The sequence below is a fragment of the Pseudomonas gingeri genome, from assembly GCF_013385635.1.
GTDB lineage: Bacteria > Pseudomonadota > Gammaproteobacteria > Pseudomonadales > Pseudomonadaceae > Aquipseudomonas > Aquipseudomonas gingeri_A.
This window is the reverse complement of record NZ_JACAPR010000013.1, coordinates 464224-520454: the sequence shown is the minus strand read 5'-3', so window position 1 is coordinate 520454 and position 56231 is coordinate 464224. Positions and strand designations below refer to the sequence as shown.

55 protein-coding genes (2 of these 55 only partly in view) are annotated in these 56231 nt (G+C 62.8%); 23 read left to right on the top strand and 32 right to left on the bottom strand.

Annotation, left to right across the window (positions count from 1 at the left end; translation table 11 throughout):
- A protein-coding gene (locus HX851_RS43350; protein WP_177061499.1) for an outer membrane protein crosses the window boundary here: on the top strand, positions 1 to 673 show its 3' portion. 116 nt of this gene lie to the left of the window's left edge; 673 of the gene's 789 nt are visible here — the last part of the coding sequence; its start codon lies off the left edge, out of view; it ends in the stop codon at positions 671 to 673.
- A 129-nt stretch (positions 674 to 802) separates the two neighbouring features.
- Positions 803 to 1438: a DNA-3-methyladenine glycosylase I gene (locus HX851_RS43345; RefSeq protein ID WP_177064085.1), complete on the top strand. Its 636-nt coding sequence runs from the start codon at positions 803 to 805 to the stop codon at positions 1436 to 1438.
- Between the two features lies 1 nt (position 1439).
- On the opposite strand, the gene HX851_RS43340 is transcribed toward HX851_RS43345, so the two are convergent.
- The 7 genes from HX851_RS43340 to HX851_RS43310 form a co-directional block, all read right to left on the bottom strand.
- On the bottom strand, positions 1440 to 1769 hold the full coding sequence (locus HX851_RS43340) for a type II toxin-antitoxin system HicB family antitoxin (protein ID WP_218169225.1): 330 nt from the start codon (positions 1767 to 1769) through the stop codon (positions 1440 to 1442).
- An 8-nt stretch (positions 1770 to 1777) separates the two neighbouring features.
- Positions 1778 to 2029, bottom strand: coding sequence for a type II toxin-antitoxin system HicA family toxin (locus HX851_RS43335; protein ID WP_177061503.1), 252 nt, complete (start codon positions 2027 to 2029; stop codon positions 1778 to 1780).
- 202 nt (positions 2030 to 2231) lie between these two features.
- On the bottom strand, positions 2232 to 3605 hold the full coding sequence (gene ppnN / locus HX851_RS43330) for a nucleotide 5'-monophosphate nucleosidase PpnN (RefSeq protein ID WP_017126105.1): 1374 nt from the start codon (positions 3603 to 3605) through the stop codon (positions 2232 to 2234).
- A gap of 103 nt (positions 3606 to 3708) precedes the next feature.
- A complete protein-coding gene (locus tag HX851_RS43325) occupies positions 3709 to 4107 on the bottom strand; it encodes a RidA family protein (protein WP_177061505.1) in 399 nt (132 codons plus the stop codon).
- A 112-nt stretch (positions 4108 to 4219) separates the two neighbouring features.
- Positions 4220 to 5533, bottom strand: coding sequence for a sensor histidine kinase (locus HX851_RS43320; protein ID WP_177061507.1), 1314 nt, complete (start codon positions 5531 to 5533; stop codon positions 4220 to 4222).
- Positions 5530 to 6270, bottom strand: coding sequence for a response regulator (locus HX851_RS43315; protein WP_177061509.1), 741 nt, complete (start codon positions 6268 to 6270; stop codon positions 5530 to 5532). The genes HX851_RS43320 and HX851_RS43315 overlap by 4 nt, the downstream gene beginning before the upstream one ends.
- 127 nt (positions 6271 to 6397) lie before the next feature.
- Positions 6398 to 6625, bottom strand: coding sequence for a hypothetical protein (locus tag HX851_RS43310; RefSeq protein ID WP_177064084.1), 228 nt, complete (start codon positions 6623 to 6625; stop codon positions 6398 to 6400).
- A gap of 259 nt (positions 6626 to 6884) precedes the next feature.
- Between HX851_RS43310 and HX851_RS43305 the strand changes: the two genes are divergently transcribed.
- From HX851_RS43305 to HX851_RS43285, 5 genes are all read left to right on the top strand, one after another.
- Complete coding sequence (locus tag HX851_RS43305) at positions 6885 to 7154, top strand: DUF2790 domain-containing protein (RefSeq protein WP_177061513.1); 270 nt, start codon at positions 6885 to 6887, stop codon at positions 7152 to 7154.
- Between the two features lie 62 nt (positions 7155 to 7216).
- Positions 7217 to 7441, top strand: a complete 225-nt coding sequence (locus tag HX851_RS43300; RefSeq protein ID WP_177064083.1) for a hypothetical protein — start codon at positions 7217 to 7219, stop codon at positions 7439 to 7441.
- Between the two features lie 208 nt (positions 7442 to 7649).
- Positions 7650 to 8576, top strand: a complete 927-nt coding sequence (locus HX851_RS43295; RefSeq protein WP_177061524.1) for an extracellular solute-binding protein — start codon at positions 7650 to 7652, stop codon at positions 8574 to 8576.
- A 2-nt stretch (positions 8577 to 8578) separates the two neighbouring features.
- The gene (locus HX851_RS43290; protein ID WP_369680895.1) at positions 8579 to 9346 is read left to right on the top strand and encodes a molybdate ABC transporter permease subunit; all 768 of its coding nucleotides are present in this window, start codon (positions 8579 to 8581) and stop codon (positions 9344 to 9346) included.
- A 529-nt stretch (positions 9347 to 9875) separates the two neighbouring features.
- A complete protein-coding gene (locus HX851_RS43285) occupies positions 9876 to 11204 on the top strand; it encodes an OprD family porin (protein WP_177061706.1) in 1329 nt (442 codons plus the stop codon).
- Positions 11205 to 11354: 150 nt separating this feature from the next.
- Here the strand turns inward: HX851_RS43285 and HX851_RS43280 are convergent, their stop codons facing one another.
- Positions 11355 to 12299, bottom strand: a complete 945-nt coding sequence (locus tag HX851_RS43280) for a sensor domain-containing diguanylate cyclase (RefSeq protein ID WP_177061526.1) — start codon at positions 12297 to 12299, stop codon at positions 11355 to 11357.
- A 217-nt stretch (positions 12300 to 12516) separates the two neighbouring features.
- Between HX851_RS43280 and fabV the strand changes: the two genes are divergently transcribed.
- Positions 12517 to 13713: an enoyl-ACP reductase FabV gene (fabV, locus tag HX851_RS43275; RefSeq protein WP_177064082.1), complete on the top strand. Its 1197-nt coding sequence runs from the start codon at positions 12517 to 12519 to the stop codon at positions 13711 to 13713.
- Between the two features lie 90 nt (positions 13714 to 13803).
- On the opposite strand, the gene HX851_RS43270 is transcribed toward fabV, so the two are convergent.
- The 6 genes from HX851_RS43270 to gltP all read right to left on the bottom strand — a co-directional run bounded on the left by HX851_RS43270 (position 13804) and on the right by gltP (position 19043).
- Complete coding sequence (locus HX851_RS43270; protein WP_177064081.1) at positions 13804 to 14181, bottom strand: cupin domain-containing protein; 378 nt, start codon at positions 14179 to 14181, stop codon at positions 13804 to 13806.
- 79 nt (positions 14182 to 14260) lie between these two features.
- Positions 14261 to 15088, bottom strand: a complete 828-nt coding sequence (locus tag HX851_RS43265; RefSeq protein WP_177064080.1) for an AraC family transcriptional regulator — start codon at positions 15086 to 15088, stop codon at positions 14261 to 14263.
- 97 nt (positions 15089 to 15185) lie between these two features.
- Positions 15186 to 15698 carry a RidA family protein gene (locus tag HX851_RS43260; RefSeq protein WP_177061534.1) on the bottom strand — a complete coding sequence of 171 codons (513 nt, stop codon included), beginning with the start codon at positions 15696 to 15698 and terminating at the stop codon, positions 15186 to 15188.
- On the bottom strand, positions 15688 to 16596 hold the full coding sequence (locus HX851_RS43255; protein ID WP_177061536.1) for a PhzF family phenazine biosynthesis protein: 909 nt from the start codon (positions 16594 to 16596) through the stop codon (positions 15688 to 15690). Before HX851_RS43255 ends, HX851_RS43260 begins: the two co-directional genes overlap by 11 nt.
- Positions 16597 to 16695: 99 nt before the next feature.
- Positions 16696 to 17535, bottom strand: a complete 840-nt coding sequence (locus tag HX851_RS43250) for a helix-turn-helix domain-containing protein (RefSeq protein WP_177064079.1) — start codon at positions 17533 to 17535, stop codon at positions 16696 to 16698.
- A gap of 182 nt (positions 17536 to 17717) precedes the next feature.
- Positions 17718 to 19043, bottom strand: coding sequence for a glutamate/aspartate:proton symporter GltP (gene gltP / locus HX851_RS43245; protein ID WP_177061540.1), 1326 nt, complete (start codon positions 19041 to 19043; stop codon positions 17718 to 17720).
- Positions 19044 to 19268: 225 nt separating this feature from the next.
- On the opposite strand from gltP, the gene selD reads away from it, so the two are divergent.
- Complete coding sequence (gene selD / locus HX851_RS43240) at positions 19269 to 20303, top strand: selenide, water dikinase SelD (protein WP_177061542.1); 1035 nt, start codon at positions 19269 to 19271, stop codon at positions 20301 to 20303.
- A complete protein-coding gene (gene mnmH, locus HX851_RS43235; RefSeq protein ID WP_177064078.1) occupies positions 20303 to 21397 on the top strand; it encodes a tRNA 2-selenouridine(34) synthase MnmH in 1095 nt (364 codons plus the stop codon). Before selD ends, mnmH begins: the two co-directional genes overlap by 1 nt.
- 110 nt (positions 21398 to 21507) lie before the next feature.
- Here mnmH and HX851_RS43230 read toward each other — a convergent pair whose 3' ends face one another.
- Both HX851_RS43230 and HX851_RS43225 read right to left on the bottom strand, forming a co-directional pair.
- Positions 21508 to 22563: a permease gene (locus HX851_RS43230; RefSeq protein WP_177061547.1), complete on the bottom strand. Its 1056-nt coding sequence runs from the start codon at positions 22561 to 22563 to the stop codon at positions 21508 to 21510.
- A 280-nt stretch (positions 22564 to 22843) separates the two neighbouring features.
- Entirely contained in the window at positions 22844 to 23281 is a 438-nt protein-coding gene (locus tag HX851_RS43225; RefSeq protein WP_177061549.1) for an Lrp/AsnC family transcriptional regulator, read from the bottom strand.
- A gap of 132 nt (positions 23282 to 23413) precedes the next feature.
- Between HX851_RS43225 and HX851_RS43220 the strand changes: the two genes are divergently transcribed.
- Positions 23414 to 24307, top strand: coding sequence for a DMT family transporter (locus HX851_RS43220; protein WP_177064077.1), 894 nt, complete (start codon positions 23414 to 23416; stop codon positions 24305 to 24307).
- A 122-nt stretch (positions 24308 to 24429) separates the two neighbouring features.
- On the opposite strand, the gene HX851_RS43215 is transcribed toward HX851_RS43220, so the two are convergent.
- Positions 24430 to 25212 carry an SDR family NAD(P)-dependent oxidoreductase gene (locus tag HX851_RS43215; RefSeq protein WP_177061553.1) on the bottom strand — a complete coding sequence of 261 codons (783 nt, stop codon included), beginning with the start codon at positions 25210 to 25212 and terminating at the stop codon, positions 24430 to 24432.
- A 102-nt stretch (positions 25213 to 25314) separates the two neighbouring features.
- On the opposite strand from HX851_RS43215, the gene HX851_RS43210 reads away from it, so the two are divergent.
- Positions 25315 to 25869, top strand: coding sequence for a TetR/AcrR family transcriptional regulator (locus tag HX851_RS43210; RefSeq protein ID WP_177061555.1), 555 nt, complete (start codon positions 25315 to 25317; stop codon positions 25867 to 25869).
- 4 nt (positions 25870 to 25873) lie between these two features.
- Here HX851_RS43210 and cuyB read toward each other — a convergent pair whose 3' ends face one another.
- Entirely contained in the window at positions 25874 to 27361 is a 1488-nt protein-coding gene (cuyB, locus tag HX851_RS43205) for a cysteate racemase (protein WP_177064076.1), read from the bottom strand.
- A gap of 8 nt (positions 27362 to 27369) precedes the next feature.
- Positions 27370 to 28665, bottom strand: coding sequence for a dicarboxylate/amino acid:cation symporter (locus HX851_RS43200; protein WP_177064075.1), 1296 nt, complete (start codon positions 28663 to 28665; stop codon positions 27370 to 27372).
- Positions 28666 to 28944: 279 nt separating this feature from the next.
- Between HX851_RS43200 and HX851_RS43195 the strand changes: the two genes are divergently transcribed.
- Complete coding sequence (locus HX851_RS43195; protein WP_177061561.1) at positions 28945 to 29856, top strand: LysR substrate-binding domain-containing protein; 912 nt, start codon at positions 28945 to 28947, stop codon at positions 29854 to 29856.
- Positions 29857 to 29865: 9 nt separating this feature from the next.
- Here HX851_RS43195 and HX851_RS43190 read toward each other — a convergent pair whose 3' ends face one another.
- Both HX851_RS43190 and HX851_RS43185 read right to left on the bottom strand, forming a co-directional pair.
- A complete protein-coding gene (locus HX851_RS43190) occupies positions 29866 to 31254 on the bottom strand; it encodes an MFS transporter (RefSeq protein ID WP_218173485.1) in 1389 nt (462 codons plus the stop codon).
- Positions 31255 to 31285: 31 nt separating this feature from the next.
- Complete coding sequence (locus HX851_RS43185) at positions 31286 to 31687, bottom strand: 5-carboxymethyl-2-hydroxymuconate Delta-isomerase (RefSeq protein WP_177061563.1); 402 nt, start codon at positions 31685 to 31687, stop codon at positions 31286 to 31288.
- Positions 31688 to 31784: 97 nt separating this feature from the next.
- On the opposite strand from HX851_RS43185, the gene HX851_RS43180 reads away from it, so the two are divergent.
- Complete coding sequence (locus HX851_RS43180) at positions 31785 to 32729, top strand: LysR substrate-binding domain-containing protein (RefSeq protein ID WP_177064074.1); 945 nt, start codon at positions 31785 to 31787, stop codon at positions 32727 to 32729.
- Between the two features lie 30 nt (positions 32730 to 32759).
- Here HX851_RS43180 and HX851_RS43175 read toward each other — a convergent pair whose 3' ends face one another.
- From HX851_RS43175 to HX851_RS43165, 3 genes are all read right to left on the bottom strand, one after another.
- Positions 32760 to 33689 (bottom strand): AEC family transporter, encoded by a 930-nt coding sequence (locus tag HX851_RS43175; RefSeq protein WP_177064073.1) that lies wholly within the window; start codon positions 33687 to 33689, stop codon positions 32760 to 32762.
- Positions 33690 to 33835: 146 nt separating this feature from the next.
- Positions 33836 to 34900 carry a bifunctional DNA-binding transcriptional regulator/O6-methylguanine-DNA methyltransferase Ada gene (ada, locus tag HX851_RS43170; RefSeq protein ID WP_177064072.1) on the bottom strand — a complete coding sequence of 355 codons (1065 nt, stop codon included), beginning with the start codon at positions 34898 to 34900 and terminating at the stop codon, positions 33836 to 33838.
- A 105-nt stretch (positions 34901 to 35005) separates the two neighbouring features.
- Positions 35006 to 35707 carry a 2OG-Fe(II) oxygenase gene (locus HX851_RS43165; protein WP_177064071.1) on the bottom strand — a complete coding sequence of 234 codons (702 nt, stop codon included), beginning with the start codon at positions 35705 to 35707 and terminating at the stop codon, positions 35006 to 35008.
- A gap of 192 nt (positions 35708 to 35899) precedes the next feature.
- Here HX851_RS43165 and HX851_RS43160 point away from each other — a divergent pair, with 192 nt between their 5' ends.
- Positions 35900 to 36502, top strand: a complete 603-nt coding sequence (locus tag HX851_RS43160; protein ID WP_177061573.1) for a flavin reductase family protein — start codon at positions 35900 to 35902, stop codon at positions 36500 to 36502.
- Between the two features lies 1 nt (position 36503).
- Here the strand turns inward: HX851_RS43160 and HX851_RS43155 are convergent, their stop codons facing one another.
- Both HX851_RS43155 and ftrA read right to left on the bottom strand, forming a co-directional pair.
- On the bottom strand, positions 36504 to 37145 hold the full coding sequence (locus HX851_RS43155) for a LysE family transporter (protein ID WP_177064070.1): 642 nt from the start codon (positions 37143 to 37145) through the stop codon (positions 36504 to 36506).
- Positions 37146 to 37167: 22 nt separating this feature from the next.
- Positions 37168 to 38136 (bottom strand): transcriptional regulator FtrA, encoded by a 969-nt coding sequence (gene ftrA, locus HX851_RS43150; RefSeq protein ID WP_177064069.1) that lies wholly within the window; start codon positions 38134 to 38136, stop codon positions 37168 to 37170.
- A gap of 100 nt (positions 38137 to 38236) precedes the next feature.
- Here ftrA and HX851_RS43145 point away from each other — a divergent pair, with 100 nt between their 5' ends.
- Both HX851_RS43145 and HX851_RS43140 read left to right on the top strand, forming a co-directional pair.
- The gene (locus HX851_RS43145; protein ID WP_177064068.1) at positions 38237 to 38671 is read left to right on the top strand and encodes a rhodanese-like domain-containing protein; all 435 of its coding nucleotides are present in this window, start codon (positions 38237 to 38239) and stop codon (positions 38669 to 38671) included.
- 89 nt (positions 38672 to 38760) lie between these two features.
- Positions 38761 to 39381, top strand: a complete 621-nt coding sequence (locus tag HX851_RS43140) for a TetR/AcrR family transcriptional regulator (protein ID WP_177064067.1) — start codon at positions 38761 to 38763, stop codon at positions 39379 to 39381.
- 18 nt (positions 39382 to 39399) lie between these two features.
- Here HX851_RS43140 and preA read toward each other — a convergent pair whose 3' ends face one another.
- The 3 genes from preA to hydA all read right to left on the bottom strand — a co-directional run bounded on the left by preA (position 39400) and on the right by hydA (position 43561).
- Entirely contained in the window at positions 39400 to 40680 is a 1281-nt protein-coding gene (preA, locus tag HX851_RS43135) for an NAD-dependent dihydropyrimidine dehydrogenase subunit PreA (protein WP_177061583.1), read from the bottom strand.
- Positions 40681 to 42048, bottom strand: coding sequence for an NAD(P)-dependent oxidoreductase (locus HX851_RS43130; protein ID WP_177064102.1), 1368 nt, complete (start codon positions 42046 to 42048; stop codon positions 40681 to 40683).
- A gap of 73 nt (positions 42049 to 42121) precedes the next feature.
- Positions 42122 to 43561, bottom strand: a complete 1440-nt coding sequence (gene hydA / locus HX851_RS43125) for a dihydropyrimidinase (protein WP_177061585.1) — start codon at positions 43559 to 43561, stop codon at positions 42122 to 42124.
- A gap of 550 nt (positions 43562 to 44111) precedes the next feature.
- Here hydA and HX851_RS43120 point away from each other — a divergent pair.
- Together HX851_RS43120 and HX851_RS43115 are read left to right on the top strand one after the other, a co-directional pair.
- Positions 44112 to 45602, top strand: a complete 1491-nt coding sequence (locus tag HX851_RS43120; protein ID WP_177064066.1) for an NCS1 family nucleobase:cation symporter-1 — start codon at positions 44112 to 44114, stop codon at positions 45600 to 45602.
- 99 nt (positions 45603 to 45701) lie between these two features.
- On the top strand, positions 45702 to 46985 hold the full coding sequence (locus HX851_RS43115; RefSeq protein ID WP_177061588.1) for a Zn-dependent hydrolase: 1284 nt from the start codon (positions 45702 to 45704) through the stop codon (positions 46983 to 46985).
- Between the two features lie 150 nt (positions 46986 to 47135).
- On the opposite strand, the gene HX851_RS43110 is transcribed toward HX851_RS43115, so the two are convergent.
- The 3 genes from HX851_RS43110 to HX851_RS43100 are packed head-to-tail and all read right to left on the bottom strand — an operon-like array spanning position 47136 to position 52915.
- On the bottom strand, positions 47136 to 48557 hold the full coding sequence (locus HX851_RS43110) for an efflux transporter outer membrane subunit (RefSeq protein WP_177064065.1): 1422 nt from the start codon (positions 48555 to 48557) through the stop codon (positions 47136 to 47138).
- Positions 48541 to 49704, bottom strand: a complete 1164-nt coding sequence (locus HX851_RS43105; RefSeq protein WP_177061592.1) for an efflux RND transporter periplasmic adaptor subunit — start codon at positions 49702 to 49704, stop codon at positions 48541 to 48543. The genes HX851_RS43110 and HX851_RS43105 overlap by 17 nt, the downstream gene beginning before the upstream one ends.
- Positions 49697 to 52915 (bottom strand): efflux RND transporter permease subunit, encoded by a 3219-nt coding sequence (locus tag HX851_RS43100; protein ID WP_177064064.1) that lies wholly within the window; start codon positions 52913 to 52915, stop codon positions 49697 to 49699. Before HX851_RS43100 ends, HX851_RS43105 begins: the two co-directional genes overlap by 8 nt.
- Positions 52916 to 53135: 220 nt before the next feature.
- On the opposite strand from HX851_RS43100, the gene HX851_RS43095 reads away from it, so the two are divergent.
- From HX851_RS43095 to HX851_RS43080, 4 genes are all read left to right on the top strand, one after another.
- Complete coding sequence (locus HX851_RS43095; RefSeq protein ID WP_177061597.1) at positions 53136 to 53540, top strand: PA0061/PA0062 family lipoprotein; 405 nt, start codon at positions 53136 to 53138, stop codon at positions 53538 to 53540.
- 34 nt (positions 53541 to 53574) lie between these two features.
- A complete protein-coding gene (locus HX851_RS43090; RefSeq protein WP_177061599.1) occupies positions 53575 to 53985 on the top strand; it encodes a PA0061/PA0062 family lipoprotein in 411 nt (136 codons plus the stop codon).
- 193 nt (positions 53986 to 54178) lie between these two features.
- On the top strand, positions 54179 to 55663 hold the full coding sequence (locus HX851_RS43085) for a tyrosinase family protein (protein WP_177064063.1): 1485 nt from the start codon (positions 54179 to 54181) through the stop codon (positions 55661 to 55663).
- Positions 55664 to 55665: 2 nt separating this feature from the next.
- A protein-coding gene (locus HX851_RS43080) for a copper chaperone (protein ID WP_177061603.1) crosses the window boundary here: on the top strand, positions 55666 to 56231 show its 5' portion. The gene runs 190 nt beyond the window's last position; the window shows 566 of its 756 coding nt (coding positions 1–566); its start codon is at positions 55666 to 55668; its stop codon lies off the right edge, out of view.

Genomic DNA, 56231 nt, shown 5'->3' with positions numbered 1-56231 from the left:
GGACTGGACCGGTTTCTACGGCGGCGTCAACGCCGGCGCAGGCTTCGGCGGCGACACTACCGTGCACACCAAGGGCCAGGCCGCACCGAACATCGCCAACATCGCCGGTGGCGCCCGTCCGGGCTCGGTCGACCTGGATCGCAACGGTTTTGTCGGTGGTGTGCAACTGGGCTACAACTACCAGTTCGGTCAGTGGGTAGCGGGTGTCGAGACTGACCTGTCCTACACCGACCTGGACGACAGCCGCAATATCGGCACCCGCCAGTTGAACACCGGCGCGGCGCTGAACAACAAGTTCGAATCGAAGATCAAGTACCTCGGTACCCTGCGCGGGCGTTTCGGCTATGCCTTCGACCGTACCCTGGTCTATGGCACCGCCGGTCTGGCCTATGGCGAAACCAGCCAGAGCGTCGACATGTTCGGCCCGACCGGCAACACCCAGTTCAGCGGCAGCCAGAGCCAGTTCAAGGTCGGTTACACCGTCGGTGCCGGTATCGAGCAGATGCTGACCAGCCAGCTGTCGCTCAAGACCGAATACCTCTACTACGACCTGGGTGAAGACAAACTCAACGTCAAGGTCATCCCTGGCAGCGGCGGCGCCGGCACCGGTTATGACTCCAAGTTCAAGAATGAAGGACAAATGCTGCGGGTGGGCTTGAACTACCGCTTCTGATCCCGGCGAGTGAGTGTGTGCCGCGGCCCGTCTTGGTCACAAGGCGGGCCGTTGTCGTACAAGATCCTCGCAACGACGCTGCCCATCGTGTCAGGATTGAGCACGATCATTGGCAAGCAAAGGCACTGCATGGACACGATTTCCCCGGGCCTGATGGTCGACGAATCAGGCATCACCCGCTGCCTCTGGCGCTCCTCCATGCTGGAGTATGTCCATTACCACGATGCGGAGTGGGGGCGTCCCGTCACCGATGATATTCGCCTGTTCGAGAAAATTTGCCTGGAAGGTTTCCAGGCCGGCATGGCCTGGATCACCATCCTGCGCAAACGCGAGAATTTCCGTGCAGCTTTTGATGGCTTCGATTTCCGGCGTGTGGCCCGCTACACCGACACGGATGTGGCCCGGCTGATGGATAATCCGGGTATCGTGCGTAATCGCAGCAAGATTCTTTCGGTGCTCAACAACGCTCGGCGCGCCTGTGAACTGACAGAGGAGAGCGGATCGCTGGCGGCCTGGATATGGTCGTTCGAGCCCTCGGCGGATGAGCGACCCGCCGTGGTGGACTTCGACTACTGGAAGGCCAACCCGACATCGCCGGCCTCGGTGCGCTTGTCCAAGGCCTTGAAAAAGCGCGGCTGGACCTTCGTCGGGCCCACCACGATCTACGCCCTGATGCAGGCCACGGGCATGGTCAACGACCACTTGGACGGCTGCGCCTGCCGGACCGAAATCGAGCACCTGCGCCAGGGACTGACGCGACCCTGAATCAGGCGTGGCGCAGCAGGTACTCGCTCAGCGCCTGGCGGGTCAGGTCGTTCAATGTCAGTTTCTGGCGCGTGGCGCTGAGGGCGGCGGCCAGGTGCAGGTCATGGCCGACCCGGACGTTGAACGAACCCTTGCACGGTACTTCGGGAGACTGCTTGAGGCGCTGGCAGTTGTCGAGATAGTCCTCCACCGCCTCCTTGAAGGCTGTTTCCAGCTCCGCCACGGTCTGCCCCTCGTAGCTCACCAGCGCCCGGATGAACTGAAGTTTGCCGAACAGGCAGTTGTCCTCGACGCTGGCTTCGATGGAGCCGTAATAGCCTTTGTAGTGCATCTGGTTGGTCACGGAATCAGTCCTCCTGAGCGTAGATGGTCGATCACCTGACGCCTGATATAGGTTCTCAGCTCATTGCCTGGATGAGGTTTATGCAGGCTGATCGCTGCAAGCGGGTCGCCGTTGTCGAACTTGACCCGGCTGCCTGAACCTTCAAGCCGGCGATAGCCGAAATGGCCCAGCAGCGTGACCAGTTCCGGCCATGTGAAGACCATCCATGGGTTGAGCAGTTTTGCGAGCAGCTTTTCATTCCTGGACACCGGGCCTCCTGCCTGCAACTAAATATAGTTGCACTGATGTTGAGGGTCAAGAATGAGTGGATTTGCCCAGGCGATCAAGAGGGGATCAGGCGCTGTTTACGTTTCCTACAGGCCTTGAGGAAAGGGTGCTGCGAGCGTTCGCGGGGATGGGGAACTGGCGGCTGAAGCAGCCGCCAGAACGATCCTGGCGGATCAGCCGATTTCAGGTAACGACTCGATAGCAAGGCTCGTAGGCCGCGCCGCCCGGCAGTTTCATCCGGTGTTGCGCGACGAAGGCCTGGAGCAGTTTGTCCAATGGCCGCATGACCTCGGCATCGCCGTGGATCTCGTAGGGGCCGTGTTCCTCGATCAGGCGAATACCCTTGTCCTTGACGTTGCCGGCGACGATCCCGGAAAACGCCCGGCGCAGGTTGGCCGCCAGTTGGTGGGCCGGCTGGTTGCGGTTCAGTTTCAGGCTGGCCATGTTGGCATGGGTCGGGTCGAACGGGCGCTGGAAACCTTCGTCGATCTTCAGCAGCCAGTTGAAGTGGAAGGCGTCGTTGCGTTCGCGACGGAACTGCTTGACGGCCTTGAGGCCCAGGGCCATCTGCCGGGCAACCTGCGCCGGATCGTCGATGATGATCTGGTAGTGCTGGTGCGCCGCTTCCCCCAGGGTTGCGCCGACAAAGGCATGCAACTGCTGCAGGTAGGCTTCCGCGCTTTTCGGCCCGGTGAGGATCACCGGGAACGGCAGGTCACGGTTGTCCGGGTGCATCAGGATCCCCAGCAGGTAGAGGAACTCCTCGGCCGTGCCGGCACCGCCCGGGAAGATGATGATGCCGTGGCCGACCCGCACGAACGCCTCCAGGCGCTTCTCGATGTCGGGCATGATCACCAGTTCGTTGACGATCGGGTTCGGCGCCTCGGCGGCGATGATGCCCGGTTCGGTCAGGCCCAGGTAGCGGCCGGTGGTGATGCGCTGCTTGGCGTGGGAGATGGTCGCGCCCTTCATCGGTCCCTTCATCACGCCGGGACCGCAGCCGGTGCAGATGTCCAGGCTGCGCAGGCCCAGTTCGTGGCCGACTTTCTTGGTGTACTGGTACTCCTCGCTGCTGATCGAATGACCGCCCCAGCACACCACCATCTTCGGCTCCAGGCCGGGACGCAGGGTGCGGGCATTGCGCAGCAGATGGAAAACGTAGTCGGTGATGCCCTGGGAACTGTCCAGGTCGATGCGCTGGCTTTCCAGTTCGTTCTCGGTGTAGACGATATCGCGCAGGGCGCTGAAGAGCATTTCCCGGGTGCTGGCGATCATCTCGCCGTCGACGAAGGCATCGGCCGGAGCGTTCAGCAGTTCCAGACGTACGCCACGGTCTTGCTGGTGAATGCGGATCTCGAAGTCCTTATAGGCTTCGAGGATGGTCTTGGCGTTGTCGACATGGGCGCCGGTATTGAGGATGGCCAGGGCGCACTGGCGGAACAGGGTATAGATGCTGCCGGAGCCGGCCTCGCTGAGTTGTTGCACTTCACGCTGGGAAAGGGTTTCAAGGCTGCCTTTGGGGCTGACCGAAGCATTGATTACAGATCGTTGGGTCATTCTCTATTCCATGAAAGCGACGCGGCCGGGCGACAGGGTGCAGGCGGCATCAGAAAGGCCGGCGTCGACCGTGGTCGTACGCCAGGGGTGAGGCAAGGCGCGATCATGCGCGGCGTTGTACCGCCACGCATTTGATCTCCGCCAGCAGGCCGGGGTGTGCCAGTTCCGCGACGCCGATCGACGTCCAGGCACAGTGCCCACGTGGAAACACACGATTCTTGACCTCGCGAAAGACTGCCATGTGCTGGCTCATATTGACATGATAGGTGGTCATCTCGACCACGTCGTCAAATGTACACCCGCCGGCGGCCAGGACCAGATGCAGGTTTTCCCAGCAGGCGACGAACTGCGCCTCGGGGTCGGTGATCACTTCCATTTGCGCGGTACGGCCCACCTGGCCGGCACAGTACAGCGTCGCTCCGACCTTGACGGCGGGGGCGTAGCCGGCGCGTTCGACGATCGGACGCATGGATTCTGGAATGATGATCTCGCGGTCTGTCATGGGGCGTTTTCCTGATAATGCGGGAACCGGGCACTCAAAAAGTGCCCTAGCATAGCTAAATCAGACGCCCAGGTGGGCCTCGCTGGTCCGAGGTACACCGTCGCGGGAACACTCAGTGCTGGGTCGTCCCTAGTTGCAGTTCCGCACACAGACCGCCGCCTTCACGGTTGCTCAGGGTCAGCGAGCCACCGAGGGCCACCGCCAGCTGCTGGGCGATCGCCAGCCCCAGGCCGGTGCCACCGGTACTGCGGTTGCGCGAGCTTTCCACGCGATAGAAGGGCTTGAGGACTTCCTGCAGCTCGTCCTCGGCGATCCCCGGGCCACGGTCGAGCACCAGGATCGATAGCCCCTGGTTGTCCTTCGACGTCACCACCAGTTGGGCGGAACCGGCGAACTTCAGGGCATTGTCCACCAGGTTGACCAGCACCCGGCGCAGGGCATGGGGGCGAACCTCGATCAGCGCGCCGTTCTTGCCCATCAACTCCACGGCCTGCCCGGTATCCTGGTAGTCGAACACCAGGCTGTCGAGGAACGAATCCAAGTCGATACGGCAACTGACCTCGGTGGCACCGTGCACGCTGCGGGCATAGGCGACGCCTTCGCGCACCAGGTGTTCGATCTCGCCCAGGTCCTGCCAGAGCTTGTCCTTCTCCGTGGACTCGTCCATGAACTCGGCACGCAGTTTCATGCGGGTGATGGGGGTCTGCAGATCATGGGAAATCGCCGCGAGCAATTGCATGCGTTCCTTGAGATAGTCGGCGATGCGTTTTTGCATGGCGTTGAACGCGGCGGCGGCATGGGCGACTTCGGAGGGGCCGGCTTCGTCCAGGTGCACGCCGTGGGTATTGGGATCGAGGTTTTCCACGGCCTGGGCCAGGCGGGTCAGCGGCCGCACGGCAATCCGCACGGCGAGCCAGGTGCAGGCGAGCATCAGCAGCAACTGCCCGAGCAGGACCACCGGCAGCCAGGGCAGCATGGGCATGATCGCCGGCCGCACGTCGATGGTCACCGGGCTGCCGTCCTTGAGTGTCAGGTGCGCCTGGAAGTGCTTCTGCGGCCCGGGAATATCGCTGAAGGTCACCGGGTAATCCGGGCCCAGGGCGTCCTCGATCGAAGGCACGGCAACTGGCAGGTCGCCCGCGCTCATGGGCACGCCATGGGCACCCTCGTCCAGCAGGTAGCCATAATTGTGCCGCGCCAGGCGTGGCAGCCAACTGTCGCGTTCCACCGCCGGCAGGCGTTCGAGAATGGCGATGGACGTCGACACATCGGTTTCCAGATTGCCGAGCATGGCGTTCTTCGCGCTTTCGTAGCGCTCATAGGCTTGCGCGGCGAAGGACAGCGCCTGGGCCAGGATCAGGCAGATCAGGAAAATCAGCGACAGCCGTGACGCCAGGGTGCGCGGCCAGTGCAAAACGCGTTTCATGACTCGGCACCGAGGATTTCCACCGGCAGGGAAAACACATAACCCTCGCTGCGCACGGTCTTGATATAGGCCGGCTCCCGCGCATCATCCAGCAGGCGTTGGCGCAGACGGCTGACCAGCAGATCGATGGAGCGGTCGAACAGATCGGCGTCGCGGCCCTGGGTCAGGTTGAGCAACTGGTCGCGATTGAGCACCCGCTGCGGGTGATCGAGAAACACCCGCAACAGGCGATACTCGGCGCCGCTGAGGGCCACCAGAGTGCCGTCCTCGTCCAGCAGGTGACGGGCGGTGGTGTCCAGCTTCCAGCGGCCGAAGCCCAGCAGGCGACCACTTTCGGTCACCACCAGGTTGGGCGGCAGCATCCGTGTGCGGCGCAGCACGGCATTGATCCGGGCGAGCAGTTCACGGGCGGCGAACGGCTTGACCAGGTAATCGTCGGCACCCATTTCGAGGCCGATGATCCGGTCGGTCTCATCGTTGCGGGCGGTCAGCATCAAGACCGGGGTGGCCTTGTGCTTGCCGGCGCGCAGTTCGCGACACAGCAACAGGCCATCGTCGCCGGGCATCATGATGTCCAGCACGATCAGGTCCACCGGGGTGGTTTCCAGGAAGGCGCGCATCTGCCGGCCGTCGGCGACGACAGTGGTACGCAGACCGTTTTTCTTCAGGTAGTTGCCCACCAGCTCCCTGATCTCCCGGTCATCGTCCACGATCAGGATGTGATCGACATGTTCCATCGTTTCAACCTCTGGCAAAAATGGGTCATGGTCCAGTCTAACGGGGGGCGCGACGCTTGCCTCCCGTGCTTTGTATTGCAGTGTATCTGGCGCATGGCGGATACATGGATATTCAAAAAAAGCCGGTTCACGGGCGAATCCGCTGCCCATCCTCGGCAAAATCCAGCGGGCCGCGATAGTTCTGGCGAATGGATTGGTGGGCGGCGTCACGGAACTCGGCGGTGGCGTCGAAGTTGATATGCCCGGCAAAATCCGCCAGGTAACTGAAGGTCTCCTGTGCGGCCAAAAGGCTGCCACTGCCCAGCAGCAGGCTGAACAGGGCCGTGCCCAACAGCAGGTTTTTCGGGAAAAGCATCGGGTGACTCCTCGTGTCCATCACTTCGGTGATGCAGTTCACCACAGTCATGTATCCGGGATACTTCCAGCGCGCGTTGTGTTCGTCGCACTTTTTCCCGCCGGAGTGTATCGCTGTGTATCCCGGGACGCTCCAGACACTTGAGGTTTAACAGCCGTCGGTTCACGACACACTCGGGATACCTGCCGGGCATTCAATGGGTCCCATCGAGACAACAGCGCTCGGCCTCACTGAATCCACCTACCGACGGGAACCGCCCATGAACACCAAAGCCATCTACGCCGCCTGCCTGTTTGCCGCCCTGAATATCTGCACCTTGTCGGCCCGGGCCGAAGCCCAAACTCAAGCCCAGCCAGAGACCTACAGCTACGGCACTCACCTGGATGTACGCAAAGTGCTGTCCCTGACCCAGGAAGCGGGTCCGGAGTGCAGTGTGGTCAATGCCCGGATGAGTTACCTCGACTCCCAGGGACAGCAGCACATCCTCGACTACCGCAAGTTTTCCGATATCTGCCATGAAGGGAGCTGAGCCTTGCAGCGTTTTGCCTTTGCCCTGTTTTGCCTTCTATTCCTGATACGAGAGTGCATGCCATGAGCCCCGTTAAAACCTACCTGAGTGCAATTGCTTTCTCCCTGGCCGGTGCGGCGGTGCACGCCGATGCCGCGGCCGAAAAACGCCAATGCCCGGACGGCGTGTGCTTCCAGCTGACGCCCGTGGCCGACCAGTCGCATGCGTCCTTGTTGAGCGAGAACGGTTCCAGCCGCACGCCCCAGGGCCGCTATCTGGAGGAGCAACAGGCCAACGCCCAGGCTTGAGCCGCGCGCCCGCTGACCGATCGTCCCGGCCCCGAGTGCCGGGCGAGCGGGCCGCCGGGCGACCGAGCTGTCGGTCAAGGCTAACGGACAAAAGATAGCGCCCAAGTCTCAATATCATGCTTTCCCGCGCCAACACCGTTCCCTGCCCCTGTGCAGGGCGTTAGGCTGCGTCGCTATATACATGACCCTATAGCGGTGGAGCGGCAGCATGAGCAAGCATCTGTGGAAAATGGCCTTGAGCGGGTTGGTCTTGTCGATGTCCCTGGCGGTCCAGGCGGCCGAGACGTTGCACGTCACCTATGCCGGCTCCATGGGCGTGGTCATGGACAAGGCTCTCGGGCCGGCGTTTGCCCGGCAACACCAACTGACCTACCAGGGGCAGGGCGAGGGTGCCTATGGCCTGGCGCGCATGCTCGCCTCGAAGAAGGTGGTGGCGGATGTGTTCGTTTCGATCACGCCGGGGCCCATCGAAATTCTCCGTCAGGCCGGACTGGTGGATGAGGCAGTACCGGTCGCCAGCACGCGCATGGTGATCGCCTATAACCCCAAGAGTTCGTTCGCCAAGGCGTTCGAGGCCAGCAAGGCGGCGAACACCGATCAACCCTGGTGGCAGGTGCTGCAGCAACCGGGGCTGCGTTTCGGTCGGACCGATGCGGCGACCGATCCCCAGGGTCAGAACATCGTGTTCGCCCTGCAACTGGCCGAAAAATACTACCGCCAGCCCGGCCTCGCGCAACGGGTGCTTGGCGAAGTACAGAATCCGGCCCAGGTGTTTGGCGAAGGCGGGTTGCTGACGCGCCTGGAGGCCGGGCAGGTCGACGCGGCCTCGGGCTACGAGAGTGCGACCTTGTCGGCGGGCTTGCCCTATGTGGCGCTGCCGGACGAGATCAACCTGAGCAACCCACGGTTCGCCAAGGACTGGTACGACACGGTCAGCCTCAGTCTCAAGGACAAGGCCGGCAAGGATCAGGTCCTGCATCCGCAACCGCTGGTGTTTTATGCGGCGGTCCTGAAGAACGCGCCGAATCCCGGGCAGGCCAAGGCCTTTGTTACCTTCATGCAATCGGCCGAAGGCCAGGCGTTGTTTGCCCATGATGGTTATGGCAAGCCCAAGGGCGATGCCCTGGTCAATTGAGGGTGTCAGCCTCGAACCTGCGGTTGTCGACCTGGCTCTGCGTGCCGGCGGGCCTGCTGCTGGGCCTGCCGTTCCTGGCACTGGTCCGGGAAACCGCCTGGAGCCACCTGCAACTCGCCTATGGCGATTGGAGTGCGCTGGGCGTTTCGCTGGGGCTGAGCGGGGTGTCCAGTGCCTTGATCGTGTTGCTGGGACTGCCCCTGGCTCGCTGGTTGGCGCGGACACGTTCGGTCTTCAAGCGCGGCGTGGAATCACTGGTGCTGATGGCTCTGCTGACCCCACCGCTGGCCATGGGCATCCTGCTGGTCTCGGCCTATGGGCCCTACGGCACCCTGGGCGGGCCGCTGGCGCGGCTGGGGGTGTCGCTGACCAACAATGCCCCGGCTTTTGTCCTGGCCCAGTTGTATGGCGGGCTGTCCTATTTTGTCCTGGCGGCCCGTTCGGCCTTCGAAGCGGTGCCGTTGTCCCTGGAGGAAGCCGCCCGTGGCCTGGGCTGCTCCAGCGTCCAGGTGCTGTGGCGCGTCACCTTGCCCCTGGCGGCGCGGGCGCTGGCCGCCGGGCTGGCGATTGTCTGGGTACGGGTCATCGGCGAGTTCGGCATCGTCATGATCTTTGCCTATTTTCCTCAGGGCATTCCGGTGAAGTTGTTCGTCAATCTGCAGAACGAGGGGGTGGATGCGGTCTATGCCTTGCTCTGGTTGCTGCTGCTGGTGACCTTGCCGTTTCCGCTGTGGTGCCTGTCGGCGTTTGGCCGGACGAACAAGTGGTAGCGTGGATAAACGCGGTTGTTTGTACGGCAACTAATAATATCGCCCACGACAAGTTCCTTGAATCGATCAAGTTATGGGCGTCTGTCCTTGTTTAAAAAAAGCTACTGTACTGGGTACAGTAGCTAAAGTCTTAACCAAAGGATGATGAAGAAGAGTATGGCCCAATCACTGTTCCAGCAACGCACCGGAGAATAATTGAGGCATAACTTTGCCATCGCTGAGAACAGTACCACTGTCATTCGATGATCGCTTATCACCCGTATCAATAGTCACTATTGATACAAACCTGCCGGATTGTATCGGCGCTCATGCTAAAAAATCGCCACTCGGGGAGCACCCGATACAACAAGAAGGGCATGAGCCTGTCATTGCGTCGTGACCACCGAGCACGACATCGCTGTATTAGCTCGCCTGCCATTACCCGGTTTCCTTCGACCACCCGCCCGGACACGCAACCTTGTTGCGCTGGCCACGGTTGGCGCTGGATACCTTATTGATAGAACCAAGGGGAAGTGTAATGAGGAGCGCAATCAAGTCGGCAAAATGGAATCTGCTCACGCTGGCGGTTTCACTGGGGCTGAGCCAGATGGCGAGCGCGGCCGCGGTCAGCGATCAGGCCGATAGCAAGGGGTTGGTGGAAGACAGCAGCCTCAATCTGCATCTCAAGAACTACTACTACAACAGCGACCGCAAGAACGGTAACGCCGACCGCAAGGACTGGACCCAGGGTGTGCTCGGCAACTTCAGTTCGGGTTTTACCCAGGGTACCGTCGGCTTCGGCGTGGACGCCTACGGCTTCTGGGGTATCAAGCTCGATGGTGGCGCCGGGACGTCTGGCACGGGCAACCTGCCGGTGCGTCGCGACGGTTCGCCGGAGGATGACTACGGTACCGCGGGCGGGGCGATCAAGGTGCGGATCTCCAAGACCGAGTTGCGTTTCGGTGACCTGCAACCCACCGCGCCGGTGTTCGCCGCCGGCGGCACGCGGCTGATGCCGCAGACCGCCACCGGCTTCAACCTGCTGAGCAGCGAGATCGCCGGGCTGGACCTGGACGCCGGGCACTTCACCGGTGGCAATGGCCCGGTCACCACCAACCACGACCACGACCTGTTTGCCTCTTACGCCAATGTCACCGCCAAGAGCATCGATTATGTCGGCGGCAAGTACACGGTGAATGACAACCTGCTGTTCAGCCTCTACGGCTCCGAGCTGGAAGATATCTGGCGCCAGTACTACGCGAACGCCAACTACACCCTGCCATTCTCCGCAGGCAACTCGCTGAACTTCGACTTCAATATCTATCGTACCAATGACGAAGGTCAGGCCAAGGCCGGCAGTATCAATAACACCACCTGGTCGCTGGCGGCCGCTTATACTTTCCTGACCGCTCACACAGTGACCGTGGCCTATCAGAAAGTGCATGGTAATACACCTTTCGATTATGTGGCTTTTGGCACTAACGGTCCCGGTGATACTGGCGATTCGATATTTCTCGCCAACTCCGTGCAGTACTCGGACTTCAACGGTCCGGGAGAAAAGTCCTGGCAGGGACGTTATGACCTGAACATGGCGAGTTACGGTGTACCGGGCCTGAGCTTCATGGTCCGTTATGTCCACGGCGATGATATCGACGGTACGAAGATGGCTTCCGACAGTCCTTATCGCAACTACAAGTACGGTGAGGATGGCAGCCACCACGAGACCAACCTGGAAGCCAAGTACATCGTCCAGGCCGGGCCACTGAAGGACCTTTCGGTGCGCATGCGCCAGGCCTGGCATACCGCCAACAACGACCAGGCCGAGGGCGACGTGAAGGAGTTCCGCCTGATCCTCGACTACCCGATCTCGATTCTGTAATGGATTGACGGGCGCACACCGCTGGCGCGCCCGACACGTCCCTGTAGGAGCCGGCTTGCCGGCGATGAGGCCCTTGAATTCCGTATCGTTCTTGCGGCCGCCATCGCCGGCAAGCCGGCTCCTACATGTTCTGCATTCCAGGGATGCCCATCAGTCGCTGAAATCGCCGTACTCGGCACCCATCCGACCGTTGCGCTTGACCCGGTACAACAGCTCGTCGACCTTCTCGACAAAGCCCAGTGCCGGTTCATCGAACGCGGGACGGATGGTGCCGACCCCGAGGCTGAGGCTCAACAGCCCGGACACCGCTGACTTCTCATGCTCGATCTGCTGCTGGCGCACCAGTTGCAGGCATTTCTCCGCCACTTGCCGGGCCTTGTCCGCCGGCGTTTCCGGCAGCAACCAGATAAATTCCTCGCCGCCGATCCGGGCAATGAAATCCCGTGGTCGGTTGGTCGCCTGGGACAGCGTCTGGGCCACCTGGCGCAGGGCTTCGTCACCCTTGATATGCCCGTAGTGGTCGTTGTACTGCTTGAAAAAATCGATATCGAGGATGATCAGCGACAGCGGCAGTTGATTGCGCTGGGCGTACTCCCACTCCCGGGCGAGCACGGTGTCGAACATGCGGCGGTTGGCGATGCCGGTCAGGCCGTCCTGGAACGAGTATTCCTCCAACTGCTTCTGCAGACGGATCAGGTGTTCCTCGGTCTTCTTGCGTTCGCTGATGTCGAACATGAAGCCGATCAGGGCCTCGACTTCGTCGTCCTTGCGCACCACATGCACCACGTCCCGGATCCACACGTAGTCGCCGCCGCTGGTCAGTGCGCGGTAATCGGCCTCGTGGTCGACGCCGGCCTTGGATTGCGACACACAGAAGTTCACCACGTATTCGCGATCATCCGGGTGCATGCGCGCCACCCAGTCATCGACCCCGACCCAGCTGTCCGGTGTCCAGCCCAGCAAGGTCTCGATCTGCGGGCCTATATAGCTGAAGGTCATGGTCCGCCAGTCGATTCGCCAGGGAATCGCCTTGGTGGATTCAAGCAGGGTCTTGTACACGTCATTATCGGTTTCGGCGGAAGGCGTGGCGCTCATGGTCGGGTCAGGCTTCGCTGGCGGAGATGGGCGCTAGAATGTTGCGCACACGGCACGGAATCAAGATCCAGGCGATGCAAGGCAAGGGATTTTGCTTTCCCCGCGCGGGCCTGTGTTGTAAAAGCAGTGACGCATCGGCTTTTTGAACGTCTATGACTAGAATCCGCGACGCTGCAATCGTCAGTGTCGATATCGGCCTAAGAGAAAAGGGGACCTTATGATCATCAAACCACGCGTTCGTGGCTTTATCTGTGTGACCACCCATCCGGTGGGCTGTGAAGCCAACGTCAAGCAACAGATTGACTACGTCACCCAGCAAGGCCCGGTCAATGATGGACCGAAGAACGTCCTGGTGCTCGGCGCCTCAACCGGCTATGGCCTGGCCGCACGGATTACCGCCGCATTCGGTTGCGGTGCCAAGACCCTCGGGGTGTTCTTCGAGCGTGAAGGCGACGAAGGCAAGCTCGGCACCGCCGGCTGGTACAACAGCGCGGCATTCCACAAGTTCGCCGACGCCGAAGGCCTGTACGCCAAGAGCATCAACGGCGATGCCTTCTCCGACGAGGTCAAGCGCCTGACCATCGAAACCATCAAGCGCGACCTGGGCAAGATCGACCTGGTGGTCTACAGCCTGGCGGCACCACGCCGTACCGACCCGAAGACCGGCGAAGTCTACAGCTCGACACTCAAGCCGATCGGCAAGTCGATCACCCAGCGTGGCCTGAACACCGACAAGGAAGAGGTCAATGTGACCACCTTGCCGGAAGCGACCCAGGAAGAAATCGACGGCACCGTCAAGGTCATGGGTGGCGAAGACTGGCAGCTGTGGATCGACGCCCTGGATGAAGCCGGCGTGCTGGCTGATGGCGCGAAAACCACCGCTTTCACCTACCTGGGCGAAAAGCTGACCCACGACATCTACTGGAACGGTTCCATTGGCGCGGCCAAGAAGGACCTGGACCAGAAGGTCCTGAAGATTCGTGAGCGTCTGGCGGCCAAGGGCGGCGACGCCCGCGTATCGGTACTCAAGGCCGTGGTGACCCAGGCCAGCTCGGCGATCCCGATCATGCCGCTGTACCTGTCGCTGCTGTTCAAGGTGATGAAGGAGCAGGGTGTCCATGAAGGTTGCATCGAGCAGGTCTACGGCCTGTACAAGGACAGCCTGTACTCGCCGACGCCGATTCTCGACGAAGACGGCCGCCTGCGTGCCGACTATAAGGAACTGGCGCCTGAAGTGCAGGATCTGGTCGGCAAGCTGTGGGACCAGGTGACCACCGAAAACCTCAATGAACTGACCGACTTCGCCGGCTACAAGGCCGAGTTCCTGCGTCTGTTCGGTTTTGGTGTCGAAGGCGTGGACTACGATGCGGATGTCAGCCCGGACGTGGCAATCGCCAACCTGATCCAGGCCTGATTCCGGTCTGATTCCGGTCTGTAGGCCCCGACCTGCGCCTATTGCGCAGGCCAGGGCCTACAGGTGATTCGAGGTGTCAGTCCCGGCGCCTCATATCCACACGTCATTGGCCGCCGTGCGTTCGCCCACCTCGGTGCCGGTGTTCAGCACCCCACGGGGCTCCACCAGCAGCAGTTTCACTTCCTTTTCCGCATAGGGCTTGTGCTCGACCCCCTTGGGCACCACCAGCATTTCTCCCTGCCCGAGCATGACCTGGCGATCACGGAAGTCGATGCGCAACGAGCCTTCGAGGACGATAAAGGTTTCATCGGTGTCGGCATGGATATGCCAGATGAAATCGCCTTCGATCTTTGCCACCTTGAACTGATAGTCGTTCATTTCGGCCACGACCTTGGCCTGCCATTGTTCGTCGAACAGGCTGAACTTCTCGGCGAAGTTGACGGGTAAGAATGTCTGCGGGGTATTCATGGGACCGGCCTCCGGGGAAATCACGAACCGCCAGCCTAGCGCCGTCCACCCGGGGATTCTTGTACGATCGTGCAACGCCTCAGCGGCGTGGGTTGCCGGCCAGTCGCTGCATTTTCTGCCAGTGTCCCGGGGCCAGGCCGAAGGTGGTACGGAACTGGCGGGTCATGTGGCTCTGGTCGGTGAACCCGGCCATCAGCGCGGCCTCGCTCAGCGAGTGGCCCTGCACCAGCAGCGAACGGACCAGGTCCAGCCGGCGCATGCTCAGGTAGCGATAGGGGCTGGTGCCGAACAGCAGGCGGAAGTCGCGGCACAGGTTCCAGCGATCGCGGCCGCTGTGTTCGGCCAGTTCATCGAGGGTCACGGTGCGGTCCAGTGAGCCATGAATGAACTCCCGGGCCCGCTCCGCCGCCAGGTAGTCGAAGCTGCGGCGTTTGCTCGGCGCACCGCAGACCGCATTCAGCGCTTGCGCCAGGTCGAAGATCGCATCCTGTTCTTCCAACGGATCGAGGGCGTTGTCCATGCTCTGCAGCAAGGCTTCGGTGGCGACCCGCAGGCGTGGGTCGGCACTCAGTCCGCCGGGCACGAAGGGCAGGGGCTGGCCGCCGAGGGCCGACTGGATCAACGACGGTTGCAGGTAGATCATGCGATATTTGAAGCCGTCGCGGGTCCCGGCCTCGCCGTCGTGGACCTCGTCCGGATGCAGCACCATGGTGCCGCCGGGCAGGCTGTGACGCTGGCTGCCGCGGTATTTGAAACTCTGTACCCCGCTCAGGGTACGCCCGATGGCGTAGGTGTCGTGACGGTGGAGTGTGAAGCCGTGGCCGGAGAAGAATGCTTCGAAGCGTTCCATCTGGCTGGACTGCGGTGCGCGCTGCACCCAGTCGACAATCGGCGTTTGCTTGCCCATGGCCTTGCCTGCTCTTTTACTGACCGAGATACGCGGCACCGACCTGGCCGAATGTCCGCGTTCTCGGATAGTAAAGGAAAACGCCCGGGACTGCTGGTCAGTCAAGCAGGCGCACCACCCCCTCTATCTCGACTGCCGCGCCACCTGGCAGGGAGTGCACACCGATGGCCGAGCGGGCATGCCGGCCGCGCTCGCCGAACACCTGGGTCAGCACTTCGGAGGCGGCATTGATCACCTCGGACTGGGCACCGAACCCGGGCTGGGCCCGCACGTAACCGGTGATGCGCACCACCTGGGCGACACGTTCGAGATCACCGTCACAGGCCGCCGCGACAATCGACAGGAAGTTCGCCACGCACAGGCGCGCGGCCTCTTGTGCCTGTTCGATCGACAGCTCCTGGCCGACGATCCCGGTATGGCGGATGTCCTCGTTATAGCGCGGCACCTGGCCGGACACCCACAACAGATTACCGTCGCGCAGACCCAACTGGAAATACCGGGGCACCACGAAGCGCTGCGGCGGATCGGGGTAGAGCGTCTCCAGCCGAGCCTTGAACGGCGGCAGGATTTCGCTGAACGGCAGCCACTGGACGTTCGCATCAAGCGCCATGGGCTTCTCCCGCCGGATGCTGCTCGCTGGCAAAGGCGCTATAGCCGCCGACAAAGCAGCCGGCCAGTGCAGTACCACCATGACCCAGGTCGAAACGGACGTGGATATCCGAAGGACGCCCCATGGCGCGGCCCTGATGCACCAGGATCGGCGCTTCGTCGGCCTCGATCATGCCGTACTCCAGCAGGCCGAAAGCCAGGGCCGTCGCGGCGATGCCGGTGGCGGCGTCTTCGGGATAACCCGAGGCCTTGGGAAACTGGCGGCTGTCGAATTGGCGCTCTACGCCGGGGTGTGGGCAGAACAGGTAGAAACCGGTGGAGTCCAGCAGCTCGCACAAGGCTTCGATCCGCGGTGAGTCCGGTCGGGCGGCGTCCAGCCGTTCGGGGCTTTTGACCGGGATCAGGGTCTTGACGCGGCTGGTGGCGGCGTTGAGGAACGGCAGGTCGAGGATATCCTCAGGCTGCAGGCCGATCGCGGCAATGATCTGCTCGCGCAGTTCGGGACGCTTCAGCGGCTCCACGGTGCCCAGTGGCTGGGAAATCTCGATAAACGGATCTTCGAGCCCGTCACCCTGGACATGGGCGGTCACGGTGCCGCTGAGGGTCTCGATGGACAGCCGGTTGCGGTCCAGCTTGCCGAGCTTGTGCAACAGCCAGACCGTGCCGATGGTGGCGTGGCCGCACATGTTCATTTCGTGCAGCGGGACGAAAAAGCGGAAGCGGTAGTCGTTGGCGGCGGGTTGTTCGGGGGGGAATGCAAAACCGCTTTCATGACCGTAGGCGCGGGCGATAGCGGTCATCTGCTCGGCTGCCAGGCCCTCGGCATCGACGACGATGGGCGCCGGGTTGCCGCCGCCGCGCTTGGACTTGAACACTTCTACAACCTGTACATCACTCATACCAGACCTCGAAATACGGGAGACGAGGTCGATTGTGGCGATAGCGCCGGGACGGCTCTAGGTCGATCGGGTCGATGATGCGGACATTTGGGCCATGGGCTAATGAGATTTGCGCAGGTCGCTGGGCACCAATCCCAGATAACGCTTGAACAGCCGGGCCAGGTAGGAGGGCGAATCGATACCCACCGCCAGACTGACTTCCAGGATCGACAGCGAGGTACTGGAAATCAGCCGGGCGGCCGTCTCCACCCGCGTACGGTTGGTGAAGTCCACCAGGGTTTCCTCGGCAAAGGTCTTGAACAGCCGGGTCAGGTGGCGGCGCGACAGGTGGAACTGATAGCCGAGGGTGTCGACGTCGAGATTGTCCTGCAGGTGATCGCGCACGTACATCTGGATATCGCGCACCAGCAGGGCGTTGCGGTGGCCGTCGGCGTTTTGCAGCGTCGGTTGCTGGCGCGCGATCAGCCGCGCGCACTCCTCGAACAGCAGGTGATTGAGGTGCGGCAGTTGGCGGCCGAAGGCTTCGGCGGACGAAGCCTGGGCGAGCTGGTCGTGCAGGAGCAGGATGCTGTCCAGTGCTTCGCTGCCTTGCCAGATCCCGGAGCGAGTGGCCTGGGTGGCGAAGCGGTCGTAGCCGGCGAGTTGCCCATGGTGCGCGATGTAGTTCGAATCGATATACAGCGTGATGTGTTTTTCCCGACCGGGGGCGGCCTGGGTCGAATGGGCGAAGTCCGCCGGCACCAGGGAAAACGCCTGGCGCGAGACGTGCACCGCATTGCTCATGTTTTCGGTCGCCAGGAACAGCCCGCCCTGGCGTGGCAACAGCAGCATATGACAGTCGTGGGCGTGCCAGTCCTGGGCATAACCGGTGCTTTCGCTGATCTCGAAACGGAACACATCGGGCGACATGCCGCTGAGCTTGGGCGATAAATGGGCCATGGGCTGACTCCTGGCGTTCATACAGGGTTACCGCGTTATCGTTCTGCGCGGGCAAGCCCGACTCCTACAGTACTGCGTCGAACACATAAGTTGCGTACGACACAAAAACGGTAGGAGCCGGGCTTGCCCGCGAAGAGGCCATCACGGTTGACAGAAAACCGCAGGCGACCCCAGTCTATCGATTAACGCGCCGGAACAAACGCCCGATCATCGCCCGGTTGCGGCGCCGACAGCGATTTCCAGTAGCGCTCGCCGACGGTATCGTCGTACATCCCTTCCCAGCGGGCCACGACCAGCACCGCCAGGGCATTGCCGACGATGTTCAGGGCGGTGCGGGCCATGTCCATGATCCGGTCGACCCCGGCGATAAAGGCCAGCCCTTCCAGCGGAATCCCGACGCTGCCCAGGGTTGCCAGCAGCACCACGAACGACACCCCCGGGACACCGGCAATCCCCTTGGACGTGACCATCAGCGTCAGCACCAGGGTGACCTGTTGCCCCAGGGACAAGTCGATACCGTACAACTGCGCGATAAAGACCGCCGCGATGCTCTGGTACAGGGTCGAGCCGTCGAGGTTGAACGAGTAGCCGGTCGGCACCACGAAGCGGCTGATGGCCCGCGGCGCGCCATAGGCTTCCATCTTCTCGATGATCCGTGGCAACACGGTTTCCGAACTGGCCGTGGAGTAGCCGAGGATCATCTCTGCCTTGAGAATCCGCATCAGCTTGAACACCGAGAAACCGCAGGCCCGGGCCACCAGCCCGAACACCACCACGCCGAAAAAGGCGATGGCGGCATAGACCAGGCTGACCAGGCGCGCCAGCGGCCACAGCGAGGCGAAGCCGAAGTTGGCGACGGTCACCGAAATCAGCGCGAAGACCCCCAGAGGGGCATAACGCATGATCATGTGCGTGACCTTGAACATACTCTGGGAAACCCCTTCCAGCACATTCACCAGGGGCAGGCGCAACTCGTCCTTGAGACTCGACAGGCCCAGGCCGAACATCACCGAGAAAAAAATGATCGGTAGCATGTCGCCGCGCACGATGGCCGCGAAGACATTGGACGGCACCAGGTTCAACAGGGTGGTGATAAAGGCGTGGTTGGCCTGGACTTCACTGGTGGTTTTCTCGTACTGCGAGATATCGGTGGTGCCCAGCAGGCTCATGTCGATGCCATGACCCGGCTGGAACAGATTGGCCAGGACCAGCCCGACAATGATCGCCAGGGTGGTGATGACCTCGAAATAGACCATGGTCTTGAAACCGATACGCCCGAGCTTCTTGCCGTCGCCGACCCCGGCGATGCCGACGATCAGCGAGGAAATGACGATCGGGATGACGATCATCTTGATCAGGCGGATAAACAGGTCGCCCGCCGGTTGCAGGATCGTGCCGATCCACCAGGCTTTATCCGCGCCGGAGTGATTGAGTAGCGCGCCAACGGCGATGCCCAGGATCAGACCGATGACGATCTGCCAGGCGAGGCTCAGTTTTGCCTTGGTCATAGTAGGTGGGTTCCCATGTTGTTAGAGGTCGATGCGGGGCGCCGGGGTGAGCAGAGGCTCGCCGCTTGTGCCGTTCAGCGGTAGCGCAGCTCGATGTTGAACTTCGGATCGGCGTCCGTGGACGCCGATCGGGCCCGACATGCTCACGATTGGGCCATGGGGGGGACGGGCTGAGCGACGGCGGCTCTGTTAGACTCGGTGAATTTGAGATTGCGAGGTGTACCGATGAGCGAACCGATTCGCCTGACCCAGTACAGCCACGGCGCAGGCTGTGGTTGCAAGATTTCGCCCCAGGTGCTGGAAGTGATCCTCGCCGGCAGTGGCGCGCAGAACCTGGACCCGAAGCTCTGGGTCGGCAACGCTTCGCGCGACGACGCGGCGGTGTATGCCATTGACGAAGAACGCGGCGTCGTCTCGACCACCGATTTTTTCATGCCGATCGTCGACGATCCGTTCGATTTCGGCCGGATTGCCGCGACCAATGCCATCAGCGACATCTACGCCATGGGTGGCGACCCGCTGATGGCCATCGCGATTCTCGGCTGGCCGGTGAACGTCTTGGCGCCGGAAATCGCCCGTGAAGTGATCCGTGGCGGCCGCGCCGTGTGTGATGCCGCCGGTATTCCGTTGGCCGGCGGGCACTCGATCGATGCCCCCGAGCCGATCTTCGGCCTGGCCGTTACCGGATTGGTGGACAAGCGCCACATGAAGCGCAACGACACCGCCACCGCCGGCTGCACCCTGTACCTGACCAAGCCCCTGGGCATCGGCGTGCTGACCACCGCGGAAAAGAAAGGCAAGCTGCGCAACGAAGACGTCGGCGTGGCCCGCGACTGGATGTGCACCCTGAACAAGCCCGGCAGCCGCTTCGGCAAGCTGGCGGGCGTGACCGCGATGACCGATGTCACCGGTTTCGGCCTGTTGGGGCATCTGGTGGAGATGGCCGACGGCAGCGGCCTCACCGCACGCATCGTCTATGAGCAGGTGCCGCGCCTGCCGGCGGTGGAGTACTACCTGGACCAGGGCTGCGTTCCGGGCGGCACGCTGCGCAATTTCGACAGCTATGCGAGCAAGGTCGGCCCCCTGCGCGAGCTGCACAAGCGCGTGCTGTGCGATCCGCAGACCAGCGGCGGCCTGCTGGTGGCGGTCACGGCCGAAGGCCAGGCGGAGTTTCTTGCCGTCGCCGCCGAACTGGGCCTGGCCCTGGAGCCCATCGGCCAGTTGGTGGAGCGACAGAGCCACGCGGTAGAGGTGCTCTGATGCCCGGCGATATCACCGACTACCGCGAACTGTTTCTCAACGATGTACCGATGATGGATACCCGGGCACCGGTCGAGTTCGCCAAGGGTTCTTTTCCCGGCGTGATCAACCTGCCATTGATGACCGACCTGGAGCGCCAGCGGGTCGGCACCTGCTACAAGCAGCACGGGCAGCAGGCGGCCATTGTCCTGGGTCACCAACTGGTGTCCGGCGATGTCAAGGCGGCCCGGCTGCAGGTCTGGGCCGATTTCACCCGGGCCCATCCCGATGGCGTGCTGTATTGCTTCCGTGGCGGCCTGCGTTCGCAGATCGTCCAGCAATGGCTCAAGGATGCCGGGATCGACTACCCACGGGTGACGGGCGGCTACAAGGCCATGCGTACCTTCCTGCTGCAGAGTATCGAGCAGACAGTGGCGCAGGCCGACTTCGTGCTGCTGGGCGGCATGACCGGCACCGGCAAGACCGACGTGATCGTCCAACTGGACAACAGCCTCGACCTGGAAGGGCACGCCAATCATCGCGGCTCCAGTTTCGGCAAGCGTGCCACGGGGCAACCGTCCAATATCGACTTCGAAAATCGCCTGGCCGTGGACCTGCTGAAGAAGCGCGCCCGCGGTATCGAACAGTTCGTGCTGGAAGACGAGAGTCGCATGGTCGGGCGGTGTGCCTTGCCGCTGGCGCTGTACCAGGGCATGCAGCGCTTCTCCATGGTCTGGCTCGAAGATAGCCTGGACAGCCGGGTCGAGCGGATCCTGCGCGACTATGTGGTGCAGCTCTGCGCGGAGTTTGTCGAGGTACATGGGGAGCAGGGTTACAAGCTGTTCGCCGAGCGGTTGCTGGCGAGCCTGGACAATATCCACAAGCGCCTGGGTGGCGAGCGTCATCAGCGCATGCGCGGGTTGATGGCCGATGCCCTGGCGGAGCAGGAACGCAGTGGCAGTGTCGACCTGCACCGCGCCTGGATCCAGGGCCTGCTCAACGAATACTACGATCCGATGTATGCGTTCCAGCGGGAAAGCAAGGGCGCGCGGATCGAGTTTGCCGGCGAGCAGGCGGCGGTGCTGGAGTACCTCAGGGCCCGTCGGCCCACCTGAGAATCCGAAGGTGATGCCCCCTGTGGGAGCGGGCTTGCCCGCGAAGAGGGCCTGGAGGCCGCCAGAAGCTTCGCGGGCAGGCACCGCTCCCACACGGGGCCTCGGTGGGTCTAGAGAATCACCACCGCCACCAGGCCGCTGACGATCCCCACCAGCATGGTCAGCACGGCCACGGTGATCAGCACCCGGGCATCGAAATCCTTGCGCAGCATCAGCAGCGACGGCAGGCTGATGCTCGGCAGGGTCATCAGCAGCGCGACGGCCGGGGCGGTGCCCAGGCCGAGGGTCATCATGGTCTGCACAATGGGGATTTCCGCCGCCGTCGGAATCACGAACAAAGTGCCGATGATCGCCAGCGGCACCAGCCACAGCAAGCTGTTGCCCATCGCACCGTCGACATGGGGAAACAGCCAGACCCGCGCCGCGCCCAGCAGCAGGACCGCGAGGATATAGATCGGAATGGTGCTCCAGAACAGTTGCCAGAGGGTCTTGCCCCAGCGGGCGAAGAAGCCCTGGGTGTCCGCGTTGCTGGCTTCCACTACCGCTTCCACGGCGGGTTCGGGCAGGGTTTCAGGTCGCGAAATGCGCTGGGCGATCAGCGACACCCCGAGCACCAGCACCAGGCCGGCCACCAGGCGGATCGCACTGAAGCCCCAGCCCAGCACAAAACCCATGAACACCAGCGTGGCCGGGTTGAGCACCGGGTTGGCGATCCAGAACGCCAGTGCCGCGCCGACCGAGACATTCTGTCGGCGCATCCCCGCGGCCACCGGAGCCGCACAGCATGAGCACATCATGCCGGGCAGGGCGAACAGCCCGCCGCGCAGGGTCGAGCCGAAGCCGGCGCGCCCGAACAGGCGCAGCAGCCAGTCCCGGGGAATCAGCACTTGCAGCAACGAACCGAGAATCACCGCCAGCACCGCGGCCTTCCAGATCGCCAGGAAATACACCTGGGCATAGGCCAGCGCGGCCGCGACCGGCGAAGCCGGATTGTCGTTGATGATCGAAGCGCCGATGCTGTGGCTGTCGGCGGCGACAAAGGCCTTGGCGTAGTAGGGCGACCACTTGACGTAGTACAGGCCGATGGCGGCAATGGCGAGAAACAGCAGCGGTTTCCACCAGAGCGACCAACCCCGGGCAGGGGCGGTGGAGGAGAGCGAAGTCATGGGGAGCGGTGTCCGGAGGCGAGTGAAGGGGAATGGGTGAATGATAACCCAGCCCCTGGCCTTCGCCACGTCATTCCCCGCCGAAAGCCTTGTAGGAGCCAGCTTGCCGGCGATGGTGGCAGATCGTTCCCACGCTGGAGCGTAGATCATTAGATCGTTCCCACGCTCCGCGTGGGAATGCCTCTCTGGACGCTCTGCGTCCGCTGTTGTGACGCGGAGCGTCACGGGCTGCGTTCCCACGCTGTAGCGTGGGAACGATCAAACAAGGGGCAGTGACGGCTCAGGTCATCGGCGGCAGGCGACGCTTGATCGGGCTTTTCTTGACGATGGCCGTGTTGGTCTCGGCATGGCTGTTGAGACGGTCGAGCAGGGTATCCAGCTGCTCCATGTCGCGCACATGCAGGCGGGCGATAAAGCAGTCGTCGCCGGTGACCTTGTCGCACTCGGTGAACTCCGGGATGGCCTGGATCTGCCGTTCCACCACCTGCAACTGGCCCGGCAGCGGGCGGATACGCACGATGGCCTGCAACAGATAACCGAAGGACCTGGGTTCGACTTCGACGGTGTAGCCCTTGATCACCCCGCGCTCTTCCAGACGGCGCAGGCGTTCGGCCACGCTGGGTGAAGACAGCCCGCTGATCTGCGCCAGGGCCTTGAGGGAACGTCGCGAGTCTTCCATCAGCGCCGCGAGCAAGAGTTGGTCAATCGCGTCAGTCATGACGGCCTCGTAAGGTGATAGGAAGATTTTGCCTTGATAAAAAAGGCAAGGTCGACATTCAGCCTGTCATAGGCGCTGGAGAAGCGCCAGGCCCGCTTGGCATACTTTGCTCATCTGCCAAGGAGTCTGATCATGCATCAATCACTGCATCGCGGGTCGCTGGAAATGGTCGCGGCCATGTTGATCTCGGGGACCATCGGCTGGTTCGTGCTGGTGTCCGGCCAGCCGGTACTGGACGTGGTGTTCTGGCGTTGCCTGCTCGGCGCGCTGACCTTGCTGGTGATCTGCGCGGTCATGGGCTTCCTGCGTCCGGGGATCCTGACCCGTACCACTTTCCTGCTGGCGGTGCTCAGCGGAGTGGCGATCGTCGGTAACTGGGTGCTGTTGTTCGCCTCCTATTCGCGGGCGTCGATTGCCATCGGTACGGCGGTCTACAACGTCCAACCCTTCATGCTGGTGGGCCTGGCCGCCTTGTTTCTCGGCGAGAAGATCACTGCGCAGAAGCTGTTCTGGTTGACCCTGGCCTTTGCCGGGATGCTGGCGATTGTCAGTGCTCATGGGCAACAGGGGGAAAGTGGCGGCGATTACCTGCTGGGGATTGGTCTGGCGCTGGGTGCGGCGCTGCTGTATGCCTTTGCCGCGCTGATCATCAAGCGCCTGGTCGGGACGCCACCGCACCTGATCGCGCTGATCCAGGTTTGCACCGGGGTGCTGTTGCTGGCGCCGTGGGCGAATGTGTCAGGACTGCCGGCGCAGGCCAGTGCCTGGGGCAGCCTGCTGACCCTGGGCATCGTCCACACCGGCGTGATGTATGTGCTGCTGTATGGGGCGATCCAGAAATTGCCGACGGCCCTGACCGGAGCGTTGTCGTTCATCTATCCGATTGCGGCGATCTTTGTCGACTGGTTCGCCTTCGGCCACCGCCTGGAGCTGTTGCAGTGGCTCGGGGTGATCGCGATCCTGCTGGCGGCGGCGGGCATGCAGCAGGGCTGGACGCCCTGGGCACGCCGAGTTGCCGTACATTGATGATCGTTCCCACGCTCCAGCGTGGGAATGCCTCTCTGGACGCTCTGCGTCCGCTGTTGTGACGCAGAGCGTCACGGGCTGCATGCCTTTGCTGCGCGAGGGAACGATCGGCGGGTCTTGAATCAGTTGCGATAACGCGCCGCCGGCAGCACTTGCATGTAGTTCGGCAGCATCGCCAGGCGTGCCGCTTCCAGGGCTTGCCACTGGCCTTCATCCGGCAGTGGTGGAATGGTCACGGTTTCACGGCGATCGAAGCCCACCAGCGCCGCATCCACCAGGTCGTCGACCTCCATCACCGCTGACAGATCCTCGACCCGCTTGCCGGAACGCTCCCAGATTTCGGTACGGGTGGCCGACGGCAGCACCGCCTGCACATACAGGCCCTGGGCGCCCAGTTCGATATTCAGCCCCTGGCTGAGGAACAGTACGAAGGCCTTGGTCGCGCCGTAGACCGTCAACTGGATTTCCGGGGCCAGGCCGACCACCGAGGCCACGTTGATGATCGAGCCGCCACCGGCCTGGACCAGGCGTGGGGTGATGGCGCTGGTCAGGCGGGCGAGAGCGGTGATGTTGAGGTTGATGATCTGGCTCACCACGTCCGGCGTCTGCTCGATAAAGGTGCCGGTGCCATTCATCCCGGCGTTGTTGACCAGGATACCGATGCTGGCATCGTCCTTGACCCGTGCTTCGATCCGGGCCAGGTCGCCGGCATCGGTCAGGTCGGCTTGCAACACGTCCACCGTGACGCCGGTTTCGCCGCGCAGGCGTTCGGCCAGGACATCCATGCGGGCCTTGTCCCGGGCAACCAGGACCAGATTGTGTCCGCGCTTGGCGAAACGGTCGGCATACACGGCGCCGATACCGGTGGAAGCGCCTGTGATCAGAACGGCAGGTTTGACGGTCATGGCAAGTAATCCTCGGTGCGTTGGGTTAATCATGATGTATGTCATGTTTAGTAAATATGATCGCTGTCATGTATACTGTCAAGCCTATCAGCGGAGGTTCGGATGAAAGTCAGTCGCGAGCAGGTTGCGCAAAACCGCGTGAATATCCTCGAGGCCGCCAGCCGGCTGTTTCGGGCCAAGGGTTATGAAGCGGTGACAGTGGCAGAGGTGATGAAAGCCGCGGGGCTGACCCATGGCGGTTTCTACGGGTATTTCGCCTCGAAGGACGATCTGGTGGCCCAGTCCCTGGCCCATGTGTTTTCCACGTCACCGCCGGCGGGTGCCGACGTGGCGGCGTATATCACGCAGTACCTGAGTAGCGCACACCTCGACGACTGCGCCGGCGGTTGCCCGATGGCCGGCCTGGCCTCGGAAACCAGCCGCCAGGCCCCCGAGGCGCGGGCGCAGATGAGTGCCAGCATCCGGCGGCAGATCGACCGCCTGGGCAAAGGCCTGCCGGGTGCCACGGCCGGGGAAAAACGCCGTGCCGCCACCGGCAACTGGGCGACGATGGTCGGTGCGATGGTGCTGGCACGGGTCTGTGACGATCCGCGGATGGCCGATGAAATACTCAAGGACACCCGCGACTGGTTGCTGGAGAAGGACCAGCTCGGCTGACGGCTCAGGCGCCGGGGGGCGGCGGCGATCCCGGCTCGGCGGCCAGTGCCTGTTGCACGCAGCATCGGGCGAGCAGGGTGGTCGGGTCGATCAGGCTGACGACGCCGCTGTCCAGGGCAAACCGCTCGGCATGGGGCAGGATCAGTGGCAGCTCGGTGCAGCCGAGGATCAACACCGAGGCCCCGGCCTGGCACAAATGGTCGGCGGCTTCGAGCAACTGCTCGCGGCAAAGGCCGTCGGTGTACCCGGCCTTGACGCCCCGTTCGCCATAGATGGCCGCCATGACCAGCGCCTGCACCGCCGGTTCGGGCTCGATCAGCCGCAGTCCCAGCTGCTGCGCAACCTCATGGTAGACACGACTCTGCAGGGTGCCTGAAGTGGCGAGCAAGCCGACGATTTTCCCCGCGCCATGCCGATCGGCGATATGGCGGACGGTCTCGCTGAGCATATTGATGATCGGCGTGCGCAGGTAGGGCTGGATGCGCTCGACAAAGGCGTGGGCGGTATTGCAGGGAATGGCGATGGCATGGGCGCCTTCCTGTTCCAGGCGTTTGCAGGTGGCGTACAGCGCCATGCTCGGGTCGGTGGCCTGGTGCAGCAGGTTGGCGGTGCGGTCGGGAATCTGCGGATTCTGTTCGACCACCATCTTGATATGGTCCTGGTCCTTGCCCGCCGGTGTGTGGCGGATCACCTTGGCCATGAAGTCGACCGTCGCCGCCGGACCGACGCCGCCGACGATCCCCAGCTTGAAACGCGGCGGTGGAGCCTGGTCACTGGCCCGGGTCGCGTAGTCGGCGTAGAGCTGGTTGGCATCGAGCAACGGTACGCCACGGCGTTGCAGATCGAGGCTGACCAGCGACAGCTCGGTCATGCCCGGCAGGATCAGCGTCACGTCCTGCTCCAGCAGTCCCTGGCAGGCCTGGTGCAGGTGTTCCAGGGGCGGTCCGTCGAAACAACCGTCCTTGATCCCGTCGAGACCGTACATGGCGTCCATCACCCTGGCCTGGGTCACATCGCTGGGATAGACCAGTTCATGGTCGGCACCGAAGTAGCGTTCGAACAGCCCGCCATGGCGTACATAATCCGAGGTCAGCACCCCCAGCCGGCTGCCCCGGGGCTGCGTCCGCTCGACCTGTTGACGCAAGGCGCCGAGCAGGTCGAATACCGGGATATTCAGCTCGGCCTGGATTTCCTCGCGAAAGGTATGGCTGGCGAAGCACGGCAACAGAATGGCATCGGCACCGCCACTCTCCAGGGACTGGCACATCTGGAACGCATAAAACTTGCGCGAACTCATGCTGGCGTCGCGGTCCAGCGGCAGCAGCACGTCCTTGAACGGATGCTGTTCGAACAGGAAGTGGTAGCGACCCTGGTCGGCGAGTACCGAGCGGCTTCTGATCAGCTTGAAGAACAGGTCGCCGCCGGCCAGCGAGCCCAGGCCCCCGACAATGCCGAAGGTCTTGCCGGGTGGGGTAAGGGTTTTTGCTTTCATGACCAGACTCAAGCCAGGGATGACGCGGTTTGTGCGGCGCCGGCAGGGACGGCTGGCGCTTGCGCGGGTTCGACGGTTTGCGTACCGTCTTCCATTTTCGCCACCACCGCGGTGGCGATGCTGTTGCCGACGATATTGGTTGCGGTACGGCCCATGTCGAGAAACTGATCGATGCCGATGATCAACAGCAGGCCGGCCTCGGGCAGGTTGAACATCGGCAGGGTGGCCGCGACCACCACCACCGAGGCCCGGGCAACGCCGGCCATGCCTTTGCTGGTGACCATCAGGGTCAACAGGATCAGTGCCTGCTGGGTGAAGCTCAGCTCGATGTTGTAGGCCTGGGCGATAAACATGATCGCGAAAGCCTGGTACATCATCGAACCGTCGAGGTTGAACGAGTAACCCAGGGGGAGCACAAAGCTGGAGACGCGCTTGGACGTGCCGAATTTCTCCAGGGCCTCGATGGTCTTGGGATAGGCCGACTCACTGCTGGCGGTGGAGAACGCCAGCAATACCGGCTCGCGGATCAGCTTGCCCAGGCGCCATACCGAACGGCCGAGGAACAGGTAGCCAGCGCCGAACAGCAGCGCCCACAGCAGCAGGATGCCGATATAGAACTCACCGATCAGCTTGCCGTAGTCCAGCAACAGGCCAAGGCCCTCGGTGGTGATCGCGGCGGCGATGGCGCAGAACACGCCGATGGGCGCGAAGCACATCACGTAGTCGGTGATGCGGAACATGATTTTCGCCAGTTCATCCACCAGGTTGCCGATGCCGTTGCAGCCCTGCTTCTTGAGAAAGGACAGGGCAAAGCCGAAGAACAGCGAGAAAATCACGATCTGCAGGATCTCGTTGTTGGCCATGGCTTCGGCGATGCTGCGGGGAAACACGTGGCCGATAAAAGTTTTGAGGCTGAAGTCGCCGACATTCACCGGGACCGCGGCGGCAACGGCCTGTACCTGCAGATTGAGGCCCGCACCCGGCTGGAACAAATTCACCAGCAGCATGCCGATCAGCAGGGACAGCATCGAGGCGCTGACAAACCAGATCATCGCCTTCAGGCCAATCCGGCCCACGGAGCGCGAGCTGCCCATGCTGGCAATGCCGCCCACCAAGGTGGCGAATACCAGTGGGGCGATGATCATCTTGATCATGCGCAGGAAGATGTCGGTCACCAGGCTGAAATACCCGGCCAGTTCCCTGGCGGCCTTGGCGTCGCCGGCGTAGCGGTGGCAGGCCCAGCCCACCAGGATGCCGAGGGCAATCGCCAGGGCAATTTGTTTTGGAAGTCGTTTGCTGTTCACAGGAACACCCTCAAGGACAAATCGTTGTTTTTTTCATCACGTGGCGACACGTTGGATGGGGTTTCAGCAGGGGTAAGTCGAAGCAACGGCTGCTTGTTCTTGTTGTGGGGCAAGAGCCGATGTCGCCAGTCTATGAGCGACCGCGGGGCTCGATGATGAGTAAATGCCATACACTCATGCGTAATCGGAATAGTTTGCCGGCGCTGATTGCCCGACACTGGCGCCTGTCTCCGACTACCCGTCCTCATCATCGCCCAATAGCCATCGTCGGGAGCCACCATGCAGATCAAGTGGATAGACGACATCCTCGCGGTTGCCGAACTGAAGAACTTTTCCCGTGCGGCCGAAGTGCGCTGCATTACCCAGTCAGCGCTGTCGCGGCGGATTCGTTCCCTGGAGGAGTGGGTCGGGGTGGAACTGGTGGATCGCGGCACCTATCCGGTGCAACTGACCGCGGCGGGCCGGACCTTTTGCGAGCAGGGCCGGGAAACCCTTGCTGACCTGATGGAACTGCGCTCGACCCTGCGCCATGGCGACCGCATGCCCGGGCGCTCGATCCAGGTGACCGCCGGTCACAGCCTGTCGATGACCTTCCTGCCCAAATGGCTGATGCGTTTCCAGCGCGGTAATGCCGGCTTCAGTGCCCGGGTGGTGGCGGCCAATATCCATGATGCGGTCATCGCCCTGGCAGAAGGCGGGTGCGACCTGATGATCGGTTATCACCATCCCCAGGCACCGATCCTGCTCGACCCGGAAAAGTTCATCAGCCTGACCCTGGGACATGACTCGTTTATCCCGGTATCGGCACCGGACAAGCACGGGGCGCCGCTGTATGCCTTGCCCGGCAAGAAGAAAGCGCCACTGCCGTATCTGGCCTACACCGCCACGACCTTCCTCGGGCGGGTGGTGGAGGTGATCCTGAAGAACGCCGAAAGCCCCTGCGAGTTGAACCGCTGCTATGAGGCCGACATGGCCATGCTGTTGATGAAGATGGCCCAGGAAGGTTATGGCATCACCTGGATGCCCGAGAGCGCGGTGCTCGACGAACTGCACAAGGGCACCCTGGTCCGGGCCGGCGGCCCCGCATGGAGCGCCGATCTGGAAATCCGTTCCTATTGCTCGGTGACCAATGCCAACCCGACCATGCGCGAGCTTTGGAAGTCCCTGGAAGCCGAGCGTCGCGGCGCCTGAATGTGCTGGTCAGTGGCTGCCCGGCGCCGTCTGTGCGGATGCCGGTGTACCGCCGCGGGTCAGCGTCAGTATGCCGGCCAGCAGCGCCGTGATGCCCAGGAACACCAGGGCGGAGCCAGTGTGCTGGGTCCGGTCGATCAGCCAGCCCATGACACTGGGGCCGACGAACCCGGAGAGGTTGCCGATGGAGTTGATGAACGCGATACCGGCTGCGGCAGCCACACCGCTCAGGCGCTGGGTGGGCAGGTTCCAGAATAGCGGCAACGCGGACAGGATGCCGACGCTGGCCAGGGTCAGGCCGAGCAGTGACAGGGTAATCCGCTGGTCACCCAGTACCGTGGCAAAGAAGCCAGCACTGGCCACGAGTGCCGCGAGTCCCACATGCAGTCCCCAGCGGCGGGTCCTGTCGGCACTGCGGGCCACCAGGTTCATCACCACCGCCGCGCACAGGTACGGTATTGCCGTTAGCCAGCCGATGGTCAGTGTGTCGCTGACACCGGCGCCCTTGATGATCGTCGGCAGCCAGAAATTGATGCCGTACAAGCCCATCAGCAGCAGGAAGTAGATCAGCGCAAACATCAGCGTGACGGGATTGAACAAATCCTTGAGGCGATGGGTGTGCTGCTGTTGCCCGGGCGTTGCCAGGTCTGCTCGCAGCAGGGCTTTTTCCCTGTTGTCCAGCCAGTCGGCCTGTTGCGGCGTGCTCGGCAGCAGCCAGTAGACCAGGCCCGCCACCAGCACCGATGGCAGCCCTTCGATAAGAAACATCCAGCGCCAGCCCGCCAGGCCATGGGTGGCGTCCATCGCCGACATGATCCAGCCCGAGACCGGGCCGCTGATCACACCCGCCAACGCGCTGGCCGTCATGAACAGGGTGGTCATGCGTCCGCGCCGCTGCGCCGCAAACCAATAGGTCAGGTACAGAATCACGCCCGGAAAGAAGCCGGCTTCGGCCACGCCGAGCAAGAAGCGCTGGATGTAGAAGGCCGTCGGTGTCTGGATAAACATGGCGGCTGCCGAGACCAGCCCCCAGGTCAGCATGATGCGCGCGATCCATGCTCGTGCGCCGAGGCGATGCAGCAGCAGATTGCTCGGCACTTCGAAGAGGAAGTAGCCGAGGAAAAAAATCCCGGCACCGAGCCCATAGGCACTGGCGCTGAGTTGCAGGTCGGTCGCCATCTGCAATTTTGCCGTGCCGATATTGACCCGATCGAGAAAGGCCAGGACCTGGGCCAGCAGCAACACTGGCATCAAGCGCCAGGTGATGCGCAGGTAGATCGGATCCATTCGGCGGGGCGATGTGGCGGGAGACGCGATACTGTCGAGGTTGTCGTCTCTGGACGAGGTTTCCGGCAACGAGGTGCTGGGTAATGACGAATTATTTGAGTTGTATGTCATGGCGGTTTTCCAGGTGAGGCGGGGAGGCGGGTCAGGAAATCGGCGGGGCAATGAAGGTCATGCCGTCCTGCTGTCGCGAATCGGTTTTCAGGTAGGACGAGCGCTCGACACTTTCGATAAACACGCAGCACTGCCACCAGGAACGGCTATCGAAAGCATTGATCGCGGCTACGAGGCGGTCGTGGATGATCTGTGCCATTTGCTGCTGGACCTCTCGCGGGCGAGGATTCGTGGTGATCAGCCGGGCAATCACGAATTCGGCTTGCGGATCGGCTCCGGCCAGTGTCGCGTGACAGGCGTATACGCGGCTCTTGAAGTCGCCCAACCGGGCATGGCCGGTCGCGGCGATATCGGTGTGGATCGTGCTCATGATCTGCACGAAGTCCAGGCGGCTTAAAAGCCCTGCGGTGCTTTCAAAGACAATGTGAGGCATAGCGAGATTTTCTCGGACGGCAGGTGAGGCTTCATTTAAACAAGCATCTTTTGCATAATAAAATTATGTTTGTCTTGTTGAGGTATAAGGGTTTGTTATGAATACGGCTGCGATTGATCTCCGCCTGCTGCGCAGTTTTATTGCCACCGCTCGCTTGGGCAGCGTGACCCGGGCGGCTGCGTTGCTGCACCTGACCCAGCCGGCCCTATCGCAGCATCTACGTGAATTGAAGGACTTGATGGGGGTTCAACTGCTTGATCGTGTCGGACGCGGCGTGGCCCTGACACCGGCGGGTATCGAACTGTTCGGGCTACTGGAGCCATTGCTGGAAGACCTGGACACGGCGCTGGCTTCGGTTCACGGGTTGTCGAGAGAGGTGAAGGGACGCTTGCGGATCGGTGCCATTGACACCTATTCACGGGCGCTGGTGATCCCGGCGGTCGCCCAGCTCCTGCTTGCCCACCCTGATTTGAAGGTCTCGATCGAGGAAATGCCCGCGGCACAGATTGATAGGGCGCTGACCGAAAACGAGATCGACATCGGGCTGGCGTTTTCAAACCTGTCCAGCGCAGACATCGATCAGTGCACCTTGTTCGAGGAGAACCTGGCACTGATTCGCCTGCGTTTGGTGGGTGAGGGCCGTGGCCGCGCGCGTGTCTCGATGGAGGAGTTGGCAGGCCTGCGACTGGCCTTGCTCAATCGCAACTTCGCCATGCGGCGGCAGATCGATTCAGCATTTTCGCGTGCCGGCTTGCCGCTGGACGTGCGTGTCGAGGCGGCCAATGTCGATTCGCTGGTGCGGCTGGCGGACCGCGGCGATTGGGCGATCATTGCCAGTCCACTGGCTATCGACGATAGCGAACGGTTTGAGGTGCGCGACATCGATCATGTCGACCTGAGCCGTATCGCGGCGTTGCGCTGGCGCCGTGGCCGCTCGTTCTCCGCCGCCACCCTGGCCTTCAATCAACGACTGATCAATCGGCTCCGGCAGTTACCAGGCATTCACCTATCCAGTGAGGCGCAAGGGATGGCGGACGTCTGATGGGCCTGGTCGGGTCCTGAAGGGGGCCGGTCAGTTGCCGATCAGATACAGGCAGATCGACAGGGTCACCAGCGATCCCAGGGTGGAAATCAGGATGGTGCTCGACACCACCGAGGCTTCGCGCTTGTAGTACTCGGCCAGCATGAAGGGCCCGGTACCGGTGGGCAGGGCGCTCAGCAGCAGGGCCGAATTGGCCCACAGCGGTGGCAGGTGAAAGACCTTGAAAGCCAGGAACCAGGTCAGCAGCGGATGGCCGATCAGCTTGATCAGCACCAGCAGCGTCACGCCCTGGCGCGGACCCTGTTGCTTGTGGGCGAGGAACAGCCCGAGGGAGATCAGCGCGCAAGGAATGGTGGCGGCGCCCAGCAGGTCGAGGAACTTCTCGACCGGTGCGGGTAACGGCGCACCGCCCCAGGCCCACAACGCCCCGAGCAGTGGCGACACCACCAGCGGGTTTTTCGCCAGGGCCAGCAGCACCTTGAAGATGATCCGGTGCACCTGGCGCTCGGTCTGCAGGCCGACCTCTATACATACCAGGGCCAGTCCGAACAGTACGCAGACCACCAGCAGGGAGGCGATCAACGCCGGTTCCAGGCCATTCTGGCCCAGCACCATCACGCACAGCGGGATGCCGATATAGCCGGTATTGGCATAGGAGGCACTGAGGGCATCGATGCTCGCATCGGCGAAATGCCCGGCCTTGCGCCAGCGCAGCAACAGGGTCAGGACAAACATCGCCAGTGTGCTGAGGGTAAATGCCAGGACAAAGCCCGGGTGCCAGATCTGCTCCCAGGTGGCCGTCGCCGTGGCCTTGAACAGCAAGGCCGGCAGGCACAGCCAGACCACCATGCGGTTGATCTCGGAGGCCGCGTTGGGCCCCAGGCGATTGCTGCGACGGCAGATGAAGCCGACCAGGATCAGGGCAAAGATGGGCAGCAGGACGCTTAATACGGAAGACATTGAAGCCGGAGCCTTGGACATGCGCGGGTGGGTGGGGAAGGGTAAAGGGGGAGATCGTTAGCTTGCAATCTTTACCCGCGATGTTTCATGAGAAAGCCGCCTGCATGAGCCCCGCTGACACGACAAGGTCGNNCGACCTTGTCGTGTCAGCGGGCCTCGCGCTCCAGCAACTGCCGCTTGCGTTCCACGCCCCAGCGATAACCGGACAACCCGCCATCGCTGCGTACCACCCGATGGCAGGGGATCGCCACCGCCAGGCTGTTGGCGCCGCAGGCCTGGGCCACTGCACGGAAGGAGGTCGGTGCGCCGATCATCCGGGCAATCTCGGCATAACTCGCGGTGCTGCCCACCGGAATACTGCGCAAGGCCTGCCAGACCCGCTCCTGAAAGGCCGTGCCGCGCAGGTCCAGCGGCAGGTCGAGGCCGATGGCCGGTGCCTCGATAAAACCCACCACCTTGGCCACCAGTTGCTCGAATCCGCTGTCGCCACCGATGAAGTGAGCCTGGGGAAACTTGTCCTGCAGATCCCTGGCCAGCACGTCCGGGTCGTCGCCGAGCAGGATCGCGCAAACGCCGCGCTCGCTCTGTGCCACCAGGATCGCGCCGAGGGAGCACTGGCCGATGGCGAAGCGGATAGCGGTATTGGTACCGCCGGCGCGATAGTCGGAGGGTTTCATGCCCAGTACGCCGTTGGAGGTTTCGTAGAAACGGCTGCTGGCATTGAAGCCAGCCTCGTACAGCGCCTCGGTGACCGAACCGCCGCGGGCCAGTTGCGTGCGCAGTCTGCCGGCGCGATGGGCCGCCGCGTAGGCCTTGGGTGTCAGGCCGGTGACGGCCTTGAACACCCGGTGGAAATGGAACGGGCTCAGGCCAAGCTGTTCCGCCAGGGGGGTGAGCGACAATGCGCTGTCCGACGCCTCGATCAACTGGCAGGCCCGTGTCACCAGGGCCACGTGCTGCTCATTGGTCGAGGTCTGGTCGGCGGCGGCGCGGCGGCTGGGCCGATAACCGGCGGCCTCGGCTTGCTCGGCGGTGTCGAAAAACTCGACATTCTCCGGCCTGGGTCGGCGGGCGCTGCTGCTGGGCCGGCAATACACGCCCGTGGTGCGCACGCCATAGACGAACTCGCCATCGGCATTGGCATCGCGCGCCAGCACGGCCTGCCAGCGCGGATCGTTTTCCACGGGTGTTGTCTGGGTCGACGTATTCATGGTGCTCTCCTGTCGGAAGGTTCAGCTCTCGCTCAGCTTAGGGGCGCGGCGAGATCGGAAAACTCCGAGTCTTGCGGTTGAATTCTACTGCCTGCGAGCAGGATGTCAGGTGGCGTCATGAAAGATGATGCCCAGGGTATGGCGCCGTCCCGTGTACACGCGGCTGACGCCATGGCGCATATTGACCCGATAGGAACCGCGACTGCCCTGCACCGGTCGTTGCGACACGGCAAAGATCAGTGCGTCGCCCTGTTTCAGCGGTGCCACCTGTGGGCGGCTCTGCATGCGCGGACGTTGTTCGGTCAGGACGAACTCGCCGCCGCTGAAATCCTCTCCCGGTCGTGACAGCAGTATCGCCACCTGTAGGGGAAACACCTGCTCGCCATACAGGTCCTGATGCAGGCAGTTGTAGTCCCCGGCGTCATATTGCAGCAGTAGCGGTGTGGGACGTTGCTGGCCGGCTTCATGGCAATGCTGGAGCAGCGCCTGGTGGGTCACGGGAAAGATAGTGGCGACCTGCATGCGCTGGTTCCAGTCATTGGCGATCAGCGCCAGCGGCGGATAAAGCGCCGTGCGCAGTTGCTGCACGGAGTCCGGCAACGGGTAGGCGAAGTACTGGTATTCACCCTGGCCGAAACCATGGCGGGCCATGACCACCCGCGAACGAAATACCTCCTTGCGCGGGTAAAGGGCCGCCAGCTCCTGGCACTCTTCGGAACTGAGCAGGCTGGGCAACAGCGCGTTGCCTTGCTGGTTCAGGTCGTCGCGGATCGCCTGCCAATCCAGGGCGCGTATTCGGCTATGCATGATGAGGTGGCCTCGAACTGTCTGCGGAACCGGCAGTCTGGCGAGCTGACGGGGCGCGGACACTCCGACTCTTGCGGTCGAATTGGCAGGCCTGGGCCAGAAATGCGCCGCTGCCCTGATCGAGGGGGCTGTGCTTCCCCGGCGCGCTCGCCTAGGATGCTCCCTCTGTACCCTTGTCAGGAATCCTCGCTCATGTCCGCCGCTGCCTATCGTCTTGCCGTGCCGCTGTCCAAAGCCTACCGCCTGCTCAACCACGGCCCGACCGTGCTGGTCAGCGCCGCCCACGACGGCCAGCGCAATATCATGGCAGCCGCCTGGGCCATGCCGCTGGATTTCGAGCCGCCGAAGATCGCGGTGGTGGTCGACAAGTCGACCTGGACCCGGCGCCTGCTGGAAGCCTCCGGTACTTTTGTGGTGAACGTGCCCTGTGTCGCCCAGGCCGATATCGTCCAGACCGTGGGCACCACCTCCGGTCTTGAGCTGACCCAGAGCCACAGTCGCGACAAGTTCGACGCCTACGGCCTGGAAACCTTCGTCGGCGAGAAGATCACCGCGCCGATGCTGGAAGGCTGCGTGGCCTGGCTGGAGTGCCGGCTGCTGCCGGAGCCGCGCAATCACGAACAGTACGATCTGTTCCTCGCCGAAGTGATCGCGGCCCAGGCCGACTCACGGGTGTTCAGCGACGGGCGCTGGCATTTCGAAGGGCATGACGCCTTGCGTACCTTGCACCACGTTGCCGGCGGACATTTCCTGAAGATCGGCGACGCGGTGGATGGCGAGCGGCTGCGGCCCTGACTCAGCGATTGGCCATCAGGTGGGCGCCGAACAGCAGGTAGCAGGTGCCCGCGAAACGGTCCAGGCCCTTGCGGCAGCGGCTGTAGAACGCTGACATACGCGTGCTGGCAAACACCAGGGCGACGCTGCAGTACCAGCAGAAGGACAGGCTCGCCATGGTTGCGACGGCCATCGCCAGCAACGGCGCCGGCGGTGAACTGGGCATGGTGGTGGCAAAGATCGTGGCGACAAACAGCGCCGACTTGGGATTGGTCATATTACCCAGCAGGCCGCGCATATAGGCGTAACGCAAGCTACGGCGCGGCTCGGCGAGGGTGGGCTGCTGCCCGCCCACCGCTGGCTGTCGGCGCAGGAACAGCTTCACGCCGAGATAGACCAGGTAAGCGCCGCCGGCGATCTTCAGCACCAGGTACAGGGCTGGTGCCGCGGTAAACAGCGACTTGATCCCCAGACCACCGGCCAGGCCCCAAAGCACCGTGCCGGTAGCGACACCCAGAGCACAGGCCACGCCATGCTTGCGCGAGTTGCCGGCGGCGAACTGGGCGGTGGTGAAGAAGTTCGGCCCGGGGGTCACCACGGCGACGGCCCAGAGCAGGGCAAGGGAAATCAGGGGGCCGGCATACATCAGGTTCGGGGTATCCATGGGGTAGATGTCTCGGTGCTGTTCAAGATTTTTGTGCCTGCCCGAAGCGTTCGCGATAAACCGACGGGGGTAGCCCCACCAGACCGCGAAACGCCACGCGGAAACTTTCGACGGAGCGATAACCGCATCGCTCGGCGATACGATCACTGCTTTCGCTGCCACTTTCCAGCAATTCCCGGGCCCTGGCCAGCCGTTCGTGCTGCAGCCAGGCCTTGGGGGTGATGCCGGTGGCTTCGCTGAACCGGCGCAGGAAGGTGCGTTCGCTCATGGCCGCCTCGCTGGCGAGCTGGCGCACTTCCAGCGGCTCATGCAAGCGTTCACGGGCCCACTGCATGACCCGCGACAGATCATTGCGTGGTGTCCGGCCGACCGGTGCGGGAATGAACTGCGCCTGGCCGCCGGTGCGCTGGGGTGACATTACCAGTCGCCGGGCCACGGTATTGGCGACCTGGGTGCCGAAGTCCCGGGCCACCAGGTGCAGGCAGGCATCGATCCCGGCTGCGCTGCCGGCCGAGGTGATGACCTGCCCGGAATCGACGTACAACACGTCGGGATTCACCTCGATGGCGGGGAAGCGTTCGGCGAGTTCCTGCGCGTATCGCCAGTGGGTGGTCGCCTGGCGGTCATTCAACAACCCGGCGGCGGCCAGCACGAAAACCCCGGAACAGATCGAGACGATCCGCGTGCCGCGGGCATGGGCCCGTTGCAGGGCTTCGAGCAGTGCGGCGGGCGGCGGCTCGCTGCGGCTGCGCCAGCCGGGCACGATCAGCGTACGGGCATCCTTCAGCGTTTCCAGGCCGCCGTCGGCCAGCACCTGTATCCCGCCCATGGCGCGCATCGGGCCGGGGTCGACGCCGACGATGCGGTGCTCATACCAGGGGAAATCGAACTCCGGACGCGGCAGGCCGAAGATCTCCACGGCAATACCGAACTCGAAGGTGCAGAGGCCGTCGTAGGCCAGGATCGCAACCAGACCGGGGAAAACAGGCATTTGGCGGAAACCTACCAGTGAGTGTCTTGTGCGCCACTGTAGCGATAACGATGGGCTGGATAAAGTGTTTCCACATCCACTGATTGCAAAGGTTCACACCATGACCAGCCTGGTTCGCAGTATCCCCGCCGCCTCTTCGGCGATTGCCCTGATGCACTTCAGCAATCGCCTGACGTTCGAAACCGACTGCTCCGATGTGCAGGCCAGCCAGCAAGCTGGTGAGGTCGATTTTGTCCTGGTGGACGTTCGCGGCGAAGCCGCCTTCTCCCGTGGACATGTGCCAGGGGCGATCAATATCCCCCACCGGCTGATGACCGCCGGGTTTCTCGCCCACTACCCGAAAAGTACCTTGTTCGTGGTGTATTGCGCGGGACCTCATTGCAACGGGGCCCAGCGTGCGGCGCTGAAGCTGGCTGCGCTGGAGTACCCGGTGAAAGAGATGATCGGCGGGCTGACCGGCTGGCTGGACGAGGGCTTTGTCCTGGTGGGAGATGCGCCACCGCAGCGCCGGGACGGGATTGCCTGCGCCTGTTGAGGCCGTCCGCGGACATGTCCCCAAGCGCGCTATACCGTGTGCCCGGCACGGGTGATAGTCTTGGGGCATGTCGTTTGCAGGGAGCCCTTATGGGCAATCACAAGATCGGGATTCGTCGCAGTAACGTCGAGAAGATTCTCCTGGGGGCCGAGAAGGTCTTTGCCGAAAAGGGCTTTGGCGGCACCGCCATGGCCGATATCGCCGAAGAGGTGCAGTTGCCGCGTTCCAACCTGCACTATTACTTCAGTACCAAGAGCGAGCTCTACAGCGCGGTGCTCCTCGACCTGCTGGAAGTATGGAAACAGGACGCACTGTGCTTCGAGATGTTCGACGATCCGCGGGTGGTATTGAGCAGCTACATCCGCGCCAAGATGAATCACTCGCGGACCCGGCCCCATGGTTCGAAAGTCTGGGCCAATGAAATCATCCATGGCGCGCCGACCCTGGGCGAGACCCTCGATCTGAGCCTGTATGACTGGGCCAAGATGAAGGAGGCGAAGATTCGCCAGTGGGTGGAAGACGGCCGGATTCTCCCGGTGGAGCCTTCGAGCCTGCTGTACATGATCTGGGCCTCGACCCAGCACTACGCCGACTTCAACCATCAGGTGACGATTCTCAACGACCACCAGCCGCTGTCGGACCTGCAGTTCGAAAAGGCGGTACAGACGGTGACCCAGGTGATCCTGCGGGGGATCGGGCTGGAGCCCTGACCCCCGCGGGTCATCCGCCTAGCTGGCTTCCTTGATGTGGTAGGGATTGCGCGGATCGTGGTTCCAGTCGAGAAACGGCTTGCCGTTTGCCTGGGGCACCATCTCGATGCAGTCTTCCACCGGGCAGGTGATCTGGCACAGGTTGCAGCCCACGCATTCGGCGTCGATCACTTCATAGCTGTGGCTGCCATCGGCCTGGCGCAGGCTGGCGATGGCCTGGTGCGAGGTGTCTTCGCAGGCGATATGGCAACGGCCGCAGCCGATGCAGGCATCCTGGTCGATCTTCGCGATGACCTGGTAGTTGATGTCCAGGTACTTCCAGTCAGTGGTATTGCCCACCGCCTTGCCGGAGAACTGCTGCAGGCTTGCGTAGCCGTGACTGTCCATCCAGCGCGACAGGCCGTCCTTCATTTCATCGACGATCCGGAAGCCATGGAGCATCGCCGCCGTGCACACCTGCACCGCGCCGCAGCCAAGGGCGACGAACTCGGCGGCATCGCGCCAGCTGCCGATACCGCCGATGCCGCAGATCGGCAGGCCGTGGGTCAGCGGGTCGCGGGCGATTTCCGCGACCATGTTCAGGGCGATGGGCTTGACCGCCGAGCCACAGTAACCGCCATGGGTGCTCTGGCTGCCGACCATGGGCAGGGCGACCATGCGGTCGAGGTCGACACTGGTGATGGAGTTGATGGTATTGATCAGCGACACCGCGTCGGCCCCGCCGCGATGGGCCGCGCGGGCCGACAGGCGGATATCGGTGATGTTCGGGGTCAGTTTGACGATCACCGGCAGCGAGCAATACGTCTTGCACCAGCGGGTGACCATTTCCACATATTCCGGCACCTGGCCGACCGCCGCGCCCATGCCGCGTTCCGGCATGCCATGGGGGCAGCCGAAGTTCAGCTCGATGCCGTCGGCTCCCGTGGCTTCCACCAGGGGCAGGATGAATTTCCATGACTCTTCCTCGCAGGGCACCATCAGCGAAACGATCAGCGCCCGGTCCGGCCAGTCTTTCTTGACCTGGGTAATCTCCCGCAGGTTGATCTCCAGGGAGCGGTCGGTGATCAGTTCGATATTGTTGATGCCCATCACTTCGCGGTTGGGCCCGAAGTGCGCCGAGTAGCGCGAGGACACGTTGACCGCGGCGGGGTCTTCGCCCAGGGTTTTCCAGACCACGCCGCCCCAGCCGGCCTCGAAGGCGCGGACCACGTTATAGGCCTTGTCGGTGGGCGGTGCGGAGGCCAGCCAGAACGGATTGGGTGCCTTGATGCCAGCGAAGACAATCGAGAGATCAGCCATTTATGCGGCCTCCACATTGAGCAGGAGTTGGGTGTGGATGGCTTCGGCGGCCAGCTTGCCGTGCTGGACGGCCTGGACCGTGAGGTCCTGGCCGAGGCTGGTGCAGTCGCCGCCGGCATAGACGCCGGGCACGCTGGTGCGCAGGTGTTCGTCGACTTCGATGCGATCGCCCTGGCGGCGCAATTCGCGGGCCAATGGATCGTCCAGGGCGCTGTCGTCGAAGGTCTGGCCGATGGCCTTGAAGATGGCGTCGGCGGCCAGTTCAAAGGTTTCGCCGGTGCTTTGCAAGCGACCGTTTTCCAGGCGGGTACGGGCAAAGCGCATGCCGCGGACCTGCCCCTGGTCGTTGAGCAGCACCGCTTGCGGTTGGGCCCAGGTCAGCAGGCGCACCTGATTGGCCTTGGCGATCTCCTGTTCATGGACGGTAGCGCCCATGTCTTCCAGGCCACGGCGATACACCAGGTTGACGTCCCGGGCGCCAAGGCGGGCCATCTGTACGGCCATGTCGATGGCGGTATTGCCGGCACCGAGGACGATGCAGCGGTTGGCCAGCGGCAACTGGCTGAGGTCGCTGGCCTGGCGCAGTTCGCTGATGTACTCGGTGGCGGACAACAGTCCCGGTGCGTCTTCGTGTGCCAGCCCCAGTTGGCGGCTGGCGGCCAGGCCAAGGCCGAGGAACACCGCGTCATACTGCGCGTGCAGTTCGCTCAGGGACAGGTTGCTCCCCAGTTTCTGTCCGTGCCGGAGCTCGATGCCACCGATCTGCAACAGGAACTCCAGTTCGTGCTGGGCGAAATCGTCCACCAGCTTGTATTTGGCAATACCGTACTCATTGAGGCCGCCGGCTTTTTCCCGCGCCTCGAAGATCACCACGTCATGGCCGTGCATGGCCAGTCGATGGGCACAGGACAAGCCGGCCGGGCCGGCCCCGACCACGGCGATCCGCTTGCCGCTTGTCGCCGCGCGCTTGAACGGGTGTTCGCTGAAGTGCGCGTTGTCGACGGCAAAGCGTTGCAGCAGGCCGATCAGCACCGGGGCGCACTCCTGGCTGTTGTTGCGCACACAAGCCTGCTGGCAGAGGACTTCCGTCGGGCAGACCCGGGCACAACTGCCACCGAGGATATTGGCCTCGAGGATCTTCTGCGCGGCACCCTGGACATTATCCTGGTGGATATTGCGAATGAAGGACGGGATATCGATATCGCTGGGGCAGGCGTTGACGCATGGGGCGTCGTAGCAATACAGGCAGCGCGACGCCTCCAGGTGGGCCTGGCGGGCGTTCAGCGGTGGTGCCAGGTCGGTGAAATGGGCGGCGAGGGCGGCCGGGTTTTCACTGGGATGGGGGAGATGGCTCAGGGTCTTGATCACGGTGAAGGCCTCACGGTTCTGTGCGGGCTGCCTCTGGACGGGCATTGGCTGTATCTCTGGCGGACCTGGGCGCTCAGCGCTTGACCGCGGTCGGGCGCTGCTGTTCGGCGCGCTTGCTCAACAGGTCGAACACCGCCGGATAGGCCGGGCGCTCGATATAACGTCCGGCGCCGCGTTCGGCGCGCAGGTCGCCATTGGCCCAGACCAGCTTGCCCTGGCTGATGGTATGGCTGGGAATGCCACGCACGGTCTTGCCTTCGAAGATATTGAAGTCGACCTGCTGGTGGTGTGTCTTGGCGGAGATGGTCCGGCTGCCTTGCGGGTCCCAGAGCACCAGGTCGGCGTCGGCACCGACGCGGATCGCCCCCTTGCGCGGAAACAGGTTGAAGATTTTCGCGGTGTTGGTCGAGGTCAGGGCGACGAAGTCCTGCATCGACAGGCGCCCGGTATTGACCCCTTCATCCCAGAGCAGCGCCATGCGGTCCTCGATCCCGGCGGTGCCGTTGGGGATCTTGCTGAAATCGTCGCGCCCGGCGGCTTTCTGTTCGGCGCAGAAGCAGCAATGGTCGGTCGCGGTGGTGTGCAGGTTGCCCGATTGCAGGCCATGCCACAGTGCGTCCTGATGTCCACGTGGGCGGAACGGCGGGCTCATCACATAACCGGCGGCGGTCTGCCAGTCGGGATCGCGGTAGACGCTGTCGTCGAGCAGCAGGTGCCCGGCGAGGACTTCACCATAGACCGGTTGGCCCTTGGCACGGGCATAGGTGATTTCATCGAGGGCTTCACGGGTCGACACATGCACCAGGTACAACGGCGTACCGAGGGTTTCGGCGATGCGGATCGCGCGGCTGGCGGCCTCGCCCTCGACCTGGGACGGACGCGACAGCGGATGGGCTTCAGGCCCGCTGATACCTTGCGCCAGCAGTTTGCGCTGCAAGTGGTAGACCAGTTCGCCGTTCTCGGCATGTACCGTGGGGATCGCGCCCAGCTCCAGGCAGCGTTCGAAGCTGGCCACCAGGGTATCGTCGGCCGCCATGATCGCGTTCTTGTAGGCCATGAAATGCTTGAAGCTGTTGACACCGTGATGGCTTACCAGCTCGGCCATTTCCTCGCGGACCTGTTCGCTCCACCAGGTGATGGCAACATGAAAACCGTAGTCGGCGGCGGATTTCCCGGCCCAGCCGCGCCACTGGTGAAAGGCTTCCAGCAGGGACTGTTGAGGATTTGGAATCACAAAGTCGATGATCGAGGTGGTGCCACCGGCAAGGCCTGCCGCCGTACCGCTGAAGAAGTCCTCGCTGGCGACAGTACCCATGAAGGGCAGTTGCATATGGGTGTGGGGATCGATGCCACCTGGCATCAGGTATTGCCCGCTGCCATCGAGTACTTCACAACCTGATGGAACTTCAAGTTGGCTGCCGATGGCTTTGATCAGGCCATCGGCGCAGAGCACATCGGCGCGATAACTTTCTTCATGGGTAATGAGGGTGGCACCACGGATCAACAGAGACATACCGAATTCCTCGCAGGCTTGACCGGTTCGTGCCGGTTCTAGGTTTTGTACGGGAAGCGTGCTGAAGGACAGTTGTAATCCTGTCAGCGGTGTCAAGATTAAAATCTAGTTGCTTGCCATGAAATGAGCAAGATTATTTTTTATAAGCTTATTCGTTAAATAACTAATTGAAAAATAACGTATTAAAATGAAAATCACCAAAATGGTGAGGCTTCTCACCATTTTGACGCACTTGACAAGATTAAAATCTAAGCGAGATTTTATATGGCAAATCAGCTGCTTGAGCGGATGCTCGACCGCTGATGGTCGGCATGAAAAAAGTTGGCTGCACCACTTTGAGTCCTGATATTTCGCAGTGCTTGTCCGCATTCAGCCTGAGTGTTTGAAGACAAATCCTCCAGGACTCACGGAAGAGTTTTATAAAGCTGATAAAAGTCAGCGTGTTGTAACTGTTTTGCCGATCGATTGGGCAGGTTTTCAGAGAACCCGGCACGCTTATTGAGTGCCGCCGACGACACACTAAAAAATCAGAACAACAGTGGAGCGGCCAATGCAACAGAACCGATCGCAAGTGACCGAGCGTGATGGCTTGTATGAGCTGGAAGCCGGTAACGACGTCCTTGACAGTCCCCGTTACAACCACGACATCGCCCCGACCAAGGTGCACGAGCGCACCTGGAACCAGTGGCATATCACCGCCTTGTGGATCGGCATGTCGATCTGCGTGCCGACCTACACCCTGGGCGGTGTCCTCACCGCGTATTTCGGGCTGACGGTGGGTGAGGCGCTGCTGGCGATCCTGCTGGCCAATATCGTGGTGCTGATTCCCCTGACCCTCAATGCCTTTGCCGGGACCAAGTACGGCATTCCATTTCCGGTGCTGTTGCGTTCGTCCTTCGGGGTGATCGGCTCCAACGTGCCGTGCCTGATCCGCGCCCTGGTGGCCTGCGGCTGGTTTGGCATCCAGACGATGTTCGGCGGGCTGGCGATCCACCTGTTCCTGGGCTCGATCTTCGATGGCTGGAAGTCCCTGGGCGGCACCGGCGAGGTGATCGGCTTCATGATCTTCTGGTGCCTGAACCTGTGGGTGGTGCTGCGCGGGGCGGAGTCGATCAAGTGGCTGGAAACCCTTTCGGCACCGCTGTTGGTGCTGGTCGGCCTGGGGTTGCTGGTGTGGGCCTTGCCACACATTTCCCTGACCGAGTTGCTCGCCCAGCCGCCCAAGCGGCCTGAAGGCGCCAGCGTCTACGGCTACTTCTTTGCCGGATTGACGGCGATGGTCGGCTTCTGGGCGACCCTCTCGCTGAACATTCCCGACTTCAGTCGTTACGCGAAAAGCCAGAAGGACCAGATCGTCGGGCAAATTCTCGGCCTGCCATTGACGATGTTCCTGTTCGCCGCGCTCGGCGTGGTGATGACGGCGGCCTCGGCGTCGCTGGTAGGGCAGACGGTGTCCGATCCGGTCAGCCTGATCGGGCATATCCAGAGCCCGGTCTGGGTTGCCCTGGCGATGGCCCTGATCATCATCGCCACCTTGTCCACCAACACGGCGGCGAACATCGTCTCGCCCACCAATGACTTCCAGAATATTGCCCCCAAGCTGATCAATCGGACCACCGCGGTGATGCTGACCGGCCTGGTGGGGTTGCTGCTGATGGGCCATGAACTGCTGAAAAAGCTCGGCCTGCTGGTCTCCGATGTGAGCCTGGAGACGGTCTACTCCAACTGGCTGCTGGGCTACTCGAGCCTGCTCGGGCCGATTGCCGGGATCATGGTAGTGGACTATTTCATCATCAAGCAGCAGCGCCTGGACCTGGCCGGTTTGTACCGTGACGATGTCTACCCGGCGTGGAACTGGAACGGTTTCCTGGCCTTCGGCGTACCGGTGGCGCTGACCCTGATGTCCCTGGGCAGCAGCGCGTTCAGCTGGTTCTACGACTACGGCTGGTTCACCGGCTCGGCGCTGGGTGGCGTGCTGTATTACGGGTTGTGCCGGCTGGGCAGCGGCAAGGCCGTGGTGGCCGCCAAGCCATCGGTCTGATACTCCCGAAAAAGGTGGGCGCGGAGCGTCCAGGCCGACGTCCCCATCCCTGGCACGGGAGCGATCGGGAAACAACAGGAACTGTCTGAGGAGATCATCATGAACGCGTTGACCCACGTTCTGCAGTCCGACCATCAGCACATCAACAGTGAACGCCTGTGGCAATCGCTCATGGAACTGGCGCAGCTTGGCGCGACGGTCAAGGGCGGTGTCTGTCGCCTGGCCCTGACCGACCTCGATCGCCAGGCCCGGGATATTTTCGTTGGCTGGTGCAAGGACGCCGGCTGTACGGTGAGTGTCGATACGGTGGGCAATATCTTCGCCCGTCGACCGGGGCGCAATCCGCAACTGCCGCCGGTGATGACCGGTAGCCATATCGACACTCAGCCCACCGGCGGCAAGTTCGACGGCTGTTTCGGCGTGCTGGCCGGGGTGGAAGTGCTGCGCACGCTCAATGACCTCGGCATCGAAACCGAGGCGCCGCTGGAAGTGGTGGTCTGGACCAACGAGGAGGGTTCGCGGTTCCCACCCTGCATGATGGGCTCCGGAGTATTCGCGGAAAAATTCACCCTCGAGGAAACCCTGGCCAAGACCGATGCCGAGGGGATCACCGTGGGCGAGGCCCTGGATGCCATCGGTTATGCCGGTCCGCGTGCGGCGACCGGGCATGCGGTGGGCGCCTATTTCGAGGCGCATATCGAGCAGGGGCCGATCCTTGAGGATGAGCGCAAGACCATTGGCGTGGTGCTCGGGGCGCTTGGCCAGAAGTGGTTCGACCTCAAACTCAAGGGCGTCGAGGCCCATGCCGGGCCGACGCCGATGCACCTGCGCAAGGATGCCCTGGTCGGTGCGGCCGCCGTGGTGGCGGCGGTCAATCGCGCAGCCCTGGGACACCAGCCCCATGCCTGCGGCACCGTCGGCTGCCTGCAGGCGTATCCGGGCTCGCGCAATGTGATCCCGGGGGAAGTGCGCATGACCCTGGACTTCCGGCATCTGGAGCCGGCGCGCCTGGATTCGATGATCGCCGAGGTCAGGCAGGTCATCGATAACACCTGCGGCGAGCATGGGCTGAGCTTCGAACTGACGCCGACCGCGGATTTCCCGCCGCTGTATTTCGACAAGGGCTGTGTCGAGGCGGTACGCAATGCGGCCGAGGGGTTGGGGCTGTCGCACATGAATATCGTCAGTGGCGCGGGGCATGATGCGATCTTCCTGGCGGAACTGGGGCCGGCGGGGATGATCTTCGTGCCGTGCGAGGGCGGGATCAGTCACAACGAAATCGAGAATGCCGATCCCAAGGACCTGGCGGCGGGCTGTGCGGTATTGCTACGGGCGATGCTGGCGGCATCCGAGGCGATTGCCGGCGGCAAGCTGGCGGCCTGACAGACCGTCGATGATGATCGTTCCCATGCGCAGCAAAGGAATGCCTCTCTGGACGCTCTGCGTCCGCTGTTGTGACGCAGAGCGTCACGGGCTGCATTCCCACGCTGGAGCGTGGGAACGATCAACTTCCGGAGCGTGGGAACGATCGGTTCAGGCCTCCGGTTTCCAACCCCCTCCCAGCGCGACCATCAACCCCACGCTGGCCTGCAACTGTCGGGTCTGCAGCGCCTGCAACTGCCGCTGCGCCTGCAAGGCGGCGGTTTGCGCGGTGACCACGTCGAGGTAGTTCACGGCCCCGGCCTGGTAGCTGTTCATCGCCAGGGTCTGGGTGTTCTGCGCGGCGTTCACGGCGGCCTGTTCATCCTGGGCCTCCTGTTGCAGGTCACGCAGTTGCGCCAGGTTGTCCTCGACTTCCCGTACCGCTCGCAGCACATGACTGCGGTACTGCGCCGAAGCTTCCTCGAACTCGGCCTTGGCCTGTTGTTCCTGGGCATCGATACGACCGCCGTCGAAGATCGGCAGGTTGACCAGCGGCCCCAGTGCCCAATAGCGATTGCCCGCCGACAGCAGGTTGCCGACCCCCTGGGTCTGTCCGCCAAGCAGGCCGGTCAGGCTGAAATCCGGGTACCACGCCGCCTTGGCCACGCCGATCCCGGCGTTGGCGGAAAACACCCGGCGTTCGGCGGCTGCGATATCCGCGCGGCGCTGCAACAGGTTGCTGGGCAGCGCGCCCGGCACTTTGGGAATCGCCAGTATCTGCACGGTTGGCGCCAACTGGAACTCACTCGCCGATTCACCCACCAGCTCGGCAATCGCATGTTCGGCCAGGTTGCGCTGCCCGCGCACTTCATCCAGTTGCGCCTCGGCCTCGGCCAGTTGGCTCTGGGCGCGGGTCAGGTCCAGTTCGGAGGCGATCTTGCCCTCATACCGATCACGGGTCAGTTGCAACGCCTGGCTGTAGTCGTCCAGCGAGCTGGAGAGAATCCGGCTCTGGGCATCCAGGCCGTTGAGCTGGATATACAGGGTCGCCAGTTGCTGTTGCAGGCTCAGTCGGGCCACCGCCAGGTCGTCGCCCGACGCCTGGGCCTGGGCATCGCCGGCGGCAACCTGGTTGCGGATCCGGCCCCACAGGTCGAGATCGAAGTTCAGCGCGAAACCCGCCGTGTTGCTGTTGTACACCGACGGCTGGGTACTGCCGCGCAACGGCCGGGTGTCCGACTGCCGCTGGCGTGCGGGTTGCGCGCTGGCGGTGATCTGCGGGAACAGTCCGGCATGCAGCTGGCTGGCGTAGGCCTGGGCGCCGTCATAGTGAGCGAGGGCGGCGGCGAGGTCCGGGTTGGCCTTGAGCAGCCGTTGCTGCAGGTCGTTCAGGTGCTCATCCTGGAACAGCAGCCACCATTGCTCGGCCAACTGATTGCCAGGCTGGGCCAGATGCCATGGGCCGTCGCTGGTCTGCTCGCGGTAGTGTTCCGGCAGGTCGATCTGCGGCGGCTTGTAGGTCGGGGCCAGCGAACAGCCCTGCAAGCTGGCGATCAACAGCAGCCAGGCGCTGCGCTTAAGCCTTGGGGACATGCTGGCCTCCGGCGTCGGCAAGCTTCACCTGGTCGCCTTCGCGTAGCGCATCCGGCGGGTTGTCGATCACGGTGTCGGCGGGCTTCAGGCCCTGGTCGATCACCAGGCGTTCACCCAGGTCGAGGCCGATATGGATATCGCGCAGGTGCACATGCTGCCGCGCGTCCATGACCGCCACCTGGGTACCGGCGGCACGGAAGATCAGGGCGCTGGCGGGAATGCTCACGCCATGGGTGTCGGCCGGGATCGGGATGGTCGCTTCGGCGTAGTCGCCGGGCAGCAGGGCGTTGTCCGGATTGTCGGCGACAAACTGCGCCAGCAGGGTGCCGGAGCGCGAGTCGACGGCGGTCGAGTTGCCCACCAGGCGCGCGGTAAAGGTCTTGCCTGGATGTTCCGGTACGCTCAACTGCACCTGCAGCCCTGGATGAATCACGCTGGCGTAGTTCTGCGGGATGGGCACGTAGAGGCGTAACTGATGGGTGTCGGCGATATCGAACAGCTCCGGATCGCTGTCACTGTCGGCCTTGATCAGTTGGCCGATATCGGTGTTGCGCGCGGTAATGGTGCCGGCGAACGGTGCGCGGATGGTCTTGTAGTCCTCCAGCGCCGAGAGCCGCGCGTAGTCGGCCTGGGCGGCTTCGGCATTGGCCTGGGCGGCGGCGGCATTGGAGCTCTTTTCGTCGGCCTCCTGTTGCGAGACCGAGTGGGTACTCACCAGGTTTTTCCAGCGGGTCGCGGTGGTCTGCGCGAGGCGCGCATTGGCCTGTTCCTGGAGCATATGGGCATGGGCCTGGGCGACCTGCTGGTCGAGGTCCGGGCTGTCGATCCGCGCCAGCACCTGGCCGGCCTGGACCTGGCTGCCGATATCGCTGTTCCAGTCCTTCAGGTAACCGCTGACCCGCGCATGGATCGGCGCCTTGCTCCAGGCTTCGAGGTGGGCGGGCAGGCGCAGGGTGTCGCCTGCGGCATTCTGTTTGGGTTGGAATACGCTGACCATGGGCACCGCGGCGGTTTCGGTCCAGGCGGTCACCGCCTGTTCATGGCGGGTTCGCGCGGCAATCCCGTTGGCCACCAGCAGGGCGGCCAGGGTCAGGCCGCCGACGCCCATGTAGAGCAGGCGTTTGCCTGAGGGTTGGCGATCAGTCATGGGTACTTTCTCCAGCAACGGCGCGAGTAGGGTGACGTCCGTGCACCAGGCTGAACACCACGGGGACGAACAATAGAGTGGCAGTGGTCGCAAGGATCAGACCGCCGATGACGGCGCGTCCGAGAGGGGCGTTCTGTTCTTCGGAAATGGCCAGCGGCAACATGCCGATGATCATCGCCAGGGCGGTCATGCACACCGGGCGGAAGCGGGTGTAGCCGGCTTCCAGCGCCGCCTTGAGGGCATCGCCGTGCTCGGCCAGGCGTTCGCGGCAGAAACTCACCACCAGGATCGAGTTGGCGGTCGCCACGCCCATGCACAGGATGGCCCCGGTCAATGCCGGCACCGACAGCGAGGTGCCGCTGAGGAACAGCATCCAGACGATCCCGGCCAGGGCGGCGGGCAGGGCGGTGATGATCACGAACGGGTCGACCCAGGACTGGAAATTGACCACGATCAGCAGGTAGATCAGCACCACGGCGCCGAGCAGGCCGAAGCTCAGGCCGCTGAAGGCTTCATGCAGGGCATCGATCTGGCCGTGCAGGCTGACAATCGCGCCCTTGGGTCGCAGCGATGAGGCATCGTCGAGGATCTTCTGGATGTCATGGGCCACCGAACCGAGGTCACGGCCCTGGACGCTGGCGTAGATATCCAGGGTCGGCTGGATGTTGTAGTGGGTGACCACCGCCGGGCTTTGCACCCGGCTGATGGTCGCCAGGCCACCGAGGATCTGCGACTGGCCGTTACTGCCGGTGACCGGCAAGGCTTCCAGCGACGGCAGGCTGTCGAGGCGATATTGCGGGGTGGCCGCGACCACGCCGTAGGACACGCCGTTGGCCGGGTTGAGCCAGAAGGTCGGTGCCACCTGGGAACTGCCGGCCAGGGAGGCGACCATGCTGTTGGTCACGTCACGCTCGGTGATACCCAGGCCCTTGGCGCGCATCCGGTCGACCTTGACCTGCAGCGACGGGTAACCCACCGACTGCTGGATGCGCAGGTCGGCGATGCCCGGCACATGTTGCAGGCGTCGTTGCAGTTCGAGGGCGAATACCCGGTTCTCCTCGGCACTGCGCCCGGAGATCTTCACGTCCAGCGGCGCCGGGGCACCGAAGTTGAGGATCTGGCTGCTGATGTCCGCCGGGAGGAAGGCGAAGTGGCTGCCGGGGAAGCTTTCCGGCAGGGCGCTGCGCAGTTTCTTCACGTAGTCGGCGGTCGGCTGGTGATCGGCCTTGAGGGTGACCTGGATATCGCCGTCCTGCGGGCCGATGGTGCCGCTGCTGCTGTAGGCCATGTCGATGCCGCTCAGCGGGATACCGATGTTGTCGACGATATTGTCCAGTTCCTCGGCGGGAATGATCTCGCGGATCCGCGCCTCGATACGGTCGAAGGCCGCCGCGCTTTCCTCGATCCGCGTGCCCAGCGGCAGGCGTACATGCAGCGCCAGGGCACCGGCGTCGGTGGCCGGGAAGAAATCCTGGCCCAGGCTCGGCAGCAAGGCGAAGGAGGCCAGGACGCAAGCCAGGAAGCCCAGCAGGAAACGCTTGCGGCAGCCCAGGGCGAGGGTCAGCAGGCCGTGATAGACGTCCCGTACCGCGGAGAAGCCGCGTTCGAAACCCTGCTGGAAATTCAGCACGCCCTGCAGCAGGGCATTGCGCTGGCGAGCGTGCTGCTCGCCTTCGTGATGGTTGATGAACTCATCTTCCGGATGATGGCCGGTACCGCCCTCGACGACATGGGGCTTGAGCAGGAACATCGCCAGGGTTGGCACCAGGGTTCGCGACAGGAAGAAGGAGGAGGCCATGGCGAAGATCACCGCCAGGGCCATCGGCCGGAACAGGAAACCGGCGATGCCCTGGAGCATGAACATCGGCACGAACACGATGCAGATACACAGCAGCGAGACGAAGGCCGGGCCGACGATCTGCCTGGCCCCATCGAGGATCGCATCCTTCACCGCCTTGCCCTGTTCCAGGTGCCAGTTGATGTTCTCGATGGTCACCGTGGCATCGTCCACCAGGATCCCCACCGCCAGCGCCAGCCCGCCCAGGGTCATGACGTTGAGGGTCTGGCCGGTGGCCGCGAGCAGGGCAATGGCCGAGAGCACCGCCAGGGGAATCGAAGCGGCGATGATCAGGGTCGAGCGCCAGCTGCCGAGGAACAGCAGGATCATCGCACTGGTCAGCAGGGCGGCGATGATCCCTTCACGGGCGACGCTGCCCACCGACTGCTTGACGAACACCGAGGCGTCGCCGAGCAGTGAGGTCTTGAGTTCCGGCGGCAGGGTTTCGTTGATCAGCGGCAGCATGTTGCGGATGCCGTCGACGATCGACAGGGTGGAGATATTGCCGTTCTTCATCGCCGGCATCAGTACCGCGCGGCGGCCGTCGACCCGCACGATATTGGTTTGCGGTGGCGAACCGTCACGCACGTGGGCGACCTGGCCGATGGTGATCAGGGCACCGTCGACGGTCTTGATCGGCAGGTCGTTGAGTTCCTCGATGACTTTCGGGCTGTTGTTCAGCAGTACCGTGTATTCGTAGGGGCCGAGTTTGGCGGTACCCACCGGAATGATCTGGTTCTGCGCCGCCAGCGCATTGCCCACGTCCTGGGCCGACAGGCCCTTGGCGGCCAGCGCCTGGGGATCGAGGTCGAGGGTGATCTGGCGTTGCTTGCCGCCCATCGGCGTGGGGATCGCCAGGCCCGGAACAGCGGTCAGCGGCAGGCGGATATTGTTCTGCACCAGGTCGCGGATCCTTGCTTCCGACAGGGTCGGGCTGGAAAACGCCATCTGCAGGATCGGCACCGTCGAGGCGCTGTAGTTGAGGATCAGCGGCGGGGTGATACCCGGTGGCATCTGCTTCAGCACGGTCTGCGAGACCGCCGTCACCTGGGCGTTGGCGGTGCGGATGTCCACTCCCGGTTGAAAGAAAATCTTGACGATGCCCATGCCCGGCAGCGATTGCGACTCGATATGTTCGATATCGTTGACCGTGGTGCTCAGGGAGCGTTCGTAGGTGTAGATCACCCGGCCGGCCATGTCTTCGGGGGACAGGCCGTTGTACTGCCAGACCACCGCGACCACCGGGATACCGATGTCGGGAAACACGTCGGTGGGGGTACGCAGGGCCGCCAATGGCCCGATGATGCAGATGAAAATCGCCAACACGATAAACGTGTACGGCTTGAGCAATGCGGTCTTTACCAGCCCGAGCATGCGTTGAACCTCCGGAGAGTGGAATTGCAGACCCCGGCAGTCTTGCCGCTGGAACTTAACGTTTGGCTTTCACCAACATGAAGGATCTTTTAGATAAGGACTGAAATTCCCTTCATCTCTATTCATTTGTTCAAAACGCTCTGCCTCGCCACTCTTGACCTCGATTCGACGGCCATCCCGTCCATGAAAACAACAGATCAATGTGAGAGGAATTCATACGATGACACTTAAGCCGCTGATGCTGATCCCGACCCTCGGCCTGGTTTGCCTGCTGTCCGCCTGCGCCGGTCCCGTACCCAAGGCCGACCCGAGCCAGGCCTGGATCGGGCTGCAGGGCGAGTCCAGCGACGACTTGCTGGCCGAGCGCGTGGATGGCAAGCGGGTGGATGACGGCCGCTACTTCGAAGTGACGCCGGGCAAGCACAACCTGGAAGTGACCCTGATCCAGGGCGCCAACGGTGACGACGACCAGCCCGAGTGCTCCGGGAACGTGGTGTACGACCAGTTCAAGGCCGGTCGGCAGTACCACCTGGTGGAGTCGGGCTCGGGCACCGACGTCGGCGCGGTACTGATGAACGACCACGGCAAGCAAGTGGCCGAGTCCCACCTGTTCTCCTGTATCTGAGTCAGGAATTTTCCTTTTTTCGAGGTGATGCGTCATGACACTCAAGCCCCTGATGTTGCTGCCAACCCTGGGTCTGGCTTTCCTCCTGTCGGCCTGTGCCGGCCCCATGCCCAAGGCCGATCCGAACCAGGCCTGGATCGGACTGCAGCAGGAAACGCCAAATGACCTGCTGGCGGAGAAGGTCGATGGCAAGTCGATCGATGACGGGCGTTATTTCCAGGTGAGTCCTGGCGCGCACAAGCTTGATGTGATGCTGGTGGAGATCCCCACGGGCGACGCCAACCAGGAAGACTGCTCGGGGCAGGTCTCCTACAACCAGTTCAAGGCCGGCGAGCACTACAAACTGGTGGAATCAAGCCTGGGCCAGGAAGTCAGCGCACGGCTGATGGATTCCCATGGCAAGGAAGTGGCGGACACCGGCGACTTCCAGTGCATGCCGGGTTGAGGTCGCCGGGCGTCTGATGTGCCGCGGGGACCGCCGGTCTGGTTCATCGGCGCGCTCAAGGCAGATTGACATCATCTGGTCTACTGTTGCTCTCGGGCCAGCCTGTCCCCGGCCCGATGGACTTTCAGGGAGATCGACCATGGCACATGTACGTCGCGATGTATGGAAGCTGGAGCCGGGCTGGAACGACACCTTGTTGTGGTATGCCCGTGCGGTTGAAGCGTTGCGTAAAAAACCGATCACCGATCCTACCAGTTGGCTGTTCCTGGCAGCGATGCATGGCATCACCCGGTCGCTGTGGGAAGGTGCCGGTTATGTGACTGCTCAGACGCAGTTTCCGCCGCAAGCGGAGCAGGATCTCTACTGGAACCAGTGTCAGCACCAGAATTGGTATTTCCTGCCCTGGCACCGGGGTTATCTGGCCGCGTTCGAGCAAATCGTGCGCGCCACGGTCGTCGACCTCAAGGGGCCGGCCGACTGGTCGCTGCCTTACTGGAACTACAATGCCAGTCCCCAGGCACAGGAATTGCCGAAGTGCTTCGCACAGCCGAGTTGGCCGGACGGAGCGCATAACCCGCTGTATGTCGAGCGTCGCTACGGGTTGAATGAAACCCCGATTGTCGTCCCGGCGAAATATATCCAACTGACCGCATTGCGCGATCACACCTTTGCTGGCTCTGAAACCGGTGTTCCTCCCGGCTTCGGCGGGCCGGAATCGTTCTTTATCCAACACGGTGTAGCCAACGGACGTCTCGAATCCGAGCCGCACAACAACGTCCACGGTATCGTGGGCGGCAGCTCAGGCAAAATCGATGGCTTGATGAGCAAGCCCAACACGGCGGCGCTGGACCCGATTTTCTGGTTGCACCACGCCAATATCGATCGGCTCTGGGAGGTCTGGCTCAAGGCCTATGGCGGTAACCACAACACCACCAATCCGGAGTGGGTGAACGGTCCTCGAGACGCCGGACGACCTTTCATCATGCCGCAGGCCGGTGGTGCCGCCCCTTGGAAATACAAGGTGCATGATGTGCTGAGTACCCTTGTGTCCAAGTTGGACTACACCTATGAAGACACGACCGCGCCGCAGGAAAAACACCTTCTGTTCCAGCACCGTCTGTTGAGTCTTGGTGCCAATATCGCAGCGCCGATCCCGGAGGTGCTGATGACCCGCGATACCGATGTCGAACTGATCGGTGCAAACTCTTCGGTGCTCAACCTTTCCGGTGGTAGCGTCGACACCTCCGTGCACCTGGACAAACCAGGCTCGCAGAAAGTGCTGAACAGCCTGAGATCGGTCACGAATTTTTCCCTGGCGGTCCCGACGTTGCCGGATCGGGTGTTCCTGAATCTGGAGAATATCCGTGGCAACAAGGATTCGGCGCTGTTTGAGGTCTACGTCAATCTGGCCCCGAACGCCATTCCCGACGAGCATCCGGAGTTGCATGTCGGGACGATCTCGCTCTTCGGTGTCGAGCAGGCCAGCCAGGCCGACGGTCATCATGCTGGCAATGGCGTCAGTCAGGTATTGGATATCACCGAGGTGGTGGATGCCCTGCATCTCGGCGGAGTCCAGGACCTGAGCAAGTTGAATGTGCGTTTTGTGCCCGTCACGCCTGTCGATGCCGATGACAAGATCACGATTGGCCGAGTGAGTCTCTACCGTCAGGGCGAGTGAGCATGAGGCAGTATCTGCTGCTTTTCCTGACCCGGGGCAGCCGGCCGTGGCTGATCGTGATCAGCCTGGCCGGTTGGGGCTGGTTGGTGGGGGGCGTACAGGTGCTTTCGGTCCCGGCGTTCTGCGGGACCTGGCCATCCCTGGACTATGCCGCCAGTTGGCAGGGTATTGAACAGGCCTTGCTGTTCAACCCACCGGGGCGGCTGCTGGGTGGCTGGAGCCTGATGCTGGTGGCGATGATGCCCTTGTTGATGGTGCATCCGCTGGAATATCTATGGCGGACCAGTCTGTCGAGAAGGCGCTGGCAGGCGATGGGCCTGTTCGTGGCCGGTTTCGGGAGTGTCTGGGTCCTGGCGGGTGCTGGGCTGTTGAGCCTGGTGGTAAGCGCCCGTGTGCTGCTGGGTATCGAACCTTCGGGTGTTTTTCTGGGAGGGGTGTTGATCTGCCTGTTGTGGCAGGCCTCTCCCGCCAAACAATATAGCCTGAACCGCTGCCATCACCAGCCACGCATTTCGGCGTTCGGTTTCGGCTTTGTCACCGACTGCCTGAGGTTCGGAGGCGTCAGCGG

Bases quoted from the DNA above. Each gene is read 5' to 3' on its own strand.
- HX851_RS43345 (WP_177064085.1), top strand. From the start codon at position 803: ATGGACACGATTTCCCCGGGCCTGATGGTCGACGAATCAGGCATCACC.
- HX851_RS43340 (WP_218169225.1), bottom strand. From the start codon at position 1,769: ATGCACTACAAAGGCTATTACGGCTCCATCGAAGCCAGCGTCGAGGAC.
- ppnN (WP_017126105.1), bottom strand. From the start codon at position 3,605: ATGACCCAACGATCTGTAATCAATGCTTCGGTCAGCCCCAAAGGCAGC.
- HX851_RS43325 (WP_177061505.1), bottom strand. From the start codon at position 4,107: ATGACAGACCGCGAGATCATCATTCCAGAATCCATGCGTCCGATCGTC.
- HX851_RS43320 (WP_177061507.1), bottom strand. From the start codon at position 5,533: ATGAAACGCGTTTTGCACTGGCCGCGCACCCTGGCGTCACGGCTGTCG.
- HX851_RS43315 (WP_177061509.1), bottom strand. From the start codon at position 6,270: ATGGAACATGTCGATCACATCCTGATCGTGGACGATGACCGGGAGATC.
- HX851_RS43310 (WP_177064084.1), bottom strand. From the start codon at position 6,625: ATGCTTTTCCCGAAAAACCTGCTGTTGGGCACGGCCCTGTTCAGCCTG.
- HX851_RS43305 (WP_177061513.1), top strand. From the start codon at position 6,885: ATGAACACCAAAGCCATCTACGCCGCCTGCCTGTTTGCCGCCCTGAAT.
- HX851_RS43300 (WP_177064083.1), top strand. From the start codon at position 7,217: ATGAGCCCCGTTAAAACCTACCTGAGTGCAATTGCTTTCTCCCTGGCC.
- HX851_RS43295 (WP_177061524.1), top strand. From the start codon at position 7,650: ATGAGCAAGCATCTGTGGAAAATGGCCTTGAGCGGGTTGGTCTTGTCG.
- HX851_RS43280 (WP_177061526.1), bottom strand. From the start codon at position 12,299: ATGAGCGCCACGCCTTCCGCCGAAACCGATAATGACGTGTACAAGACC.
- fabV (WP_177064082.1), top strand. From the start codon at position 12,517: ATGATCATCAAACCACGCGTTCGTGGCTTTATCTGTGTGACCACCCAT.
- HX851_RS43270 (WP_177064081.1), bottom strand. From the start codon at position 14,181: ATGAATACCCCGCAGACATTCTTACCCGTCAACTTCGCCGAGAAGTTC.
- HX851_RS43265 (WP_177064080.1), bottom strand. From the start codon at position 15,088: ATGGGCAAGCAAACGCCGATTGTCGACTGGGTGCAGCGCGCACCGCAG.
- HX851_RS43260 (WP_177061534.1), bottom strand. From the start codon at position 15,698: ATGGCGCTTGATGCGAACGTCCAGTGGCTGCCGTTCAGCGAAATCCTG.
- HX851_RS43255 (WP_177061536.1), bottom strand. From the start codon at position 16,596: ATGAGTGATGTACAGGTTGTAGAAGTGTTCAAGTCCAAGCGCGGCGGC.
- HX851_RS43250 (WP_177064079.1), bottom strand. From the start codon at position 17,535: ATGGCCCATTTATCGCCCAAGCTCAGCGGCATGTCGCCCGATGTGTTC.
- gltP (WP_177061540.1), bottom strand. From the start codon at position 19,043: ATGACCAAGGCAAAACTGAGCCTCGCCTGGCAGATCGTCATCGGTCTG.
- selD (WP_177061542.1), top strand. From the start codon at position 19,269: ATGAGCGAACCGATTCGCCTGACCCAGTACAGCCACGGCGCAGGCTGT.
- mnmH (WP_177064078.1), top strand. From the start codon at position 20,303: ATGCCCGGCGATATCACCGACTACCGCGAACTGTTTCTCAACGATGTA.
- HX851_RS43230 (WP_177061547.1), bottom strand. From the start codon at position 22,563: ATGACTTCGCTCTCCTCCACCGCCCCTGCCCGGGGTTGGTCGCTCTGG.
- HX851_RS43225 (WP_177061549.1), bottom strand. From the start codon at position 23,281: ATGACTGACGCGATTGACCAACTCTTGCTCGCGGCGCTGATGGAAGAC.
- HX851_RS43220 (WP_177064077.1), top strand. From the start codon at position 23,414: ATGCATCAATCACTGCATCGCGGGTCGCTGGAAATGGTCGCGGCCATG.
- HX851_RS43215 (WP_177061553.1), bottom strand. From the start codon at position 25,212: ATGACCGTCAAACCTGCCGTTCTGATCACAGGCGCTTCCACCGGTATC.
- HX851_RS43210 (WP_177061555.1), top strand. From the start codon at position 25,315: ATGAAAGTCAGTCGCGAGCAGGTTGCGCAAAACCGCGTGAATATCCTC.
- cuyB (WP_177064076.1), bottom strand. From the start codon at position 27,361: ATGAAAGCAAAAACCCTTACCCCACCCGGCAAGACCTTCGGCATTGTC.
- HX851_RS43195 (WP_177061561.1), top strand. From the start codon at position 28,945: ATGCAGATCAAGTGGATAGACGACATCCTCGCGGTTGCCGAACTGAAG.
- HX851_RS43190 (WP_218173485.1), bottom strand. From the start codon at position 31,254: ATGACATACAACTCAAATAATTCGTCATTACCCAGCACCTCGTTGCCG.
- HX851_RS43185 (WP_177061563.1), bottom strand. From the start codon at position 31,687: ATGCCTCACATTGTCTTTGAAAGCACCGCAGGGCTTTTAAGCCGCCTG.
- HX851_RS43180 (WP_177064074.1), top strand. From the start codon at position 31,785: ATGAATACGGCTGCGATTGATCTCCGCCTGCTGCGCAGTTTTATTGCC.
- HX851_RS43175 (WP_177064073.1), bottom strand. From the start codon at position 33,689: ATGTCTTCCGTATTAAGCGTCCTGCTGCCCATCTTTGCCCTGATCCTG.
- ada (WP_177064072.1), bottom strand. From the start codon at position 34,900: ATGAATACGTCGACCCAGACAACACCCGTGGAAAACGATCCGCGCTGG.
- HX851_RS43165 (WP_177064071.1), bottom strand. From the start codon at position 35,707: ATGCATAGCCGAATACGCGCCCTGGATTGGCAGGCGATCCGCGACGAC.
- HX851_RS43160 (WP_177061573.1), top strand. From the start codon at position 35,900: ATGTCCGCCGCTGCCTATCGTCTTGCCGTGCCGCTGTCCAAAGCCTAC.
- HX851_RS43155 (WP_177064070.1), bottom strand. From the start codon at position 37,145: ATGGATACCCCGAACCTGATGTATGCCGGCCCCCTGATTTCCCTTGCC.
- ftrA (WP_177064069.1), bottom strand. From the start codon at position 38,136: ATGCCTGTTTTCCCCGGTCTGGTTGCGATCCTGGCCTACGACGGCCTC.
- HX851_RS43145 (WP_177064068.1), top strand. From the start codon at position 38,237: ATGACCAGCCTGGTTCGCAGTATCCCCGCCGCCTCTTCGGCGATTGCC.
- HX851_RS43140 (WP_177064067.1), top strand. From the start codon at position 38,761: ATGGGCAATCACAAGATCGGGATTCGTCGCAGTAACGTCGAGAAGATT.
- preA (WP_177061583.1), bottom strand. From the start codon at position 40,680: ATGGCTGATCTCTCGATTGTCTTCGCTGGCATCAAGGCACCCAATCCG.
- hydA (WP_177061585.1), bottom strand. From the start codon at position 43,561: ATGTCTCTGTTGATCCGTGGTGCCACCCTCATTACCCATGAAGAAAGT.
- HX851_RS43120 (WP_177064066.1), top strand. From the start codon at position 44,112: ATGCAACAGAACCGATCGCAAGTGACCGAGCGTGATGGCTTGTATGAG.
- HX851_RS43115 (WP_177061588.1), top strand. From the start codon at position 45,702: ATGAACGCGTTGACCCACGTTCTGCAGTCCGACCATCAGCACATCAAC.
- HX851_RS43110 (WP_177064065.1), bottom strand. From the start codon at position 48,557: ATGTCCCCAAGGCTTAAGCGCAGCGCCTGGCTGCTGTTGATCGCCAGC.
- HX851_RS43105 (WP_177061592.1), bottom strand. From the start codon at position 49,704: ATGACTGATCGCCAACCCTCAGGCAAACGCCTGCTCTACATGGGCGTC.
- HX851_RS43100 (WP_177064064.1), bottom strand. From the start codon at position 52,915: ATGCTCGGGCTGGTAAAGACCGCATTGCTCAAGCCGTACACGTTTATC.
- HX851_RS43095 (WP_177061597.1), top strand. From the start codon at position 53,136: ATGACACTTAAGCCGCTGATGCTGATCCCGACCCTCGGCCTGGTTTGC.
- HX851_RS43090 (WP_177061599.1), top strand. From the start codon at position 53,575: ATGACACTCAAGCCCCTGATGTTGCTGCCAACCCTGGGTCTGGCTTTC.